The organism is Paenibacillus sp. JGP012, from assembly GCF_014203995.1.
GTDB lineage: Bacteria > Bacillota > Bacilli > Paenibacillales > Paenibacillaceae > Paenibacillus > Paenibacillus silvae.
The window spans coordinates 173,015-230,685 of the sequence record NZ_JACHKG010000006.1; the positions used below are offsets into that span (position 1 = coordinate 173,015).

Here is a 57,671-nt window from a genome sequence, read left to right on the forward strand (position 1 = left end):
TAACATTTTGCAGTACGCCCGAGCGCATGAATATCATGCCGTGTTCCTGATTGATTCCGATCTGGTGCTGCATCCGCGAACGTTGGAACAGCTGGCTTCCAGCGGGAAAGAAATTATATCCAACATATTCTGGACTCGCTGGCAGCCCGAAGCCAAGGAAATGCCGCAGGTATGGCTGCAGGATGAGTATGCGCTCTATCGGCGGGGTGGGCCAGCCTTCCCGGGTGCAGCGTCAGAGGACGAGGGAGAACAGACAAATGCTTTTCTGAACCAGCTGCGTATCCCGGGATGTTATGAGGTGGGCGGGTTAGGTGCCTGTACGCTGATTCGACGGTCTGTGCTTGAAGCGGGGGTGAATTTCGACCGCATTCCGAATGTGTCTTTTTGGGGGGAGGATCGTCATTTCTGCATTCGCGCCCAGGCATATGGATTCAATCTGTTTGTGGATACCCATCTGCCAGCATATCACATCTATCGTTTATCAGAGCTGCCGGGGGTGGCGGCCTATAACCGCAGAGTCAGACGGGGTGAAGAGGTGATTACCATTACCTTGTGTATGATTGTGAAAAATGAAGAAAATTCCCTCGCCCGATGCCTGGACTCGGTGAACGGCATTGCCGATGAGATTGTTATTGTGGACACAGGCTCCACCGACCGTACACGTCAGATCGCATCCCGCTACACGGACTGTATTTATGATTTTGAATGGGTAGATGATTTTGCTGCAGCCCGTAATTTTGCCTTTGATCAAGCATCTTGCGAATACATACTGTGGCTAGATGCGGATGATGTATTTGAAGCAGAGGATCGGGCGAAGCTGATCGACCTGAAGCATTCCCTTGACCCGGCGGTGGATAGTGTGACGATGGATTATAACCTTTCGTTTACCGCCGAGGGCAAAGTGGCTTACAGTCTGCGGCGGAATCGGCTGGTGCGGCGTGATCGGCAGTTTCGCTGGATCGGGGCTGTGCATGAATATCTGGCTGTAGCGGGGCATCTGCTGCATAGTGATATCGCGGTAACACATAAAAAAGACAAGGAATACACCGATCGCAATCTGCGTATTTATCGCAAACGAGAGCAGGCAGGGGAAGAGTTCTCACCGCGGGATTTATATTATTTTGGCAACGAGCTGAAGGATCATGCTCAGTATGAGGATGCCATAACCTATTACGACAAATTTCTCACTACCGGATTAGGCTGGGTCGAGGATCAAATTGCGGCTTGCCAGAAAATAGCAGATTGTGAGGCGGCATTGAAACGCCCGGAGCAGGAAGCAAGAGCGCTGTTTCGCTCCTTCCTGTATGATCTGCCTAGGGCGGAGGTTTGCTGCCGTCTGGGGGGTTATTTTGCCGACAGAGAAGATTACCGCAAAGCGGTATTCTGGTATGAACAGGCTGTTCAGGCAAGCCGCCCGGCTGATCCGATGGTCGTGCTGAACGAAGCAGCCTGGACCTGGATGCCGCATCTGCAATTATGTGTATGCTATGACCGGATGGGCAATCGCGTGAAGGCCAAGGAGCACAACGATATTGCGCTCGCTTATCATCCTACGCATCCAAGCATGCTGTATAATGATCGATATTTCAAGGATTTGCAGCAGGAAAACGCACTGGAGAACGCATAAGCCACCATTCAACGTAAGTTTAGGGATAAGCATGAACGGTATGATTGTGCTAGGCATGGATTGTCAGAAATATGTAATATACATGGTCTGTTTGCCATTTTTGAGCCTCTTCGCTGGAAGGGGTTTTGTTTGTTTGAAAAAAGAAAATGAGCGGCTCGTATCTATTCGCAATTTGCTTTGATCTTTGATCCTGCAGGATGAGATGAATTAATGTATTTCAACCAAGAGAGAATATGCATTAAAATAGTCATTAACGGAGAAGCGGTGAACACGATGACGGGTCCTCGGCTGCCGGAATTAAACGAAGCAAGGGGAAGTGAGTGGAGATGAAGCTGACCGAAATCCTATTGGAATCCAGACTTGTGGCCATCGTACGCGGCATAAGCCGGGAAGAGGCGGTGACAGCTGGCCAGGGCATGACGAACGGAGGCATTCGCCTCATGGAAGTGACGCTGAACACGCCGAATGCACATCAGATTATTGCTGATTGGCGTGAACGTCATGAAGGACAAGCTTATATCGGTGCAGGTACAGTGCTGAACGTAAGCATGGCGAAAGAAGCTGTCGCAGCTGGCGCACAATTTCTGGTGTCTCCCAATGTCGATCTGTCTGTCATTGAATATGCTGTAGAACACGGCATAGACATTTGGCCAGGGGCGATGACACCAACGGAGATTGTTGCTGCGTATGAGGCAGGAGCACGGGCAGTGAAGCTGTTTCCGATGGCCAGTCTGGGTATTCCATATCTGCGTGAGATCAAGGCACCTCTGGATCATATTCCGCTGCTGGCCACGGGTGGAGCGACATTGGAGAATATTGCGGCGTATTACGCAGCGGGTGCAGCCGCGGTAGGCTTGGGCAGTGCGCTTTTACCTAAAGAAGCCCTGGTATCGGGAGATATAACGCAGATTGCCGCTCGAGCTCAGGCATTTGTAGAAGCAGCAAATAGATGATCGGCTCAGAGTCAGAGCAGAACAAAGTAAGGCAGTGAAGCAATACAGAAACATTGGGTATATAAATTAAAGCTTATACAATTCGTATTTGTTACAGAAAATGGATATTTTTTAACATGTAGTTCATATTGTTGTTGTATGATGAATGTATGTCAGAAGCCGGGAAGGAGAGACGCCTTGTGAAAGCGAGAACGATGATTGGCAGCATGCTGGCTGTGGCTGCTGTAACCGCCGGAGGATTATGGCAGGCGGCGGTCAAAAGCCAGACCCCCAAAAAAATCCCGATCACGATGAAGCCACCAATGCCCTTCGAGGATATTACGTTTGAAAGTGGCGGAGGACAGGTGCAGGGCTGGTTCATTCCGGCAAAATCCGATGTTCCCGAGCCATGGCCGCTTGTCATTATTGCACATGGATGGGGCTCTAACCGTTCCCGTGTGCTGCGATACGCACGTCCGATCTGGGAAGCCGGATATGCGCTGCTCATGTATGATGTACGCAGTCATGGTGCCAGTGACCCGGTTCGTGCAGCATCTGCCTATCTGTTTCGGGATGATCTGCTGGCTGCACTGACTTACGTATCTGGCAGAACCGAGATTAACCCTGAAGCTATCGGTGTGTTAGGACATTCGCTGGGCGGACTGGGAACAATTCTGGCACTGACAGAAGGCATTCCGGTATCGGCTGTAATTACCGATTCAATGCCATCACAGTTTCAGGTTATCGTTAGTTCGGAGCTGAGACGGCGGCGTCTGCCCTTGTTCCCGCTGGCACAGGTCATTCCACGAATCTGGTTTTGGCGTCTGGGCGAGTCCTTGAAGACCTATCAGCAGAATGATCCGGTGATGCTGCTTAACGAACGACGAAAAGGTATGCAGCTGCCGCTGCTCATGGTACATTCCAAAGGAGATAATTTCATCCCGCCGAGTGAACTGGAATATTTTATGTCCAAGGCCGATCCGCCGGTAGAGCATCTTTGGGTCAGCAGTGAGGGTCACAGCTGTTCTGAGGAAGACCCGGCTTTCTGGGACACGGTTATTCCGTTCCTCAAGTTGCATGTTCGTTCCTTGGCGAACCAGACTGTGCAAGATCACACAACAGTGGTGCAGGACGGCAAAACAGATGTATCCTGATGCAGCAGCGGATGAGGAATAATGAGAAAACGCCAACTTGATTGGCGTTTTTTTTGTTGTGGCAATAAACTATAACAAAAATTCACAATTGTAAATTACCCGGAAAACAGCGATTAAAAAGGAAGCTTATGGTATCATAGAGTTGAATGGCAAAATTCATGCAAAAGTATTCATCATGCATTCCGCATGAAATCGAAGGGAGAGGTAACCATTTTGAGTTGGGATTGGAACATGAATGGAAGGCTTAAAACGTTCACTGCCAAAGCCGCAGCCACTGCGATGGCGACACTGCTGTTTACGACACAGGCGCCGGGTTTGACAGGCAGCGCATCCGCTGCTCAGGCTGGAGCTGGCTCAGTGAATGAAGCCGTAACGGGGGAAAATGATCAACAGGATGCAACAAGCAATGACGTGCCGGAGGGTGCAAAGATTTCATCCAGGCAAGCCGCTGACAATATATTGAAGCTGTTTCCAATGTTAAAAAAAGCGACGATCTCGTCCGCAAAATTTGATTCGCCAAATTCGTATCCGCCTCCAGATTACAAGGCTTGGGATATCGGATTCCAGATTACACAAGGCAACCACTCCATGGGCTTCAGTGCGAGTGTACATGCAGGTACAGGGGAAGTGCTGAGTGTGCATCTGCCATATGAATGGTTAGAGAATCAGCTGGAGGCTTCCGATGTTCGACTGACGAAGGAGGAGGCTGAGAAAACAGCTTTGGAGTTGTTGTACAAGGCCATTCCCGGACTTGAGGCAGATGAGTATGTGAATCTGAGTGAACTTTATTCACCGATGGAACAGGAAGCACTGTTTGGACACAAGCAATATCAGTTTGGCTATCAGCTCAAACATGACGGCATCGTATCGGAGGCAGAGAAGGTCTACATAAGTGTGGATGAGAGGGGCCAGGTTACAGCTTATTCCCGCACAACCACCTCGGCGAAGTATCCTTCCTCCCAGCCTAAGGCATCGGAGCAGAAGGCAAGAGAGGTTTTTGAGAAGGAGTTCGAAGTGGAGCTGGCGTACATCTCCAAGAACCGTTTTTCTTCCAAGCCAGGTCAGCCCTATGTTCTCGGTTATTTGCCAAAGGGCAGCAGCATGGGACCGATCAATGCCAATACATTAGAGCGAATTGACTCATTGACGGGTAAAGCTGAGAAGAAGAGCAATGAAGCGCAAAATAAAAAAGTGACGGGCACGGCATCGGCTTTTACAGCAGCAAGTGGTTCACGTTTGAATGTACAGCAGGCGGCAGAACGGGTTGCAGCCCACTTTGAAATACCGAAGGATTACAAGCTGGATCACAGCCAGTTAAGTAAAGGATATTATGGCAGCACGAGCAATCAGGTATGGAGTCTGAGCTGGAGCAATCGCAATGCGAACATCTCGTATATGTTCATGCGTGATATTTCGGCTCAGGTTGATGCAGTGACTGGTCAGATTTACAGCTATACCTTGATGCAGCGGGTCGGACCAGAGATGGGTCAGGAGAAGCCGGATCAGGAGAAGCAGCATAAGGAACTCACTGCACAGCAGGCGGAGAAGCTGGCAATGAATACGATGATCTCCGTTGTCCCGAATGCCAAGGAGCAATTCCAGCTGAACAGAGTTATTGAAACGGACAATGCCCGTACGTTCCTGTTCCAGCGTTATTTGAATGGCATTCAGGTTCAGGATGACACGGTACAAGTGCAGGTCATGAACGACGGAGCGATTACCGAGTTATATACACACATCGCGGCAACATCTGAACAACTCCCGGCAAGTACCAAACCGGAGATTAGCCAGGAGCAGGCCAAGCAGCTTTATTTGCAAAAGTACAAATTAATGCTGAATTACGCCCAATATGGCGGGTACAGCCTGGGCCGTAGCGAACCTGTACCTTTTGGTATTAACCTGGCTTATGTGCCTGCCAGCGATACGAAATCAATCTATAATCTGAACGAGATGCTGGATGCCAATACAGGGGATTGGTTCTTCATGTATGGCGGAGCAGGTTCAACACCTCAAGCAGAGCCGACAGACATTACGGGTCATGTTGCTGAATCAGCTTTGCAAAGCATGGTCAAGCACAGAGTCCTGCTGCCAGATGAGCAAGGACGTGTATTCCCGGATCGGGTGATCACCCGCGGGGATTGGTTCAATTATTTGGCGCGGGCAATCAATCCGGACATGGATATGTATTATAACAGCGACAGCAATGACAAGCTTTTTGCTGACGTAACGATAGACAGCCCATATTACAAGTCGGTAAAAATGCTGATGGATCAGCGCTGGCTTGGCGGAGCAGATGCCGAGAAAAAACTGAAGCCAGAAGAAGAGATGAATCGCGAAGAACTGGCGGTACTGCTTGTACGCATTCTGCGTTACGAGAAGCTGGCTGGATTCTATGCACTGCCATCCGATCTGCCTAACATTGCAGATGCCGGTGCAATCAGCAATAAGGGAGCGGTATCGCTAAGTCTCAAGCTTGGCTTGCTGCCTTCCATTGAGGGCAGATTCATGCCTGCACGTAAAGTAACGGTAGCTGAAGCGGCTCAAGTTCTTGAACGGCTTGCCAAGCTTCAGGGCAAAACAGACCACTTCATGAGTGGTAGTCGTCTCTATTAATATCAGACAGACATTCTATGCACTGCAATCCTTCTGCCATCTTGCAGTCACTGCTCATATTTTACGATGACAGGACATAGGATGAAAGAAGCGGGAAATGTGATGGGTGCATAACCAAAGATCGAGGGACCTTCCGCGGGAGGGTCCTGTTTCTTTTGACCATGTAAAAATAAGAAATACAGAACAGGGAAAACAAGAGGTTTTATGATACAATAAGTCATGATCATCTAGTGAAGAGGGGTGGGTTCCTTTCATGGGCAAAAAGGGTAGACGAGTGATTACCTTATTACTTGCAGGTTGTCTCATTGCGGCCTGGCTGCCGCATACAGTTGATTTGGATCAATTATATGCCGCCTCAGGTAATTCGGAACTGTCCACAGCGACGGATTTGCGTCAGACGTTGTTAAATGCGATGTCACAGCGCACAGAGGAACTGGTGTTTACCTACAAGGGCAATGTAAAGGGCCTGAAGAAACAGCTGCAAACCTCCATCGACGAAGCGATGAAGAGCGACCCCTATATTCAATATACGGTGAAAAGCTATGCGTTTAACTATAAAGGCTCGAATACTTCAGCCGAGGTCCATGTGACGCTCACTTATCGTGAGACGAAAGCACAGACCGATTATGTGAATCGTAAAGTCGCTAATGTACTCAAAGAAATAATCAAACCCGGCATGACCAGCCATGAGAAAGTGAAGGTTATTCATGACTGGATTGTGCTGAATCTCTCTTATGATACTTCTTTGAAAAAATATACAGCATATGACGGACTTGCCACAGGCAGTACCGTATGTCAGGGATATTCCCTGCTTGCTTATCGCATGCTGGAGCGTGTCGGGATCGAAAATCGCATTGTCGAAGGAACAGCAGGCGGGCAGCTCCACGCCTGGAACCTGGTAAAGCTGGACGGCAAATGGTATCACATGGATACAACCTGGGATGATCCAACCCCTGACCGCAAAGGCGTGGTGAGCCACAATTATTATTTGTTAAGTGACAAGGAACTGGCGCGTGACCACGTCTGGACAGGCAAAAACAAGTATCCTGCGGCATCTGCGCCATACCGTGATGCACTGCTTCAACTGGTGAAGGCTGGAGGAAGCAAGCAGGAGGTATATGAGAAGCTCTATCATGCACTGGAGTATTCTTTATATGACGAGCAGGATGCTGTGAAGGAACGGAAGGTGCTGCAAAGCAAAGTTCAGGCTGTACTGAAAGAGGGCGGTGCGTCGCTGACGTTCAGGTATAAAGGAACCGAGAGCAGTCTGATCAAAGATTTGCAGGATTTGTATCAATTGGGCATGAAATCAATATCTTATTTTGTCTCTAAAATGGACGGCACTACAGACCTGCGTGTCAAAATTACCTGGACCTTATAATAGAGAGCATACAGCCAGGTTATGTCATCAATTAAGCGTCTCATCTACACTGTAATATTAATAAATGCACTACGATAACAAGGGTACCCCGAAGGAGGGGTGCTCTTTTTTGCTGTTCATTTTGCTCGATTGTTCGCTGTCTATGATTTGTATAGGTCGCCCTGTTATTCTATTCCTCGGCGTTTGCTAACCATATGAGCGAGGAGGATATGTGGAACATGAAGAAACGAGTGAGCATGATGTTGATTGCACTATTGCTGGTGACGCAATTGCTGCAAGGGATAGTGTTAACATCAACGGTGTATGCTCAGGATGACACGAATCATATGTCAGTCGGTACAATGAATGATCCATCTTCACCATCTGCACAGGAAGAGAGTACGCTCCCTGAAGATCAGGGAGATCAGGGAGATCAGGATGCTGCTGCGGATGAAGAGACATCGCCGGCGATCGAGGATACGGAACACACTGCAGCTCCGGAGGAAGCTGAACCTGCAGATGTAGCCCCACTGGCTGCCGCTGCTGCGGCTTCAGAAATTCAGGAGAATCTGATCACCAGTGTGCAGATGTACAACCAGAAACCGGAGGAAGGCAGCAACGGTCAGATTGAAGTCAGGGGAGACAAGATAGAAGATATTCGTCCACGGATATCGGATGAGGTTGCCGTTGTTTTTACATGGGGATTTGGGGATGATGCCCACGCTTATGGAGATGGATCGACCTTTACATTCCGTCTGCCTGACAAATTTATTATAGGCTCACAGTTGAAGGGCGGTCTGGACGGGGGTGCCGGCGAATATGTTGTGAACCCGGACGGTACAATTGTTTTTACCTTTAATGAGATGGTTGAACATGCCAAGCTGGAAGGAAACTTCTATGTCTGGCTTCATTTTGACGAGAGTAAAATGGAAGACGGGCTGAAACAGAAGATTGACTTTAGCGGTGCAGGCCAAGGCACTATTGATGTAAATTTTGCAAATACCGCAAAGGATGGAATTCAGAAGTCAGGGACAGCCAACAATAATAGTTTTAACTCGAACCAGATCGATTGGACTGTAGATTTCAACCAGGGCGAGAAGAGTATGACCAATGTCGTTCTGGAAGATACCCTGCCGTCAGGGCTATCGCTTCAGGGGGATATCGAAATCCGCGAGCTGCAGGTTCAGTTGAACGGTTCTGTGAAGGAAGGCCCGGTCGTTGACAGAGCAGCACAGTTTCCTGTCAACTTGGGAGACATCAGCAAAGCCTATCGCATCACCTATACAACGAGCGTTCAGGCACCCACGGGTGCTCCTTACACAGGGGTAGTCTATTCCAATGAAGTGACTCTTACAGCGGATCAGAGTGAGTATAATGAATCCGATGTTGGCCGTGTGACCGTTAGCTTCAATGAGCCGCTGAACAAGTCGGGTCAGGAAAGTGCATACGACCCGGTTACGCAGACGATTACATGGAAGGTGCAGTACAACTATAATCAGCAAACGATTACACAGGCCAATGCGTGGCTTGAAGACCGTTTTGATACGGCGAAGCAAAGGCTCGTCACGGATTCACTGAATGTGTATGAAGTCGAGATTCAATCGGATGGTCGCCCTGGAGCAAAAACGCTGGTTGTTCCCTCAGAATACACAGTGAATGGTGTCGGCACAGGCTTTGAAGAGGGGTTCAAGCTTCAATTCAACAGTGATATTAACAAAGCCTATGAGATTGAATACAAAACTCAAGCCATACAGCGGGTGTACGAGAATGAGACGATCGTTAATACAGTGAATACACAGGATGGCACGACCAAAGAGGGTCGTAAAAATATTGAAGAAGTCATTTTGGCGAAGAGTGTAAAAAGTGAAGATTTCAATGCCAAGGAGATCGAGTGGCAGATTGTGCTGAACCGGGATCAGAAAGAGATGACGGACATTGTCATCACAGATGATTACTCAGGCAGACATATGAAGCTTGTTCCGGGTAGTCTGCAGATCATTGGTGATCAGAAGGACCAGTTCGAGGTAACACCTGCTGTGGCTGACCCGGCGGATGTAAATTTTGAAAAAGGATTCAGGATTCATCTCAAGCCGGACGGTATCATCAATAAGCAGCATGTGATCACTTATAAAACGAGTTTTGATCCAACGGCAGGAATGCCAACAAACAATGAATATCGCAACACCGCTACGTTGAACTGGAAGGAAGCAGATGTTGCGCAGGCCGCCATCACCAAGTCTGCCGTTGTCCGACCGCAAAGCTATACCATTGAAAATGGTAACAAGCGGGGGGATTATAGCGCCAGAGATAAAGCAATGACCTGGACAATCGACGTGAACTACAATCTGTTTGATATTCAGGAAGCCATTCTCAAGGATGCTTACACTGGAAATCAGTCCTTTGTGGATGGTTCATTGAAGGTGTATGAGCTTGAATTGAAGGGTGCCAACAACGTTACTTCGGTTGGGGATGAAATCACGATATCATCGGCACAATTCCAGCTTGACCCGGATGGCAAAGGTTTCACACTCAACCTGGGTGACATCGGCAAAAAAGCTTACCGCGTAGTGTATCAGACGAGTCTGGATGGAGAATTTGCAATAGAGGGCTCGTACAGCAATCATGCTGTGCTGACAGATGGTAAAGGCGGACCTGTACGTTTTGATAAAACAGCAGCCGTTACACCTGCCCATGGCGGAGTATATGTGAGCAAAACAGGCCGCCAGGAAGGGACATCGGATCTGGCTTCATGGGTTGTGAATGTTAATCCGAGTCAGTCCTTCGTTGCCGCAGGTTCCCAATTAACTGACACGTTATCCAGCAATCAGATTTTGCTTGCCGATTCATTGAAGCTGTATGAGGTGCAATTGCCTGCAAACAATTCAGGTAATGTTTCGGTGAAGGCAGGGCTGGTTGATCCTTCGGAATATGATCTGTTGGTGAATGGTAATACCTTTACCTTTACATTTAAAAACGACATAAACACAGCATATCTCCTGGAGTACCAGTCTTACATTAACGCAGATGACGGCGACAGAATTGAGAACAAGGTTGAGTTTGCAGACCATTCTTTCTCTGTTGTAGGAGAAGGTAATCAGTCGGGGATTCGGGTATCCTTGGCTGGTGCTGGTGGAGGGGCATCCACGGGTCTGGGCAAAGTCAAGGTGCATAAGATAGATGACACCGGACAGCCGCTGGAAGGAGTTATTTTTGCCATCTACAATGCATCCGGCACGCTCCTTCTGGAAACGCTGGAACCAACAGATGAGAACGGAATGACTGAAAGCAGTCGGAATTATCGTCTGCATCAGACGAATGGAATTCCATATCGACTTCAGGAGGTTGCAGCGCCTGCAGGATACCTGCCAGACCCGAATTTTGCTTCGGCCGCAGGTCATACCATATTATTCAAGGATGCAGAAGCAGCCTTCGAGATCATCAACGAGCAAATCCGCCAAGGCTTTGAGCTGACCAAGATGGATGCGGTCGATTCTACCAAGGTGCTGGAGGGAGCCGTTTTTGAGCTGTACCACATTCAGGGTTCCACGCGTGAGAAGCTGGATGAGCTTACGACAGGAGTGGGCGGCAGAATTGCCAAGGGAGATCTGGAAGCAGGCATGTATGAATTGATTGAAATTCAGGCGCCAGAATTCTACACGGTGGATAGTACACCTATTCCATTTACCATTACAGCAAACCAGACACAGATTGTGACACTTACGAAAACGAACCAGATCGGCACAGGAGGTAAACTGACCCTGACAAAAGTGAATGCCAAGGATCAGTCTCCATTAAGCGGGGTTGAATTCGAACTGCGTGACTCTGCCAATAACGTGGTCGATACCGGGGTTACGAATCAACAGGGAATCATTGAATTCAGCAATCTCACTTACGGTGTGTATACATTGGTGGAAACGAAAGCTGAAGGGTTCGTGATTGAAACCCCGGAGACTGAGGTATCTATCACTCAGCCAGACACACAGATAACGATTGAAAATAAAGAAAATGATCGTTCAGTAAAACTGGTGAAATACAACGCAAGCCGAACGCAGCATCTGCAAGGTGCAATCTTTGAATTACGTGCTCAATCTGCAGTGATGGGGCCGGATGGAGAATGGCTGTTTCATGTGGTAACCGGTATTGATCCGGCAGCATTGACCACTGATCTTCACGGTGAACTCCATTTGCAGCAGCTTGAACCGAATACGTATCAATTGGTTGAAGTCAAGGCACCGTCTGGATACCAATTGGAGCAGACGCCGATGACTTTTGAGATTACGAATCAACAAACCGAAGCTGTTGTTGTAGAGAAAACAAATCAGGCTATTCCTGTATCAGGTGGACCAAGTGAACCGTATAATCCCGGGACGCCGAGTACAGGCGGTACACCAGAACCGACTACACCAAACAATCCAGATCCTGATAAACCAGGCGCACCGGTACAAGAAACACCAGGAATATCTGTGCCAGGTACGATTGTAACAACCCCTTCAGTACCTTCAGAAGAGAACAGGGGTACAGACAAGCCGGGGAATCATTCGGAAGAATCACCTTCACCTTCAGCGCCTGAAGCTGTGGATGGAGAGATGACCGGGCCTCAGGTGACAGAAGGAGAAGATACGGGGGAAGAGGGTATACTTACACCTTCTGCCGGAGAAGAGTCCGAGAGTGAGGGTTCATCGGGGAACAGCGGCCTTACATCAGCCCAAGGCATGCTGCCCAAGACAGGTGAAGAAAGCTCTATGGCTTACACAGTCTCGGGATTGATGTTGATCGCCATTGGAAGTGCCAGTTACTTGTATTTCCGACGGAGAGAGCAATTCCAACGTTAAAGCCAGATGCTGGCACTCTTGATCTGAATTTGTATTTATAACGATAACCAAACACCCTCCCGCCTTTGCCGCGAAGAGTTGAGCTTCGCAGGCAGGCGGGAGGGTGTTTTGATGTGCGCACCGTTTAAGAATTCACCTTTACAGCCCGTATTATTAGTCGGTGTGTTGCATCAATCAGCGGATCACAGGTAATCAAGGTTAGAACCTGTCCAAGCCCAGGATCTTCCAGCACAGATACATCCGAAGGTTCCACGACAGAAATTCGGTCAATCTTGTAGTGGATCGCTGTTTGATCGGCAAGTGTAATCTCAACCGAGTCGCCAATCTGCAGCTCGCCCAGCCGATTAAACAAGCGCCCCTTTCGATGCGCGCGATGAGCCGCAATGGCAGCATTACCCGATTGTCCAATGGCAGCTGTCTCCACCAGATGAGCCGCAGCAAACTTCATATTTTCCTGAGTTGCCCCTTCCAGAACGGGCAGACGCACATCAATGACAGGAATAGAGATCATCCCGAGTGTCCCGGGTGTGGTAGACGGCTTTACTGTTGCAGTTCTCTTCTGGTCTGAATGATCGTTCTCTATGCCACGTTCGAAGGTGTGATTTAGCTGGGACAGGCCTGTTTGCAGTTGTTCCAGCTCATCCAGCACGCGATTTTGCTGCCAGTCATAATACATGGCTTGCAGCGTTGGAAAGCTGATCACCAATAGACCTAACAGCACAAGCAGGACAGACCACTTCTTCAACGTGCATCTCTCCTTTGGGTCGAAAGTATAATAGATGTTTCCTTTATCTATTGTACGGATCAACCTATACAAAATATGGACAGAAAAATCCCCTGTTCCATACAGAGCACTCTGTAGAACAGGGGATAAGAATAAAGCTCCAGTTTTACGCCTTGATATCTGATGATTCAGCAGGGGAGAAGTCACACTCCTGCAGCGGCACAACTTTGGTCTTTTTGATCCATTTGTAGCCGAGCCAGAGGATCAGAAACAGCGGCAAGCTCAGATATGCGACAAGCACTCCGCTCCAGTCGATCTGGTCACCTGTAAAGGCTTGATAGTTCTGCCCCAGGATGACGATGATGCACAGGGCAAAAGCAAAGATCGGTCCAAACGGAAACCACCGTGCACGGTAAGGCAGCTCACTCAGGTCGTGGCCTTGGGCAACGTAGGCGCGCCGGAAGCGGTAATGACTGATTGCAATACCCAGCCATGTAATAAAGCCGCACATCCCGGATGCATTCAACAGCCACGTATATACAATACCATCACCGAAGAGAGAGGCCAGAAAGGCGAGCATTCCTACAGCGGTTGTCACAAGCAGGGCGTTCATCGGAATGCCGCGCTTGTTAAGCTTGCCAAGGAAACGGGGGGCTTTGCCGTCCCGGGCAAGGGCGTAGAGCACCCGGCTTGAAGCATACATGCCGGAGTTGCCGGCTGAAAGCACGGAAGTCAGAATAACGGCGTTCATGACAGAAGCTGCAATCGCAAGTCCTGCTTTTTCAAACACAAGGGTAAACGGGCTGACACCGATATTTTCGAGATCACCTTTAAGCAGGTTCGGGTGAGTATACGGGATAATCAAACTGATAACCGTAATCGCCAAAATATAAAAGATCAGAATACGCCAGAAGACCTGGCGAATGGCACGAGGTACGTTTTCGCGCGGGTTCTCGCTTTCTCCAGCTGCGACACCAATCAGCTCCGTTCCCTGGAAAGAGAAGCCCGCTGCCATAAATACACCGAGCACGGCGAAGAATCCGCCATGGAACGGGGCATCACCGATCGTAAAGTTGCTGAAGCCTATTGCTTCGCCACCCATAATGCCAAAGATCATCAATACGCCGACAGTAAGAAAGATAATAACGGTTGCGACTTTAATAATCGCGAACCAGTATTCGGATTCTCCATATCCTTTGACAGACAGAATATTCAAGGCAAAGATCAGCACAAGGAAAAGCAGACTCCATAACATGGAGGAGCTGTCCGGGAACCAGTATTTGATCAGCACTGTCGCAGCAGCAAGCTCGGCGGCAATAGTTACTGCCCAGTTATACCAGAAGTTCCAGCCCATGGCGAAGCCGAGAGCGGGATCAACGAAACGGGCGGCATACGTATTAAAAGAACCGGAGTCCGGCATAAAAGTTGCAAGTTCACCCAGACTGGTCATCAGGAAGTAAACCATAATTCCGACAGCTGCATAGGCGAGCAGTGCACCGCCCGGTCCTGCTGTCGAGATGGCCGTACCGCTTGCCAGAAACAGCCCGGTACCAATCGAACCGCCCAAAGCGATCATGGTCATGTGACGGGCACGCAATCCTTTTTTCAGGGAAGGCCCGGTTGTTGAATTTGTCGTTGTTGTTTGTGTTCGGTTGGTGCGGTCTTGCATGAAAACACTCCTTCATTTGTAATGCTGATGCAGATCATAGCTCCATAAACCAAAAAAAGACCACAGGCATCAGCCAGCGGTCTTTATATTCAATGTCCGCACCATGTCCTTGACGATTAAGATAGCTCAACACAGAAGAAAGCATACCTTTGCCCAAGGTATTGCATGCTTGCTTGCTGTGACAGTTCTGCACCTTTCGGCTGCAGCCCCAGCTCAATCGGACTGATACAGGAACGTCCATTGAGCTTCGGCGGGTACACCTTTCGGCTGATCTCATAAGCGGCTCCTTGCGCCTCCTTCAGCGTACTGATCGCACCCGCGACCTCTACCTCACCATGCTATGGATGAGGTGTATCTATTGTTTATGAAATTTTTTGAAATACGCTAGAGCAGCGTGCAATCTGTTTATCAAACAGACAACAAGTATACCGCTACTCGTTTTACAGTGCAATAACAAATGTTGGTTGTCTATCAGCAAAAAAGGTACGGCTACTCCTGCTTTTTGTTTCGTCCAGCCATCTGCTGCCATACCGTTCCGGCGGCTTGTTCACCAGACTCGATGCGCTCCAGAGCCATCTTGGCCTGCAGGCTCACTTCGAACTCAGGGTCTTCAGCGGCAAGACGCAGTGCCTGTTCTGCTTCCTCGGTTCCAACCTCATATAGAAAACGGGCTGCACGCCAGCGCACCAGCTTGCTTTTGTCGGTTAACGTTTCAATCATGGCTGGTGTGGCGGCCGGATCACCGATGTCTGATAACGTATCGCCAGCTGTCCGCCTTACAGCAGGTGAGCTGTCGCGAAGTGCTTCATAGAGCAGCTCCATCGCTTCCGGTGTACGGATATCCCCCAGATACACAACAGCCAGACGACGAATCTGCATCTTGCTGTCACGCAGCGCTTGAGCAACCAGTGGAAGTCTTTCCTCCGTTGGCTCCATGCTGTCCAGTGCAGCATATCTGACATTCCAGTCTTCGCTGCGCAGCGCTGCTTCCAGCTCTGCTCCATCCAGGGCACGGCGGCGTTCAACAAACTCTTCTGTATTGGTACCATGCGCAATCGCTTGCTGAATCACTTGCTCCAATCGTTCGGGAGGATAGGCTGCCTCCAGTTCCTGTTCGACTTCCCGTGCAATATCCGGAAGTTCGCCGTAACGTACGCCATAATCGGTCAGTTTGCGTTCCTTGATCAGCGTAGCGCTGGCAACCTCGGTGACGGCTTTGACGAAACGATCCGACAGGGAGATCCGTTCCTCTTTAGCTCCGGCTTTGACACGAATCTGCATGGGTACTCCGCGGAAAAACTGTACAAACACTTGCGCTTCTCCGAAGTGTTCACCTGAAGCATCCTCGGATTCAATCCAGTCCAGGTTGATGCCCTCCTGACCCAGACGGCTCTGCACTTCTCCGAGAATAACCGACCAGTCCGCGTTACCTTTTCGATCCAGCGCAACGAAGTCCGTCGTGTGGAATACACTTTTGACTCCAGGAATGTGCAGCATCTGACGAATAAACGCCGGAGCTGAACGTTCGTTATCCAGAGTATAGGTTCTGCGAATCCCGTCCTCCAGACGTTCGTCGAGATGCAGCATCATTGTATTTGGACTCGGTGTTGGTTCGATGGAAATGATATTCATGGGTGCAACCTCCTATAATACCAGTTTGATACGTGTTCTCGCGTAAAGTTAATCACACGGGTGTAGCTCTATTTTACATGAAATCAGGCAAACTGCGAAATCGTGGCTGCTCCAAGCTATTCTACCCAACGAAACATGTTAAGGATGTGAAGAAATACGAAGATTGTTAACACTTCTTTCATGTTTGCACACAAACATTTTTAAATGAAACCTGACACAATAGTGGGAAGAAGCTAATGGAGGTATACCTATGGAACCTGTTGCTGTACTAACAGATGGAGAGCGATGTATCAACTACGAGGAAATTATTCAATTGTTTATGGATTGGATTGATGCTGCGCCATCGGATTCAGTAAAAGAAACAGGACGAGGAGATTGGGAGAAATCCCGCTATTGTATTGTAGATTATCGAAATGCTGAACAGGCTGTTGCCGCAGCCAAGGCTATTCGTGCTTTTGTACCCGATGTGCCTGTGTTGGTCCTTACCGATTTTCCATCATCCATTCGCAAACGTCACCTGCAGCAGATTACGGGTACGGGAGCTGTAAAAATGATGCTCTGGAATGAACAACATCCTGATCAGCTGAAGAGTAGCATTGAGCGGTGGCTGCACACTTTGGAATATGGAGCACCAATAACCATGCCTTCCGTTCTATACCTCAGGTAGAACGATAAAAAGCATGGTGCCTGTATAACAGTTTAACCAAAGTTGTTTATAAAACTGAACTAAATGAATTAGACGATATATTTATAGCCTGTGCCCCATACCGTTTTGATATAACGTGGATTTTTGGGGTCAGGCTCTATTTTTTTACGCAGACTGGAGATATGTACATCAATGGTCCGATCCAGATAGGCACGTTCCGAACCTTTAATTCGGTCCATGAGCTCATTGCGGGTGAATACCTTGCCCGGATTGCGATATAATTCCTTCATAATTTCAAACTCAATGTGAGTTACCTCGACTTCAACACCGTTCACAAATACCGTTCTTCGGTACTCATTTACACTAATCTGTCCCGCTTCCTCAACCGTACGATTTTCTTTAATCGGTTTCTCCTGATACGTAATAATAGAGCGTCGCAGCAAAGCTTTAATTCTCGCGTCCAGTTCCTTCAGACTGAAGGGCTTGCAGAGGAAGTCATCAGCACCATTATGTAAGGCGCGCAGCCGGTCGTTCAGCATCGTGCTTGCCGAGATCATCAGCACAGGAACGGTGGAGTTTTGACGAAAAGCATCCACGAGCTCATTACCGTCAATCTCGGGCAGCATCAAATCGGTTACAACAATATCTGGCTGAAACTGGGGAAATAAATGAAGTGCTTCACGGGCATGGTGAACCCGCTCGGTTATGTATCCTTCCTCCTCAAGAAAAAAAGCGATCATGTCCGCTAGGTTTTTTTCATCTTCTATAAGAAGTACTTTGATTGACATCACTTCACACTCCTGGTGACATAGATTTGTTAAGAAAATACGAGAAAATAGCTGAAAATACTGCAAAAATTTTAATGTTTCTATTCCAGAATATAGGAAGTATATGTAACCTGTAAATGACTTTAAATATTATTAACGTAGTGTAACATGTGTATATTTTTTTGCCGAATCATAAATATTCCCAAACGTACAACAGAGCTTAATTACAGTATAATGGATCAGAATGAATTAAGGGGAAAAAGATCGGGGCATCACTGTTATCTCCTGAAGAATTACAACGAGTCAGGCGGTGAGCATAAATACCTATGAACGGGATAACGGGAGTAAGAAATCTGCGGGAATGGGTGGTACTCCAACTGAGACAACCCTGGATTGGAACGATGGTTCTGATCCTTTTCGGCACCATCAATGCCATTGTTCCATTTACGTTGTTCTATGGCGTACAGTTTATGATGATGAGTGCCGCAGCGCTGATTGCCCTCCGAATATACGGGGGATTCTATGGTTTTATCACACTTGCGTTAATATGTCTGTCCAAAATACTGATTACGGGCCTGGATTCGCATTATTTTTATGTCACGGCTGCACATTTTATAGAGTTAGTGTGGATGTTTGGCTGGCAGATGCGATGCAAGAAAGGCAGTTTGATCAAGGCCAATGCTGTTTTCTGGGTTGTGATGCTGCTTCCAATGATCTGTTATGGGCACTATGTATTAGGTTTGAGTGTTGAAGATACAAAGTATGAGTATATGTACATTGCTGTTGTCAGTATGGTGAATGCACTGATTGCGGGCATTGTGGTTGATTTCTGGGCGACTTTGAGTGAGCATGAGGCGAAACGGGCGGGCACGATTCCACTGAGGAGAATCGCGTTCAAATATGTTGTTGCTTTTGTAGTGTTTGTTTCCCTCGTCCTGTTATCTGCGGATAGCCGCAGACAGCTAAGCCAGATGAATGATGCAATCTTGCGGGATATGAGGCATGCAGCAAGTGCTGTTGTCCAGGATCTGGACAGGCAATATGTTACACCCGAGAATCTGGCAGAAAATGTGGAGCGGTATCACCACCTGCTGGGTGTGAATGTGATTTTGCTGGATCAGAATAGCCATGTTGTCGCTTCGGGACTTTCTACCCTTCAGCCGGGTGAATCTGTGGACCTGAGTTCTTTCGAGGTATTAACCTCGCTGCGAGGCCCCATGCTTCTGAACTCCAGGGAAATACATTACAGTGATGTACTGGAGCACTGGAGACAGGCGTCCTTTATCTATGAAGCGGAAGATGCGCCGAGCACACCTTACCGAATATTCGTCGAAACCAATTCGTCACTATATTACCCGCAGATCGAAAACATATATCTGACAACATTGCAATCCTTATTCGTGATTATTGTGGCATCAATGATTGTGGCTGCGCCGTTGAGCAGCAAAGTGGTCAGTCCTTTATTGCGGCTGACCCGGCTAACCGGCTCTCTTCCACGACTTCTGTTCCGCAATCGGAATATGGACTGGCCGAGCAGCCATGTGACCGAGATTCAGATTCTGATCGGGAACTTGCGCAAAATGGCAGATGTGCTGCTCGAACAGTTTGAACAGATCCGGCTCGACAAGCTAACGCTGGAGGATCGCGTTATCGCCCGTACGAAGGAGCTTAAAAACAGCGAAGAAATTAAACGCGCCATTATTGAATCGTCCATTGACGCAATTATTGCTGTGGATTGCCAAGGGATAATTATTGAATTCAATCCCGAGGCAGAGAGAATGTTTGGACTTGGACGGGAAGAGGTTCTGCTGAAGAAGGCGCCGTCTCTTTTCCATGGGATCAGCTTTCGGGAAATCAAGAAATTACTTCAGCAATATGAATTTGTAGAGGGCAAAAGGTATACCACGGTTGATGAAATATCAGGTATCCGTGACGGCTGCATATTTCCGATTGAATATAAAATTGTGGAGATTCAACTTGGAAACAATGAGACCCTCTATAATCTGTTCATCAAGGATATTACCGAACGTACACGTGCTGAAGAAGACCGGGTGCGTCATGCCCTTGTGTTGGAGCACTTGAATCTGGAGCTGTTTCAGGAGAAGGCCGCCATTCAAGAGCAGCGCGATATCAGTGAGCAGTTTATCGAGTCTGTTCGTGAAGGACTTGTGATGTCAGATCGTTCAGGCACAATCACCATTGTGAATCGCCGAATAGAAGAAATGTTTGGACTGGGCAATTTCCTGGGAGAATCCATTATCGATTTGGCCCAGGCGATTGATACGATGGTTTTAACCGAGGGGTTTAATCTGACGGAGCAGACAAGAGCATTTCTGAACGGGGAACAGGCATTTATTGAGACGAATTTCTATTTTGACAATGTAGAGCAGAGTGTGTTTTCCCTGTACATGAAACAGATGGATGTACCAAGTAAAAATCATGGATTCCTGCTCGTTTTCCGCGATTTGACAGGGGAAGAACGGCTGAATCGCATGAAAAATGAACTGATCAGCGTAGTCTCTCACGAGCTTCGCACCCCTGTAGCAACGATTATGGGTTATGTCGAGCTGATGCTGATGTATGATCTTCCGGCATCACAGCGTAAAGAATTTATGGAGACGATCTCATCGGAGGGCAAACGTCTGAGCAGCCTGCTGGATGATGTGCTGGACATTCAGCGTCTCGACAATGATGGCATGACCTATCACATGACCTATGCTCCACTTGTGGAGCTGGTGGAAGGTGTGGCGGAGCAGTGGAATCGAAAATCTTCTCAGCGAATATATGTGCACGCTTTTAACGGTGATCTTTTTGCTTACGCAGACCAGAACAGAATCGTTCAGGTGCTGCATAATCTGATCGGCAATGCAGTGAAATACTCTCCTGGAGCAGATCGGATTGATGTCACGTTATGGGAGGAAGATGAGGCTCTCTGCATTGATGTGCGGGATTACGGCATTGGCATTGCGGAGAGTGAGAAGCACATGCTGTTTAATAAATTTTACCGTGTGGACAATTCAGACCATCGTCAGATTGGTGGAACGGGTCTGGGCTTGTACATTTCTCGCAAAATTGTCGAGGATCATCACGGAAGCCTGACCTTTATGTCGGCACCGGGCAAGGGCAGCACGTTTAAAGTACGGCTGCCTAAGCATGAGGTGGTTCTCTGACACTCTTTTTTAACTCTATCGGAGGCTTTTATCTTTTGCACTTGGCTGTGCACAAAGATAAAGGTCTTTTTTGTCGTTATCGTCATGCTTTTTCATTATTATATTTTTTGTTTTATCGTCATTCGGGATAAAAAAACGGGAAGTTTTGCACACTGTATATAGAGCCATAATTTGCATCCTGTGCAAAAAGGAGGACGACACGTTTATGTTTCGCAATCAAGAGAAAAAGCTCATTATCGTCTGTCTGGTGGCGGCTGTGGTGGTACTGTATGCGGTTGTCAAAAGCATCATCCGTATTATGAGTTACTGAGCGACCGTTCAGGCAGGTGAATCCGCCGCTGTACATAACCCATAACGATACAACGACAACAAAGTGCGAGATCAATAATCATTACACCGAAAGAGGAGTGTACCCATGTCATCTCTGGACCCTGTTCTGCTAAGCCGGATATTGACCGGCCTGACCCTGTTTGTGCATATCATCTTTGCTTCCATCGGCGTAGGTGTTCCGCTCATGATTGCTCTGGCTGAATGGCGGGGGCTGCGTACCAATGATATTCATTATACGCTGCTCGCGAGAAGGTGGGCGCGAGGTTTTGTCATTACCGTGGCCGTTGGTGTCGTTACAGGCACATCGATCGGGCTGCAGCTGAGCCTGCTGTGGCCGATGTTTATGCGTGTCGCCGGGCAGGCAATTGCACTGCCGCTGTTCATGGAGACCTTCGCCTTTTTCGTGGAAGCGATCTTTCTCGGGATTTACCTCTATACCTGGGACCGTTTCAAAAAAAAGTATACGCACATGCTGCTGCTCATTCCGGTAGCTTTTGGCTCATCCGCCTCCGCAATCTTTATTACAACGGTGAACTCTTTCATGAACCAGCCGCAAGGTTTCACCTTAATCAACGGCATTATGAAGGATATTGACCCGATTGCTGCCATGCTCAACCCGGCAACACCGACCAAGGTGTCCCATGTTCTTGCCTCATCCTATACCTTGAGTGCGGGTGTGCTTGCAGGTATTGCGGCGTTCAGCCTGCTGCGCGGGCGGGATCATGTGTATTACAAAAAAGCACTCAAGCTCACGACGGTATCTGCGCTTGTATTTGCGATCAGCACCGTCATGATCGGTGACTCGTCCGGTAAATTTCTGGCAAAATATCAGCCGGAGAAGCTGGCGGCGGCAGAGTGGCATTTCAAAACGATGAAGGAAGCACCGCTTGTCTATGGCGGAATTCTGGATGAAAATAACGAGGTCAAATATGCCATTGAAATTCCTTATGCATTAAGCATTTTGGCAGGCAACCGCCCGGATACAGAAGTGAAGGGATTGGAGGAATTCCCGGCTGATCTGAGACCGCCGCTGTCTATCCATTACATGTTTGATCTGAAGGTGACGACAGGTGTCATCATTCTATTGATCCCGGTGCTGTATGTGCTGCGCCGCTGGCTGCCAGGACGCAAGCCATATCCCAAATGGCTGCTGCTTGGCATCGTGCTGCTGGGGCCGCTCGCCATGATTGCGATCGAGCTGGGCTGGATGTTTGCCGAGGTGGGCAGACAGCCCTGGATTTTGCGTGGATACATGAAAGTGGCTGAAGCGGCTACGACCTCCACCTCCGTCGGCTGGATGCTCGTGCTGTTTATTCTGCTCTATCTGGTGCTGTGCTTCTCCTGCATCCGTGTGATCAGCAAGCTGTTCCGTAACAAGGAAGCGGAGAAGGAACTGGATTCGCTTGGACTGGAAGGAGGCATCGTGCATTGAGCTTCGAAATTGCAGGCATCGCGATATTGTGGACGTTCCTGTTCGGTTATCTGATTGTGGCATCGATTGATTTCGGCGCGGGGTTCTTCAGTTTTTACAGCATATTGACTGGACATGAAAACAAAATTCATAACATCATTCAGCGCTATTTGTCCCCGGTGTGGGAAGTGACGAATGTGTTTCTCATCTTTTTCGTGGTAGGGCTGGTCGGCTTTTATCCCGACAGTGCCTTCTATTACGGTACGGCCCTGCTTGTACCAGGCTCGCTGGCGATCGTACTGCTGGCGATTCGGGGCGTGTATTACGCTTATAACACCTATGGCAACCATGGAAAAAACAGCAGAATCTATCTGGCGCTTTATGGAGCAACGGGATTGCTGATTCCGGCGGTGTTCTCTACCATTTTGGCGATATCCGAAGGCGGGATCATTGAGCAGGCGGGCGAAAAGGTGTTTTTTCGCTGGCGTGAATTTTTGACGAATCCCTATACGTGGTCTGTTGTACTGCTGGCTTTGGTCAGTGTGCTGTACATCTCGGCGATGTTCCTGTCCTATTATGCGAAGCGGGCGGGGGATGAGACGGCCTTTCAGGTGCTTCGGGAATATGCGCTGCTGTGGAGCCTGCCCACCATTTTTGCGAGTTTTCTTGCTTTTCTGCAAATCAACAAACAGAACCCTGCTCACTTTGAGCAGATGGTGGGCATGTCCTGGATGTTTATCGCATCGTTTATCTGTTTTGTGGTCGCGGTATCGCTTGTGTGGAAAGAGAAATATCTGGGCTGGTGTTTTATCGCAGTGATGCTCCAGTTTGCTTTTGCATGGTATGGATATGGACGCTCGCATCTGCCCTACATTCTGTACCCGTACATTAACATCTATGACAGCTTTACCAACCGGACGATGGGCATTGCGTTGATTACGGCTTTCAGTCTGGGACTGCTGGTGCTCATTCCGTCACTGGTGCTGATTATGAAGCTGTTCCTGTTTGATGCCAATTACGTGCGTGGTAACGCGGGGAAAAAGAAAGGATGATATCGCTATGTTTCTGCTTCCGAACATTCTGAACGGGATCGTTTACTGGCCTCTTCTGCAGGAAGAAGGGGTCAGAGGAATTCCGGGCATCACGGGTCTCAGCTTCTTTGAGACGTTTACCATTATGTACGCCCCGCCTCTGATTATAGTGGCTGCCATCGTTTTTTTGTTTGTATATATGGCGGTTTGCAAAAATCCTCAGGATTGATTACAACAGTACTTGTGGTAGATCCACGCCTGATGAGGGTAATCTGATGATAAGATCTGAGGAAGGGAGGAGGCCCCTTCATGGCTAAAATTCGGTATAACAATATCGACAACGTCAGCACGGACAAAACGCTGAAAGAGTTCAAGCAATGGAGAGAGCAGCGCCGCCGCAAGGTAAAGGACTATTCCTACAAAGTTCCCAAGCATGAGCCTGAGCTGGACTACCTGCACGCCAACCGGGAAGAAACAACGATAACGTGGATTGGACATTCTACTTTTTTCATCCAATACTATGGGCTTAACATCGTAACTGACCCGGTGTGGGCGGAAAAAATGGGATTTCAACGCAGGCTCGGTGCCTCTGGCATTCCGATTCAGGATATACCGCCACTGGACGTGATCCTCATCTCTCACTCCCACTATGATCATCTGCATCTGGCTTCGCTACGCAAACTGGTTACAGCGAAGACACTGCTGATTGTGCCGGATGGCCTTAGACGCAAAATGATCCGCAAGGGATTCCATCGGTGTCAGGAGATGAAGTGGTGGGAGCATATCGTGCTTGGTGGTGTCAAAATTACATTTGTGCCTGCCCAGCACTGGACACGCCGAACGTTATTCGATACCAATACGTCCCACTGGGGCGGTTATGTACTGGAGCCAAATCATGCCGTGCGAGTATCAGAAGAAAGCGCGGCTGCGCTGGAGACATCGGTTAACGATGTGCTTGACGGGCAACGTGCCCACAACGATGAACCAATGCTGCAAAAAGGTTGCCCGCCTGTAGTATATTTTGTAGGTGATACGGGGTATTTCAAAGAATTCAAGACGATTGGAGAACGTTTCGACATTGGTATAACCCTGATGCCCATCGGGGCATACGACCCTGAATGGTTCATGACATCCCAGCATGTCACACCGGAAGAGGCACTGCAGGGCTTCGTCGAAACGAAGTCACAGCTGATGGTGCCGATGCATTATGGAACGTTCAAGCTGGCGGACGACACGCCGAAGGAGGCGCTGGACCGGCTGGAAGCTGAACGAAAACGGCTCGGTATTGCTGCGGAACGGATTCGTGTGCTGGGACATGGGGAGACACTGCGTATCCGGCATGAGGCTGAGGATATGAATCAGGATGCCGGACCGGAAGGTATATGAGTTGTCCTCTTCATTTACACGTAAACGAAGAATTTTGATGAACATCCCTGAACAGGGCTAACAAAAGCCAGCCAGATATGGTAATCTATAAACATACGTGCATGAACAGCATATTTACCAAAACTTTAATCCGTAAAAAGCGGCTGATTTTCGAATTTGCCGTTTTTTTGTGTTATAATATGGTGCCAGAATAGGCATCGGATATTGAATCCATGATTGAAGCAGGCGAGCATGAACGTGTATGGATACAAACGTGCTCTCAGGCTGCTATTCATGCAGTATGCAGATTAACCAATAAAGGATGGTATGCTTAATGATCAGTACAAGCGGCATTACGCTCCGCTACGGAAAACGTGCGCTTTTTGAAGATGTGAATATCAAATTCACGCCAGGCAACTGTTACGGCTTGATCGGCGCGAACGGAGCCGGAAAATCAACATTTTTGAAAATTTTGTCCGGTGAGATTGAAGCCAACTCGGGAGAGGTGCACATCACCCCGGGCGAACGTATGGCCGTTTTGAAGCAAAACCACTTTGAATATGATGAGTACCCGGTTCTCGAAACCGTTATTATGGGTCACGCTCGTCTTTATTCCATTATGAAAGAAAAGGATGCCCTGTATGCGAAGGCAGACTTTACGGAAGAAGATGGCCTGCGTGCAGGTGAGCTTGAAGGTGAGTTTGCCGAGCTGAACGGCTGGGATGCAGAGCCGGATGCAGCGGCACTCCTGATTGGTCTCGGTATCGATCGCGATATGCATGACAAAAAAATGGTTGAGCTTAGCGGTAACGAAAAAGTCCGCGTATTGCTGGCACAAGCCTTGTTCGGTCGTCCGAACAACCTGCTGCTCGATGAGCCTACCAACCACTTGGATCTCGAATCCATTCAATGGCTCGAGAACTTCCTGATGGATTATGAAGGTACCGTTATCGTGGTATCCCATGACCGTCACTTCCTGAACAAAGTATGTACGCACATCGCGGACATCGACTTTGGTAAAATCCAGCTGTACGTAGGTAACTATGACTTCTGGTACGAGTCCAGCCAATTGGCGCTTGCTTTGCAGCGGGATGCAAACAAGAAAAAAGAAGAGAAGATTAAAGAGCTGCAGGCCTTTATCCAACGTTTCTCCGCGAACGCTTCGAAATCCAAACAGGCGACTTCCCGGAAGAAACAACTCGACAAAATTACGCTGGATGACCTTCGTCCGTCGAACCGTAAATATCCGTTTATCAACTTCAAGCCTGAGCGTGAAGCGGGTAAACAATTGCTGACTGTGGATCGTCTAAGCAAAGCAGTTGAAGGCGAGAGCATGCTGAACGATATCAGCTTTGTGGTAAACAAAGGCGACAAAATTGCTTTTGTTGGCCCGAATGGTAACGCCAAATCTTTACTGTTTGATGTAGTGATGGGTGAAACTGAAGCTGACAGTGGCGAATATACTTGGGGAGTAACAACAACCCAGGCATATTTCCCGAAAGATAACTCCAAGTATTTTGATGGTGTAGAGATGAGCCTTGTGGATTGGCTGCGTCAATACTCCAAAGATCAGGATGAAACGTACCTGCGTGGTTTCCTGGGCCGTATGCTGTTCTCCGGGGAAGAAGCTTTGAAAAAGGCGAGTGTATTGTCCGGGGGAGAGAAAGTGCGTTGTATGCTCGCCAAAATGATGCAGACTGGCGCGAATGTGCTCATTCTGGATGAGCCGACGAACCACTTGGATCTCGAATCCATCACCGCACTGAATAACGGTTTGATTGACTTTGATGGCACAATGCTGTTTACATCCCATGACCATCAGTTCATTCAAACGATTGCTAACCGTATCATTGAAATTACGCCTACAGGTCTGATCGATCGTCAGATGAGCTACGATGAGTATCTCGAAAGCGAAGAGATCAAAGAGCTGCGCAGCAAAATGTATCCGGTAGAAGCTTAAGCTCTATTGTAGAGTTCAAGTGTTAAATCTAAAAACAAGCAAAAACCGCAAGTCCTCTAGGGAGGGCTTGCGGTTTTTTTTGTCAACGCATGCTCAGATGACAGCTGTTAGACTGACTTGAGCCTAAGAGCCGCCAGTACGGCGACGCTGATTGTTCGGCTTTTTGTTGTTCTGACTTTTCATAGCCTTTGGTCCGCCTTCAAAGTAAGCACCGGATTGGCCGCCGGAATTTGCCTGTTCCTTCTTCTGTGCCAGCTTCTGACGGATTGCATCCTGCAGGCTGATCTTTTTTGGTTCTTTATTTTCGCTCATTGTATATCCCTCCCGGTCGTGCAGTAAGCCGTCCAAATTGGACGGGATGTACTCATTTTATACGTTTTATAATGGCCTCACAAGGGCAACCTGATAAAATGTCGATTTCCACCAGTTTTGCCTAAGCCAACATTGTTTCTTATTCTCTACAGCCCTGCCTTCTGTAAACTTTGTTTCAGCTTCCCTACAGCCCTGTGGATTGGCAACACTGTTTCTGTAGACCCACATGATCTGCATTTGGTACCATGATTAAACCGCCACTGGATTTGTGAGATGCATGATGAAAAGGAGTGTCGTCCGGTTGAACGCATATGAAGAAATACGTAAAGGCGAGCGAGGGGCCTGGATCAGTATTGCGGCTTACCTCGTTTTGTCTGCATTTAAGCTCATTTGTGGATATTTGTTTGCTTCCAGCGCTTTGATCGCAGACGGCATCAATAATGCTACCGATATTGTGGCATCGGTTGCGGTGCTGGTCGGTCTGCGCATCTCGCAAAAACCGCCGGATTCGGATCACGCTTATGGTCATTTTCGGGCAGAGACGATCGCGGCGTTGATTGCCTCATTTATTATGGCAGTTGTAGGACTTCAGGTATTGGTTGAAGCAGTTCGATCCTGGTATGCAGGTGATTATGCAGCTCCAAATCTCTGGGCAGCTGGTGTAGCCGTGATCTGTGCTGTGGTCATGCTGGGAGTATACCGTTACAACTCCCGTCTGGCCAAGAAGATTAATAGTCAGGCTTTGCTGGCGGCAGCCAAAGATAATCGTTCTGATGCCTGGGTAAGTATCGGTGCTGCACTTGGCATTGTCGGTGCTCAATTCGGTCTGCCCTGGCTGGATAAAGTAGCAGCAATTCTGGTTGGCCTGCTGATCTGTAAGACAGCTTGGGAAATTTTTCGTGATTCAACCCATTTGCTCACGGATGGTTTTGATCAGAAAGAACTAACGGATTTAAGATCTACCGTTGCTCGTGTTCCCGGTGTCGAGATGATCAAGGATGTGAAGGCGCGTGTGCATGGCAGTCATGTGCTCGTGGATGTGGTCATTGAGGTAGATGGTGGGTTAACGCTGGTGCAGGGACATGAAATCTGTGATCAGGTAGAGGAACGATTGAAACGGTCCCACAACATTATGCACGTTCACGTGCATGTAGAGCCTCGAACCGAAGTGGCGCATCAACCAACATAAGTCTTTTGAGCGTGAAAATATAACAATTACGTGTAATCTAAAAAAGAGGACAGACGCAACACGCGCTGTCCTCTTTACTTATGTTAGAAACGATTATACGATATTATTGAATCGCAACGTGAATCCAAGCTTTGCCTTTCCAGGTGTACACTTGAACCCATTCGCCGCCGTCGAATCCGTCAACAACCTCACCTGTTGTATCAACGATCTGAGCTCCCAGAGCGCCAATCGGTTTGCCGTTTGGTGCATCATAGAACCAGGTGCGCTCCAGCAGGTTCAGCAGCATTGTTGGTGCAGTGACTTCATCCCCTGGTTTCACAAGAGGCTCTTCGAACTGGATGTCTGTTTTGGATGGTGTTTCTGTCGTTGTTGAAGTGCCTTCAGTACCTGTAGAATCAACGGTTGTGCCAGTCACGGTTTCTGCTTTGCCTTCAACGGTCTCTACAGCAGGTTTATTTACCTCAACAGCCGGAGTTGTTTCCGCTGGTGTAGTTGAAGTCGCTTCTGTACCGGATGTTGTGTTTACTGTGCCCGTAACCGCTTCCTCTGCACCCGCAGCGGCAGCCATGGAACCCATCAGTGTTAAAGCAGCGGCAAAACTTACGATTTTTTTCATTTGTTTTTCCTCCTCGGTTAGATATGTAGTTTTGTTGTCCTGAGTTAAAAATAACCAAGCAACCTAGCCTATGAATCACAAATTATAACAATATTTTCTTGTGGTCTCCAGAGTCAACTGGAGCATTTGTGGGTATATAACAGGCTTGTAAAAATCATACTTTCGCGGCATGGAATCCGGCTTGTTATGTCAATTTAGTCCTGTTTTTTCAGGATTTTTCGGCGGTTGGTGTTGGAATAAAGCAGGAGGGAGCGTAATACATAGATATAGAAAATAGGAAAGCTTACCTGCATGTAAACATACAAAAGCCGACGTACCCGGAGGCATCATCGGCTTTTGTATGTAATCACATGATTCAGATCAGGCAATAGTGACTTTATCGCATTCGGCTTCTTCCCGTAATGAGGGAGATGACAAAAAGTACAACAAAGATAAAGAACAACACTTTTGCAATGGAAGCTGCGGCTTCAACAATGCCAAAGAAACCGAAGATACCAGCGACCAGCGCAATAATCAGAAAAATAACAGACCATTTCAACATGAGAGATCATCCTTTCGTGATATTGTTTTGGCGTGAACGATGCTGTCTCACTGCCCTGTGTAGTCTAACCTTAACCGAGGTCCAATCTGTTGAAACATGGTGGATTTTTCTTCTTCTAGACGGAACCACAGGAACACTCTTCTTTTGTTTCGCCCGGTAAATGCCCGGGTACTAAAGCAATAACCAAACCGCACGCAACTATGGAAAGAGAGGTTTTTTGTATGATCTATCAACTTAGCGTGGCCCTGATTGCAGTGGCATTTGCCGTACTGGTTTTCTTTTTAATCCGCACCCTGAAAGCAGCTCAGGGTTCACTGGACAACGTCTCCCGCACACTGCAAGAAGTGCAAAAAACCGTTGACGAGCTTAGTTATGAAGTAAAGCAGACCGTAAGACATGCCAATGATATCACTGCCGATGTACAGCACAAAATCAAAAAGATTGATCCGGTTCTGGAATCGGTTGAGAATCTGGGAGAAGTGCTCAGTGAAGTGACGGCAGCAGCCAAGCAGGTATCCAGCACACTGATGACCAAGTTTCAGACGAAGCGAGCAGAAGCAGACAAAGCAGCTCAAGCCAGTCATGTGACGGCGCCACCTGCAACGCAAACAGAGCGTACGCTGCAATCCTATGATGCTACATATCATGATAAAGCCAAAGGCGGGAAGAACTGGATGGGATATGTGGATATTGCGGCCAACGTATGGCAGCGGCTGCGTAAATAACATGACCGTTTGCTGAATGCTGGTGAAACCTTCAGAGCGGTGATGAACCTGATGAAAGGGTGAGAAACATGATGAAACTACTGCTAGTGACGGTGTTTAGCGTAATTTCTCCCTTTTCCGTTCAACCGGCAGCGCCACCTGCTGCTCACGACTTGCAATGGACGGTAATGGAGGAGCAGATGCCGGAGATTACACCGGCAAATGATCGTTCCGAGACGTACGAGCAATTCCGGACTCTGAATGGTGTCTCACTGGAGGAGCGGAAGGATGAATTGCTGGCCCGAATGGGCCAGCCATCCGCGATCAAAGAGGACCCGTACTTGGGATGCGATGAATATCATTTTGATGATGTAAATGTTGGAATATGTGAAGATACTGGAATGATTCAGTATGTGCATGTGGAGGGTTTCCAAGAGCATTGGAGCTTGAACGGCACTGTCCTGCCGATGCAGATTGACGCCATTCATCAAGCACTTGGCAAACCTCATTACGTCGCGGAGGATGGCGAAGTATACCTTCGCGGTCATTATGCGATCAAAGTGTATATGAAACCGGGCTCAAGCGAGATCAGAGGTATTGATTTATTTGATGAAACGGTTTCCTGAAATCTATGATTCGACTTCCGTTTCAATACAAAATAGTATGGTTATATACTATAAGAGCTCGAGAAAGAAGATCAATCAGAGGAGAGTGGAAACGATGAATTCAACCAACGCGCAAGCTTATGCTAAGGTGGTAGAAAACGGAGTTCAGGCAGTAGAAGCGGTGAAAGAGCTGCAAACTACTGGATACTTGGCTGATCATATCTTCGTACTTGCCCATGAGAAGGATCGTACAGATCGCATTGCAGATACTGCAGATGCCAACGAGATTGGCATCAAGGAAGAAGGGTTGTTTGATTCCATGGCGAATCTGTTCCGTTCACGCGGTGACGAACTTCGGGCCAAGATTGTATCGATGGGTTTCACCGAAGCCGAGGCCGATTTCTACGAAAGTGAATTGGATAAAGGCAAGGTGCTGGTGATTGCCAAAAAGAAAGATTGAACCTTCAAACCTGACAGCACGTTTAAGAATGAAGTGAACGTCTTGCGGACACCTTCCGTAAAGGCTTAATCAAAAACATAGATAAGGAATGGGGTTTACCCCCATTCCTTATCTATGTTTTTGCAAGTTTGAAGGCGGGGCTGTAACAATGCAAAAACAAATGTTTCATGGAAGAAAATGCCCCTTGCTGGTGTGATTTGTGGATAGAAATATCCTGGTTCTATCCGTATAGTTATACTGGGGCGTGTCTTGAACCCACTGAAGTGCATCTTTTACCGCCTTTTCGCCCCCTGCTGCGTCAGTCTCCCTTGACGTGCCCCGGCACGCCTGCGGGAAACTTCCTGGTTTGGAACGAAAATTCACTAAAATCTGCTTCCTTCAGAGTTTTCAGACACGCCCTAGTAATTGTTATGTCTACTGCCACTTTGAACGCAAAATTTGTATAAATAAGGTTGTTCGCTGAATGCATAATTATCGACAAACCCGGACGCCACAGATAAGGAGAAGCAAATGAGAATACTTATTGTTGACGACAATCCGACGAATGTCATTATCATTCGAGAAATTTTGAAAAAGGAAAATTACCGCGATATTGTGACAGCAAGCTCTGCGATGGAAATGTTCGAAATATTGGGGATTGGTGAGGATACCAGTGAATTGCGTCCCAAGTCGTCGGATATTGACCTGATTTTGCTGGATATGATGATGCCCGAAATGGATGGCATTGAGGCATGCAGCATTACGCAGAAATTCGAAAATTTGAAGGATATCCCGATTATTATGGTGACTGCCATCGGCGATTCCAAAAAGCTGGCGGAAGCACTTGATGCAGGTGCATCTGATTATGTTACAAAGCCGATTAACAAAGTGGAGCTGATGGCTCGAATTCGGCTGGCTCTGCGATTGAAGCAGGAGAAAGACTGGCATAAGGAGCGCGATCAGCGCATTCAGGATGAGCTGAAGCTGGCAGCAATGGTACAGAATGCAGTACTGAGCCATGCGATTGAAGATCCATTGTTTCAGGTGCATGCCATCTATAAACCGTCCTTTGAGCTGGCAGGTGACCTCTATTCGTGGTATCCGCTTGGAGAAGGGCGTTATGGCGTATTGCTGCTGGATATGATGGGGCATGGCATATCGTCCTCTCTGTTCACCATGTTTATCGCATCTGTGCTCAAGGATACGGTAACCACTTATGTAGACCCGGAGAAGGTCATTCAGGAGCTGAACCGGCGCTTCAATCAGCTGCATCTCGGTAAACAACTGGTACAGTATTATTTTACTGCCATCTACTTGGTTGTGGATACCCGGATGAAACGCATTGATTATGTGAATGCGGGGCATCCGCCAGCTTTATTTTTCCGCAGCGACGGTAGTGTGGCCTCATTTGACAGCGTATGCTGTCCTGTAGGGCTGTTCGACAAAATGGATATTGAACCACAGACCATTCATTATGAAGGGGATGGACATATTGCGCTCTATACGGATGGATTGCTTGAGGCGGTTCAGGGAGATCAGGAGCAGCAGCTGGAGTTTTTGATCGAACAATTGAAGGGCTCGCATGAATGGAACGAAGAAGCAATGCAGCAGCTGTTTTTTAACGATGATTTGAATCCCGAACGTGATGATGATAAATGTCTGGTGTGGATTACTCTGGATAAAGGGGCGGAAGCTGAATGAAAATCAGGAATAAACTGCTGATTGGTTTTACCGCCTTGATGGCCATATTAATTGTCCTCACCTTTGTGAGCTACGAGCGGCTGAATAGCAGTAATAAGCAGATTGACCAGATGTATCAGGAACGTTATCTGAAAGTACGCTTTACTTCCTCGGCACGGGGAGAAGTTAACGATATTGCCAAAGTGCTCGCTAACTTGCTCCTTAATCCAACCAATTCCATCAGTATGGCAGAAGGCGATCTGAAAGAAATGAAGGAAAGGGGCGCCGGGTCTCTGGAGCAGGTGAGAAATCGTGCAGATACCGCCACCGAGCATCAACTCGTGGATCGCGTAAATGACGCTTGGGATGCGTATACCAATTATGCGAACAGAATCGTCAGTCTGATGTCGCAAAATCGGGTGCAGGATGCAAACAACTATCGCAATTCGACCGGACTTGCAGTACAAAAAGAAGCAGTCGAAAGTCTGAATGCCCTTTCCCGTTATCAGGATCAGGAGATTGACGCCGAGATCAAGGACGCCAACGCTGCATATACCAGAGCGGTTCAAATTACAATAAGTATTATGGTCGCAGGATTGCTGCTTGCTCTTGGGATCATTCTGTGGGTGCTTCCTAGCATTACACGCGGCTTGAATACGGTGTCTATGATGATTACGAGTTTTGGCAAAGGCAAATATAAAACGATTCAGCGGATTCAGATCAAGTCCACGGATGAGATCGGTCAGATCGCGTCTGTTTTCAAAGACGTCTCGAACGATCTGCAAGAGAAGCTGGAGATCGAGAAGGCCTATGTACAGGCCCAGCAGGATCAGAACTGGATGAGCTCCAACATTGCGAGAGTGCCTGAACTGCTCCGGGGCATCGGCTCCATCCGTCAAATTTCCCAGATGTTTATCAGTGAATTTACACCTGTGCTTGGTGCTCAACTGGGTGTGGTGTATTTGATTGACGAGGAGAAGCATCCGGATGAATTGAGACGTTACGGTTCCTATGCTTTTGAAGAAAATGGGGAGCTTGGCCGAGAAGTCTATCGAGTCGGGGAAGGATTGATTGGTCAAGCAGCACTGGACATGAGTCCGATTGTGCTGGATCACACTCCCGATCATTATGTAAGCATCGGTTCAGCTTCAGGCTCGTCACGAGCTGCCGGCATTATGATCTACCCGGTTGTGTTTGAAGACGAGTTGATTGGTGTCGTTGAACTGGCTTCCTTCGAAGGATTCAGTGAGCTTCATAAACAGCTGTTTGCTCAGCTCATTATGAATTTGGGTGTCATTCTTAACAATGTGCGGCGGCGTCTGCGTGTCGAGGAGCTGCTGCGGGAGTCTCAGGCCCTTACCGAGGAGCTTCAGGTGCAATCAGAGGAGCTTCAGACACAGCAGGAGGAGCTGCGCCGTTCCAATGAGAACCTGGAGGAACAGACAGGTGCACTGAAAAAGTCCGAGGAGCTGCTGCAGCGTCAGCAGGAGGAGCTGGAGCATTTTAATACTGAACTGATTGCCAAAACCCGGGCGCTGGAAGAACAGGTTCGGGAAGTGGAAGAGAAAAATGATGAAATTGAGAAAACAAAGACACAGCTTGAACAGCAGGCCATGCAATTGTCGATGACCAGCAAGTACAAGTCGGAATTTCTGGCCAATATGTCGCATGAACTGAGAACGCCGCTGAACAGTCTGCTCATATTGTCTCAATTATTGTCGGAGAACAAGGACGGCAATCTCAGCAGCAAGCAGCAGGAATATGCGCAAACCATTTATATGTCGGGTGCCGACCTGCTCAAAATGATTGACGAAATCCTGGACTTGTCGAAAGTGGACGCGGGCAAGATGGATATTAATTATGAGATGGTACGCATGGATGAGCTGACGAGCTTTGTTACTCAGAACTTTGGGCCGATGGCTAACAAGAAAGAACTGGACCTCCATATTGATTTTGACAATTCACTGCCGGATTGGGTCTATACAGACAGTCATCGCGTAAAGCAAATTTTACGCAATCTGCTGTCCAACGCATTCAAGTTCACAAACCGTGGTTCGGTGACGCTGAATGCACGGCGAATGAAGCCGGATGAGCTGCCTGGATATCTGAATACCAATCAGGACTATCTCGGCTTCAGCATCAAAGATACAGGGATTGGCATTCCGTCAGATAAAACAGATCTGATCTTTGAAGCGTTCCAGCAGGTGGATGGTACCACCAGCCGTAAATATGGGGGTACAGGTCTTGGTTTGTCCATCAGCCGTGAGCTGGCACGTCTGCTTGGCGGAGCGATACAGGTGGAGTCCTCGGAAGGGGTCGGAAGCACCTTTACGCTGTTCCTGCCGGATAATCATGAAGAAGCCGAACTGGCGGAGGAAGAAGCGACCCGGGAAGCGGCAGTCTCTTCGGAGCCATATCAAGAGCAGCAGTCCTACATGGCAACCGAGCGCTCGTCGCATCAATCCATTCTTGCTCCTGACCCGGAACGCAGCCGGGTATCCCATCTAACTCCTGCTCGCCATTCAGAGCAAGCTCGGATTAAGGATGATCTGGAGCATCTGATGGAAGGCGACAAAACATTGCTGATCATTGAAGATGATGTAAAGTTTGCGCAGATTTTGATGGATATGGCGAGAGGAAGAGGGTTTAAGGCACTGGTAGCTCTGCAAGGAGATACCGGGCTGGAGATGGCTCGGGAATATTTGCCGGATGCCATCATTCTGGATATCCAGCTGCCTGTGATGGACGGATGGACGATTCTCGGGGAGTTAAAGAGCAGTTCGGTAACACGTCATATTCCGGTGCATGTCATCTCGGTTGTTGATGATATGAAGCAGGGATTGATGATGGGAGCCATTGCATATCTGAAGAAACCTTCCAGCAAGGATTCACTGGATAAAGCTTTCTCACATATCGAATCCTATACCGCCAATCAGCTGAAACGTCTGCTCATTGTCGAGGATGACGAGATTCAGCGCAAAGCAATCATTGAATTAATCGGTCATGATGATGTTGCGATTACAGCCGTTTCAACGGGCCAGGAAGCACTGAATGAACTGCACAGCCAGCGTTACGATTGTATGGTGCTGGATCTGATGCTGACGGATATGACCGGCTTTGAGCTGCTGGACCAGATTCGTGACGATGAATATTTGAATGATCTGCCAATTATTATTTATACAGGCAAAGAGCTGGATTCCAAGGAAGAGCTGAAGCTTCGCAAATATGCGGAATCGATCATTATCAAAGATGTGAAGTCGCCAGAGCGTCTGCTGGATGAAACGACCTTGTTCTTGCATCGGGTAGAGGCTAACCTGCCAGAAGACAAGCGCCGCATTTTGCAGAAGCTGCACAATAAAGAAACCTTGTTTGAAGGCAAGAAGATTTTACTTGTGGATGACGATATTCGGAATGTGTTTGCGTTATCCAGTGTGCTTGAGGGATATCGGATGGATGTCACATTTGCCGAGAATGGCCGCGAAGCGCTTGAAGCATTGGAGAACAATCCTGAATTTGATCTCGTGCTTATGGACATGATGATGCCAGAGATGGACGGTTATGAAGCGATGACCCGGATCAGGCAGAATCCGAGGTTTGAGAAGCTGCCGATTATAGCACTTACGGCCAAGGCGATGAAAGAAGACCGCAGCAAGTGTATAGAGGCCGGAGCATCCGATTATGTGAAGAAACCGATTCAAACGGATCAATTATTGTCATTAATGCGGGTATGGCTGTATTCGTAAGTGTATTGTTTGGGTAATGAAGGACAATAACGAATACGCAAGTAACCAATGATGAAGTGGAGAGAAGCTATGACACCGTGGGAACCTAACGAGACGGGGGCAGATTCAGTCCGTATACCGCAAGAGGAAGAGCGCGAGCTGATCGAGATTGAATTGCTGCTGGAAGGAATGCATCGTTTATATGGGTATGACTTCAGAAATTATGCGCTGCCATCACTGAGACGAAGAATCTGGCATTATGCGCATGCAGAAGGTGTGAAAACTATATCCGGGCTGCAGGAGAAAGTGCTGCACAACCGTTCATCCTTTGAACGGTTTGTGCAGAACCTGTCTATTCCTGTAACGGAAATGTTTCGCGACCCATCGCTTTTCCGCATGTTTCGGGAAAAGATCATTCCGATTCTGAGAACCTATCCATACATTCGGATCTGGCATGCTGGCTGCTCTACAGGTGAAGAAGTGTATTCCATGGCGATTATGCTGCATGAGGAAGGGCTGTATGACAAAGCGCGAATTTACGCAACGGATATGAATGATCGCTCACTGCAGCAGGCCAAAGAAGGCGTGTACGGCATTGAGAAAATGAAGTTATTTACAACGAACTATCTGGAGGCAGGGGGCACCAAAGCCTTCTCCGAATACTATACAGCGAAGTATAATTCCGTTATATTTCACCCGTTTCTGCAGAAAAATATTATTTTTGCCGAGCATAACCTGGCAACAGATCGGTCATTTAATGAGTTTAACGTCATTTTTTGCCGGAATGTCATGATCTATTTTAATGATGAGCTAAGGAACCATGTGCACGGGCTGTTTCATGAGAGCTTGAGCCATTTCGGTATACTCGTTCTGGGGTCCAAAGAATCCATTCATTTTACAGAATTCAGTGATGCCTACGAGCCATTAGACCGAACCGAAAAAATATACCGGAAGATCAAATAGGGGGTTAGGCTTAGCTATGGGGCTCAATGAACCAATCCACATATTACTGGTAGATGACCGCCCTGAGAACCTGCTTGCGCTTGAGGCGGTTCTGGAGTCCGAACAGTACAAACTCGTCAAGGCGACTTCTGGAGAAGAGGCACTCCGTTGTTTGCTCAAGGATGAATTTGCGGTCATTGTACTTGATGTGCAGATGCCTGGGATGGACGGAATTGAGACAGCAAAATTAATCAAGGCACGGGACAAATCGAAGGATGTGCCTATCATTTTCATCTCTGCGAACAGCAGAGAGGCTGAGCATTTGTTTGCGGGTTATTCAGCGGGGGCTATTGATTATATGGTCAAACCGTTTATCCCCCAGATTTTAAAGTCCAAAATCGAAGGTTTCGTAGAGATGTTTCTCTCGAACAAAAGGTTGAAAACCCAGACGATGCTGCTTCATCAGAAGACACAGGAGCTGGAGAAGATCAACCAGCAGCTTGTTCAGGCCAAGGAAGAAGCCGAGATTGCGGCTAACGCCAAAACGGAATTTCTGGCGATGATGAGCCATGAAATCCGCACACCGATGAACGGAGTTATCGGCATGGTTGATCTGCTGATGGAAACCGACTTGAAGGAAGATCAGAAGGAGTATGTCGATATCGTTCGCCGAAGTGCGGATGCACTCGTTACTGTAATTAATGACATTCTTGATTTTACCAAGATGGAGTCTGGAAAAATGGAGCTGGAGGAGCACCCGTTTGAGCTGGTGTGCTGTATCCGTGAAGTGCTTGGGCTGTTTGCTGCAGAGGCAGGAAAGAAAAATCTGGAACTGGATTATTTCCTTGAGGATTCTGTGCCAGAATTAATCTATGGGGACATGGCCCGGCTTCGCCAGGTGCTGCTGAATTTGATTGCCAATGCAGTCAAATTTACGGATCACGGCGGTGTATACCTGATTGTATCGGTGAAGGAGGAAGCGGGAGGCAGCATGTCTCTGGAATTTGCCGTGAAGGATACCGGAATAGGTATCGCGTCCGATAAGGTAGATCGTTTATTCCAGCCCTTCTCTCAGCTCGATACGTCCATGACCCGAAAATACGGTGGAACAGGCCTTGGTCTGGCGATATGCAAAACGTTGGTTGAAATGATGGGTGGACAGATTTATCTGGATACCTCGGAGAAACAAGGGGCTACGTTTGTGTTCACCATTCAGGCCAAGCGTTTTGTTGAATCGGAACTGGTGCAGAGGAACGGTGAAGAGAATGTAACAGATGTGGAGAACGAGGGCCAGCATCCAACCGTGCTCATTGTGGATGATCACCCGATCAATCAGAAATTGATGGCGATCATGCTGCACAAATTGGGACTTCTCTCCGATATTGCGGAGGATGGTCAGAAGGCGCTGGAGATGGTGACAGCAAATCCGTCACAGTATGATTTTGTATTTATGGATTTACAGATGCCGGTAATGGATGGTCTGGAATGCACAAAGCGCATACGTGAGACCGTATCACAGAAGCAGCAGCCCGTTATTATTGCGATGACGGCTAATGTTATGGACGGCATCCAACAACGCTGTACGGAAGCCGGAATGGATGATTATATCAGCAAGCCGGTGAAGATGGGCAGTGTCAAACAGAAGCTTGCACATTTTCAGAAAAAACGTCAGGTCGTGAATCTGGGCGGTTCAGCGATGAATCAGGCCAATTGAAAATTTTACCGGTTTTGTTTTCTGATTCACTTGCCCGTAAGTTGGGTTATAAGGTAAGGAAACCAATGATCAGGAGAGAGATGTCTAATGAATACAAATAAAAATGAAAAATTCAATGCAAGAACCGAGACACTTGACGGTGTATGCACAGTGTATCTGACTGGCGAGCTGGATTTGTCGGTTGCTCCTGACTTCCGTTTGGTAATGGAACCGCTGGTGGATAATAAGGAGCAGGACCTCATCATTAACATGAAAGATTTAAAGTACATCGATAGCACAGGGATTGGTATCCTGTTATCTGTTCTCAAGGCCAGACATGGAATGGAAGCTCGCTTTGAAGTACAGGAAGTTCCTGCGCAAATTCAGAAACTTTTTGATATGACGGGTATAGCCAAATTCTTTGTTACACAGAAGAATTCCCAATAGGAAAGGATCGAAAAAGGAATGAATGCAGAAGTTCAAAGAGTGACTCTTAATTTACCGGCGACAGCTGAATATGTGGATATTGTAAGACTTAATCTGTATGGTGTTGCGTCCAAAATGGGATTCTCTTACGAAGACATTGAGGATATGAAGGTTGCTGTGTCGGAAGCCTGTAACAACTCCGTATTATATGCCTACTCCCATGAAGGCGGCATGGTTGAAGTTGTATTTGAAGTGAATGGCGAGTCCCTTGCGATTACTGTCAAAGACGAGGGTGCCAGCTTCGAGCATGTGAACCCGGCAGTATCGCGTTCCGGCCTTCATGACAAAGAGCTGACAGACGCTCAGATCGGCGGTTTGGGATTCTATCTCATGCAAGCTCTGATGGACGATGTCAGTGTGGAAAGTGAGACGGGCAAAGGTACGAAAGTAGTACTCGTAAAACGTCTTGCCAAAAGTGAGGAGAAAGTATGAATGAAAAAGTGACTCCCCCAGAGTCCATGTCTGAAGCGATTGGTTTGATCTGGGAATACCAGCAAACGCAGGATAACGAGATCGCAACCGTTCTTATCCGTAAATATGAACCGATGGTCAAAATGGCAGCGGGTAAAATTGCCCGGAATCGTCCCGATCTGTATGAGGATCTGTATCAGACCGGCCAGATGGCTTTGATTCGATTGCTGAAGCAATACGATATTAATCTGGGGATTCCGTTTGAACCGTATGCGATGAAAAGCATGATTGGTCATATGAAAAACTATCTTCGCGATAAATCATGGTACATTCAAGTACCAAGAAGGATCAAGGAAAAAGGCGCCTTGGTGCAGCATGCCATTGATGAGTTAACGGTAAAGCTGGAGCGTTCCCCCGGTGTTAACGAAATTGCAGAGTATCTTGATCTGTCACCGGAGGAAACGATTGAGGTGCTCGCTGGCCGCGAATGTTATCACTATGTATCACTGGATTCTCCATTATCCCAGGATGATAGTGCAGCAACATTAGGCGAGCTGATCAGCGCAGATGTCAATGACTTTGATTCGGTTGAAAAACGGATGGATCTGCAGCAGGCATTGGGACAGCTGAAGGAACAAGAGCAGAAAGTACTTATTTTAGCATTTCAGGATGGACAGTCACAGCGAGCTATTGCGCAGAAGCTGGGCGTGTCGCAGATGAGTGTATCCCGGATTCAGAAGCGGGCTACGGAAAAATTGAAGCAGATTATGTCTAACGCTTCCTTGCTATGATCTATCATATTTATAGTTGCCTGAATACGGCTTGATAAGGACACGGTATTGCACTGGAATGCATACGTGTCCTTTTTGGATTCATCAGACGGGTCACATGACCCGGCAAAGGACAGAAAACATGTGTCCAGGAGGATGGTCAAATGCAGCATATGAAACGAGAGGCCCGGCGTGATCAGTTATTCTGTTCAGAGGGTTGGCAGTGGTGGGATTGGGTCGCGCCCGATGCCAGCAGTATGGAAAGTGCGATTGATGATCTGGCAAAGTCGTTTCCTGATATGGATTATTGGCTGCGAAAAATACCCGAGGTCGAATCGAATTATCTGTCGGTACGTTATGTAAATGGAACAGAAGCCGTGATTTTTGGTTCTTTATTATATGCGGTGAAAAACGAGAGAGATGATACCCGGAGAGGAAATCAGATGTTCTTTTACGTTGATCGCCAACATCTGGTTACCCTTAATCTGGATGATAACACAAGAGAGATCATGAAAACGGGCGAACGTGTTCACATACTACAGCAGTGTACCCAGGCCAATGAAGGCATGTTTGTGCTGTTTCGAGCCATTCTGCATTATTACCATGTGGGCATGGACCATTTTGAGATGAACTTGCGTGATCTGGAGCGCAAGATGGAGAGCCGTAATGCACGTACATTAATGGATCAGATTCTGGCGGCCCGGTTTGAACTGTTGTACTGGAGCAATCTGTTTATTCCTTATCCCGAATTAATGGCAGCTTCCAAGGAGGCTTATCTTCAGGAGATTACAGAGAATCGTTTCTACCAGCAGCTTCAGTACCGTGTCGAGCGGATGGAATGTCTGTTCCAGCATTATGAAAAAGAAATTGATACCCTTATTTCGATCGACAATGCGATATCGGGAGTCCGTGGAAACGAAATTATGAAAACATTGACGATTGTGACGTCTGTGTTCACTCCGGCTACAGCTGCAGGGGCGATCTGGGGCATGAACTTTGAGAATCTACCTCTGATCGACAAGACATGGGGCGTGGTGCTTGTTATTGTGCTGATCCTGCTCAGCATGCTCGGTATGTATCTGTGGATGATGATGAAAGGATGGACAGGGGATCTGTTAAAAGTGAAATCTGCCCAGTCTTCCGCACAGGGGAACCGGGACAAAGGAAAAGAGGAACCGCGATAGTCACAGACCGGGCGGTTCCTCTTTTATTTTTTGTAATCTTCGATGTAACCAAGCAGGTCAGCAATATACTGGCCCACGATGGGCATGTTAACGAATTGACTAAGAATAAAGGCAAGCAAACCGAGTACGACAAACGTACCTACGGTTAGTCCAAGTCCTCTAGCCATACCTGCAGTGAAATTGGTAATGATACGTTTTTTGGGATTGCTGTAATTTTCGATGATATCTTTGATCTGTGCTCTCTCCAGACTGTCAGCAATCTGATCGAGACGTGTATTCAGCCGTTTGACCTCGTGCCTCAGCTCAAAAGGATGTTCATTGATGTCATACTGCTGTGCAGGAGGTGCTCCTGTGATGGGGGTGTTTCCGTTCATTGTGACTTTACTCATGTATTTGTTCCTCCGTCTGCTCAGGATATGTTCAGGATAAAAAATAGCCAGCTGCTTGCAGCTGGCTATGTATTGCTAGACTCTGTAAGAGCAACTTACAAACTGGTTGAGTTCAGTTCTTTACGTGCATCTTCCTTCGCTTCTACGGAAGCGGCCGCCACTTCTTCAGATGCACGGGTTGCTTCTTCAGCAACATCAGCAGATGCTTTTTTTACAGAATCCATTACGTCATTACGACTTTGGTTTACCGTTTTAGCCAGATCGGACGTTTTGGCTGACACCGTTTTGGCAAGCTCGGAAGCTTTATCTCCAACAACCGTTGCCACTTCCTTTGTACGATCAGTTACCAGGTTTACTTTTTCAGAAAGGTCACCGCGCAGCTCGCGTCCTGGTTTAGGGGCGAAGAGCAGGGCTGCCGCAGCGCCCAGCAATCCTCCGATGAAAAGACCTTTGGCGAATGTCGAACCGCTTTGTACTGGATACTGTTCTTCTGTTTTATTCATGTTTAATCACTCCTTAATGTTCTGTTCGTGTTTACTTACTTCGTATATAAACACTGTGTCCTTGAGTGAAACAACGAAATGCCTGATGAATAAACTGGAAAATGAAGTAAATCGGTTATCGGCCTGCTTGTTTGATGCCTTGCAACAAACATATCACCCAGATGAGACCGGATGCAAATCCTGCCAGTACATCTGTAGGATAATGAACCCCCAGCATAATTCGGCTAAGACCGATAAAGACAATAAAGAAGACACCGAGCATCACAGGAAGCCATCTTTGAAAGGCTCTGTATTGTCTCCACTCCAGAGCCCAGATCACAAAAAGCATGCCGTAGAAGCCCATAGAAATCATGGCATGACCACTGGGATAACTATAACCGTGGGCAGCAAGCAGATGCTCCAGCTCGGGCCGGCTTCTTCGGAAGATTTCTTTTAGTAATGTGTTCAGCATCCACATCATCGCAAAGCTTGCACAGATCACATAGCCATAGATCATCGCTCGGGGACGTCGTTGTACAAAGCAGATCAGGGCGAAGCCTGCTGCGGCCAAAGCCGATATTTTGAACGAACCGAGTGCAGTGATCCATGAAGTATAGGGCAGCAGGAGCAGGCGAGCTTCCGAATTCAGGTAGAATAGCTGCTGAATCCGATCGTCCAGCGTCAAAATACGATTTGGTCCCATCCATACCCCGATACCTGCCAATAATAAAACAATTGCTGCACTGAGAAGAGAAGCAAGCAGCGTATATTTCAGTAAAGGCTGTATAGGGACAGGGACGCCCTGTTGCGGATCAGACGAGAGAGGTTTAGAATTTCGTAGCATCAATCGGTTCTCCTTCAACGAAAGTGTAGTGCATTATGAAAGCTGATCATGTTTTACCCAAAAGGTCTGTCGAAAAAACTGTAAAAGTGTCGGTTTTGTACTATACTAATGAGGATATCCCATGCGGCGCCGTGACGCAAAGCAAAACAGAGATAAATTCGGGAGTGTATATATAAGTTGACATCGACTTGCATGTACAAGAATTTGGCAATATAAAGGAGAGAAAGTCGCATGGAGAGTGCGCTGTTAGTTAAAGAATACCGTGCTGGTGTGATGGAATGTGCCCACTACGGACATATATGTATTACAGATGAGCATGGTCGTGTTGTATATTCGGCTGGTGATCCTCATTTCAGAGCTTTTACCCGATCATCTGCGAAACCATTTCAAGCTATTCCGGGTATTCGTGCCGGCATTGACCACCACTATAATCTGGAGCCGCAGGAGATTGCCATCATGGCATCATCCCATCGCTCTGAACCGGAGCATATCCGGGTGCTGGCACAATTGGCTGGCAAAATCGGACTTGGCGAGGAATGTCTGATCTGTGCACCAAGTTATCCGTTAAATGAAGAGAGCCGCAACGACTGGCTGCGCGCCCAAGGAGAGAAGCGTCGTATACTGCACAACTGCTCGGGGAAACACCTCGGCATTCTAGGCTACAGCCAGATGAAACAGCTTGATCTGAGCAGTTATGCCGAGCCGCATCATCCCGTGCAGCAGGAAATACTTCACACGCTGGCAGGTCTGGCAGGTATTGAAGTAACAGATATTCAGCTTGGGACGGATGGCTGCGGCTTTCCGGTATTTTCGCTGCCGCTGTCTGCACTGGCCAGTGCATACCTCAAGCTGGCTTGCCCTGATCTGATTGCCGATGCACCGACACGTACCGCTGTAGAAACAATCACTGCGGCAATGAACCAGCATCCGCTGATGGTGGGTGGTACGAACCGGGTGGATTCCGTGCTGCTGGAGGACGATAACATTGTAGCCAAGGGTGGATTTAAGGGTGTGTTTGGTTTTGCGCTGAAAAAAGAGAGACTTGGCATCACGTTTAAAGTGCTGGACGGCTCCGAGGAAGAATGGGCTTCTATTGCACAATCGATTCTGAAGCAGATCGGATATGCTAACAAAGCAACCATTGCAAGGCTGGCCGAAGCATTTCCTGCTGGTATCCGTAATGATGCAGGCACGCTTGTCGGACATATGGACAGTGAATTTGTGCTGAACTCATGATTAGATAGCGAGTAACCTTTAGAAGGAGCGTGATTAGAATGACCGGGCGCCGGGTAAAAATCACATACCAATTGGTATTGATCTATAAAATTCTAAACACGTATGGAATACTGCTGCAAGGCAGTTCCAATCCCCTGGAGGTGGATGAATATGATTAAAGTAGTGACATCGGAAGAAAGGCACACGTCGGATCGAGGCTGGATACACAGTGAATTCAGCTTTTCTTTTGCAGATTATGAGGACCCGAGCAACGCCCATTTCGGATGTTTGTTAGCTCATAATGACAACACGCTGATGCCGCAGGAAGGCTTTAAGAAACATCCACATCATAATCTCGAAATTGTCAGTTATGTGATATCAGGAACGCTTAAACATGTGGACAGCATGGGCACAGAACAGCTGCTGGAAGCGGGAACGGCTCAGGTTATGAGTGCAGGCACGGGCGTGGAGCATTCGGAAACGAACCCGTCTGAGGATGAGCCGGTACGTTTTCTGCAGATGTGGTTTCTTCCCTCTCATCGAGAGCTTAAGCCATCCTATGCTTTTCGTAAAATAGAAGAAGAGGCATATCTGAACCGCCTGTATCCGATGGTATCAGGCACATCAGATCGAGCGAATGAGAGTTTGAACGAAAATGGTCTGCGTATCGCTCAGGACGTAACCTGTTATCTATCCAGGCTGGAGTCGGGCAAAAAATTAATGTTTCCCCAGCATGAGGAGCGCCGTACCCATCTCTTTCTGATGAACGGTCATCTCGAACTCCAGTGCTCGGATGGCAATTTTGATCTCAAGCCGGGTGATGCCGCCCGAATTCGCAAAAGCTGTGATCTGCAGATGACAAGCGCAGGCAGCGAGCCAGCTGAATTTGTCCTGATTGATCTGCCTTAAAGTGAAGAACATTGTGGAAATAAGGCTGGAACAAGGAATCAGGAAATAGGGAATAGCCAAAAAGGACTTGTCCTGTATCAGTATGCTGATGCAAGACAGGTCCTTTTTTGGATTGTGAGCTTTGTTGGATGCAGGGTAATATTCAAGTCAACGCTTATTTACGCAGCTTGCCCAGTTCGGAAGCAACGGCCTCCACTTCGGAGATGCTCAGGTGCTCTTTGCTCATAACCATCTCGTATAAATCCTGCAGATCCTCATATTTCTCAAGTGGAAATGCTGAAGCCTGCATTGCCGCGCCGCTGGCCATCCGCAGTTTGGTTTTGATCGCTTCAATCATATATTCCATGTTTTCTGCTGTTGCTTGTGTTAAATCCATCGTTCACTTCATCCTTTCCATCTCCGGGGATGGGTTGATCTGATCCTTTTTCCAAACGGAAACTCCTGTTATTGTAGCATGAGTAGAAGGGCACAAGCCAATGATTTTGCGGGGATACCATGCATCGGTTACAATGTGAGAATAGAGCGGGGTTACTTACTGGAAGCAAAGACAGCGCTGATGCCTGTCAGAAATGACAGTGTGCCATGGCGGGAAGGGAGGCAGTCAAGTTTGGCTGTATACAAACGAGAACTGGTCCGGCAGCAGACCCGGGGCATGCGCAGAGGCATACCTGGAGATCAGCTTGCTCTTTTTTTCAAAAAGATCATACAGCGGCATACCCCGGACGAAATTACGTTTCTGTGTATTGGAACCGATCGTTCGACCGGGGATGCGCTTGGCCCGATGACAGGTACTCTGCTGGAGGAACGTGGTATGCCTCATGTGATCGGCACGCTGGCGTCTCCTTGTGATGCGGATACATTTGCGCAAAAGCTGGCGTCTATCCCGGCACATCATGCCGTGATTGCAATCGATGCATGTTTGGGCCCGAAAAATGCCGCCGGGACATACTATGTGTCCGAGGACGCACTGCTTCCTGCGGAAGCGGTCGGCGGCAGTTTGCCTCCGGTAGGAAAATACAGCGTGGCTGCTGTGGTGAATGTGAATGGACCAAGGCCGTATTCCATTTTACAGATGACTTCACTGTATCTGGTGATGGAGATGTCCCGAGTGCTGGCTGATGCGATATGTGAAGCCTGGAATTCCCGGGAAGCGTTTCATTCATGAGCTGAATGCTTAATAATATACAACCTGAACTACTACATTCGCGCAGAGAGAGGGATTAATATGGAAAAAGTGATGTGTGATGGAACGACGATTTGTTATGCCGAGCAGGGCAAGGGAGAAGCACTTGTGCTGCTTCACGGATTCTGCGGCAGTTCATCCTATTGGGATGAAGTGGTGCCGGAGCTGGCCCGCAGCTATCGTTGTATCGTACCTGATCTGCGTGGACACGGCAAAACGGATGCACCGGTTGGCAGCTACACGATTGAACAGATGGGCAATGATGTACTGCAGCTGCTGGATGAGCTGGAAGTAGAGAAAGCCGTCATTCTGGGGCATTCCATGGGGGGATATATTGCGCTGGCGATTGCACAGCATCACCCGGAGCGCCTGAATGCCTTTGGTCTGATCCATTCCACAGCATTCCCGGACAGTGACGAGGCGAAGGAGAAACGTTTGCGAGCAGTATCGACCATTCAGTCTGAGGGCATCGTGAATTTTGTGGATGGACTGGTGCCAGGCCTGTTTGCACCGGAGCATGTGGAATCATTATCTGCCCATGTGAATCGTGTCAAAGAGATCGGTTACAAGACTGCACCTCAAGGTGCAATCGGAGCAGCGCTCGCCATGCGTGAGCGTCCGGATCGCCGCGATGTGTTGTCGGCAGCACCGATGCCTGTACTGCTTGTGGCAGGAGAGAAAGACGGACTCATTCCACCTGAGCGTACCTTTACAAGTGACAAGCCGCATATTGTACAGGCTACAATTGCAGGTGCAGGACATATGAGCATGTATGAAGCACCAGAAGAATTGATTCAGGTGATTAAACAGTTCATGACGGGTTTGTCTGACTAAGTATAAGATTGTTCCAACGATTGGGCGGTTGCCCAAAACATGATATGGAACCCAAGTGTAATAGAAGCCCCTGTTTGTCCGTTGTTATGGACAAGCCGGGGCTTCGTTTGTTTCACTGCCCGGCTTTATACCTCAGGGGAAGCCGGACTTTCGCTTTTTTTTACGGCATGAATTAAAATAAACCCTATACCTCAATGAGACAGCACGTTATACCTCAATGAGACAGCACGTTTGATGATGATCGAAGATATGAGGGGGCGCACCGATGTTCAGGAAGGATTACCTGCTCCGCATGATGGAGGAAATGACAGAGGCGATTGGCAAGGCTTTTACACTGAGACAGCAACGCAAACATACAGAGGCTTTGTCTGAACTGGATGAGCTGATGCGCAGACAATTCGGCATGAATCTGTCTTTGCTGAACTCTCTGCCTGCAGAGGATGTAATTGAGATGTTCCGTTTTCGCGGTGTAATAGAGGTAGACAACCTGCAGCAAGCAGCGAGACTCATAGAAGAAGAGGCATATATCTATCAGGAGAAGGCCAGAGTAGAAGGCATAGATGATCAGGAGAAAATGGAAGCGGAAGATGCGGCGCTTGTGCGTTTGATGCGAGCTTTGCATTTTTACCTGTACACCATGAACCATGGTGCTAATCGCGAACTGCTGCAAGTTCCCGATCGTATAGAGGAAGTCATAGCGCAAATTCAAGGATATGAGCTTCCTGCCCGAACGGAAAAACAGCTTGCGCTGTACCGGGAACAGCAGGCGCGATATGATGCGGCCGAGAATGGCTGGTATAGATTGCTTCATCTTGGCGCGGAGTACCCCGTGCAGTATGTGGCGGATGCGAGGGCGTTCTACGAGCGATTAACAAAGCTTACGGATGAGCAGCTGGAGCAGGGCGGATTGCCGCGAGACGAAGTTGAAGAGGGACTGACACAGCTTGAAGCTCTGGAGAACAAACGTCAAAGGGCGAATGATTAACAGTCACTTGGAGAGGGAACAGAATTATGGTATGGTAACGGTTGACCAAACCAAATCGAAAGTGAGATGTACCCCGTGGATTCGTTGCGAAAGCTTATACAAGATATTTTTGAACAGAACTCGCTGATTACGGCGACCTGGAGTCAGCTGCGCAGACGGGACAATGTCTCGTTTACCAAAGTGCAGGTGAAGCCGGTTACGCTGAAAAATCAGCTTCATTACCAGTTTGCTTTTCATTATTCCAATAAAGTGCTGCATGAGAATCTGACCCCGACTGAAGCGATGGAGCGCATGACTTTGTTATGTGAAGAGACATTTCGTCAGGGATTGCTCTGTACGGCAGAGGCGGATTATCAAATTCTGATCAGCAAAAAATATAAAGTATCAATTCTGACCAAGTCTCCATCCAAAACAGCAGTGGACCTGTCCCATAATCGCAAAAAGCAGTATGTGCTGGAGGAGGGCGTTCCGGTTTCTTTCCTCGTTGAGCTTGGCATTATGAATGAGCAGGGACGTGTGCTTGCACGCAAGTACGACAAGTTCAGACAGATCAATCGTTTCCTGGAGATGGTGCAGGATGTCATTCCGCATCTGCCGGAAGGACGTCCGCTGACCATCGTTGATTTTGGCTGCGGCAAGTCGTATCTGACGTTTGCGTTGTACCATTATTTATCTGTGCTGCAGCGGCGTTCCCTCAAGATTATCGGTCTCGATCTCAAGGCGGACGTGATCGAGCATTGTAATGATCTGGCCAGACGTTTGAACTATGGTGATCTGAAATTTCTCGTTGGAGACATTGCAGATTACGATGAGCTGAACGAGGTGGATATGGTGGTTACCCTGCACGCCTGTGATACGGCTACGGATGCGGCATTGGAGAAGGCTGTACGCTGGGGAGCATCCGTCATTCTGTCCGTGCCTTGCTGTCAGCATGAGCTGTATGATCAGGTCGAGGCTTCCGTTATGAACCCGATGCTGTCTCACGGCATTCTGAAGGAACGATTCTCCGCACTTGCTACGGACGGTATTCGTGCCAAGCTGCTGGATGTGATGGGATATAAGACACAGCTGCTCGAGTTTATTGACCTCGAGAACACACCCAAAAATATTCTGATTCGCGCCGTTCGCGGTCAGGCAGGTCAGGTGCAGGACATGTGGAGTGAATACCTTGCGTTCCGCGACTTTATTCACGCCGATCCGTATCTGGAGCGTGCTTGTGCGGACCTGCTTCCGGTGGAAGGCAGCAAAACTGCGGGCAAAGTGAATAAAGAAACGCTGAAAAATGCTGCGAAGTGTAACCTACATTAGCATTAGCTTGTGGGATGAGCGGAAGAACGGATTGGAAGTAACGCTTTGGTGAAAACGTAACAATTGTGATGCTGCCAAAGGTAAGGAAGTTTTTGTGAATGAGCGAAAGAAAACAGTTTGATAAAACAAGACAGGTACATGTTATCTGCATGGTCTGCACAAGTGAGGAAAGGGACATACTGATGCAAGGGTCGCCTTACTCGATGCGCAGATATTGAAGGAAAACTTGTCAGCACCTGCGTAAGTGAGGCTCATGAAAAAGATAGGACTGTCATTGTCGAACATGAACTGATCTTGCAACTCGGCGGACATGAGGCAGAAGGACCCGGAATGGGAACCTTCTGTCTTTTTTTGTTTCTGTGATTGCTGAGAGAAGTTGTGTGAAGCTTGAAGCGATTGAAGCGCAGAGGAGGTGTGGAATGAAAAGTGTAAACGTCAAGATAGATAAGGCTGTACGAGAGGCAGGGGCAACAGGAGATTATGATGGAACAGGAGCAGGAAATGAAGCGGAAACGGATTACAAGAAGCAAGTTAATGCTGCGCGGGAAAAAGGTAGGGAAGAGCACGATCATCGATATCTTTTGCCGGGTTCGAGTGAACATGCGGAATACGGGTGCTATTTGCAAGGCAAACACAATACATATAACGGTACAGCTGGTCCACAACAATTATGGAGCTCAAGTTCAAAGGGGCCTGTAACGGAATGGGCTGGAATCGAGCAAAAGAAACGTGACTGGCACAGGACAGGATCAAAATACACAACCATCATCGGATTAAGCATGGTGGTTATTTTACTGGCCGGGTGCTTGCGCAGAGGGCTGTTTAACGCTGCCGACATGTACCCTGTTATTGTAATGACAGGTGTCATCGTGGCACTGTCGCTTGTGATGTACAGTAGAGGTGCGAGGATGCCGGAACAGGCTGAACCGGGCTTCGTGAGGTCAGAGTCAATGCATCTGTGCAGGGCTGGCTTGCTGCTGGTCGCTTTTCCTTCGGCAATGATGCTGTGTTATGCCGCACATGTCTGGGCGGGCTCGGCAAGCACGCAGGGCAGCATGCATGAAATGCTGCGCTGGAGCCTGCTGGCGATGTTTGCCCTGCTCGCGGCAATGCTGGCCGTGAGCCCGGGTGGTGTGCGCTGGCTTGCCTGCGGCTGGCAGCTGGCTGGCGGCGTGCTTGTGCTGAGCGGCCTGCTGGCCGTGTGCGGCGTGCTGCCGCTGCCTTACGGGGTCATGCGTACAGCAGACCCCGAGATTAGCTCCGCCGGCGCAAGGCTCGGCGGATTGCTGCAGTACCCCAATGCGTACGGTGCCATCGTTGGCATGTACGCATTGGAGCGGCTGACCGCCGCCACGGGCGTGCTGGCCGGGCGTGCTGTCCCGGCCCGCCGGCTCTTCGCGGCGGTGCTGCCGCTCATGCCCGCGCACGCCGCGCTCCTGCTGAGCGAGTCGCGCGGCGCTTTGCTGGCGACCGGCTGCGCCGCGGTCGCCGCCTTTGCCCAGCAGCGGCGCGGTGCCCGCGTGCCGCTGCTGCTGGCCTTGGCCGCGCCCCTGGCCTGCGCGGCCTGGCTCTACCGCCAGCTGGCTGCTGCCCAGCTGGCGCCTGCACCCGTGCCCGGCCTGCTGGCCGTGGCCGGGGCATGGGCAGCTGCGCTGCTAGGCACGCTGCTGCTGTGCCGTCTGTGGCACAGCGGCGCCCGAAAGGGCCGCGCCGCTGCCATGGCGGCCCTGGTGCTGGAGTGCATCGCCGCCGCACTGATGGCCGCCGCCTCCACCGCCGATCGCTTCGCGGCGGGTGTCGGCACAGGCACATCCCGCTTACAGATGTGGCTGGATGCCCTGCAGCTGTGGAGCGAGGCCGCATGGCTCGGCCGCGGGGGAGACACATGGCGCACCATGTTCCGCGCCATCCAGTCCTCGCCGTATGTCGGCGGCGAGGTTCACAGCGGGCTGCTCGATCTGGCCCTGGATACGGGCCTGCTCGGCATCGCGCTGCTGGCAGGGTGGATGCTCCTCACCCTGCGCAGCATCCGCCGCTTCGCACCGCGGCTGCTGCCGCCCGTGCTTGTCTTCGTCCTGCATGGTGCAGTGGACTTCGACTGGAGCTTTGCGTTCGCCTGGATGCTCGTCATCTGGCTCGCGGCATGGGCAGCTGCGCTGAAGGCAGAGGCGGATTTCATGTCGCCGCAGCCGTTCACCAAGCACAATTCTACAGAGGCATCTCCTGTTTCTGCTGCGAATCTAATTCAAGTTTCAGCGTATGGAGCCGCAGGATATGCCCCTGCCCTGAAACGAGTGAGCCAGCTCTATCCATCCCGGCGTTATTCATCCCGGTCCCCCGAGCGGTCAATAGCTCCCGGATTCACCTGCATCGATGTATGTTCCCATGCCTGCAGCTACATTTATACTTGTATCCATACGGCCTTCTCTCACCGCAAATCAGGCCAATCCAAACGTTATGCACTCCTGCTGCTGCTTGCATGCTGGCTTGGCGGGACGGTCTGTATGACAGCTTTGCACACTTGGGCTGAACTGGAGTATCGTCAAGCACGGGAAGAATGGGTGAGCAAGGAGACACGTTATGAGCATCTGCGTGCAGCCTACCGCCTGGATCCGGCACGGACAGATGTGGCGATTGCTCTTGCACGCACGCTGTCATATCAGGCGGCCACAGCAGTGCTGCTAAAAAGCTTGTCCTACGCGCCGCATGATTTCCAGCTTTATTCAGAGCTTGGGCGATTGGCGGCTCTAACAGGTAACGGATATCAGGCGGGGCACTATTGGACAAAATCCATTGCACTGAACCGTTATGATTATCAAACCCAGAGTGCAGCGCTGTACTGGATGGAGCAGACGGCAGCGAGAGAAGTCCGGCAAGGACGTACAGAGCAAGCCAGACAGACTGCCGCAATCGGAGTACAAATCTATGATCGTTATCAAAAGCTGGCAGTACAGGTCAATGCAGAGCATATGCGCAATGACCGTCGTTTCCTGTTACAAGCGTCGGCTGTTACAACAGGTGAGAACTTGCGCAGGATGGCAGCGGGCTCATTTGGGAGACCGCTAGACCTGGCTAACAAATTAAAGTAGCAACATGCAATACCTGCAAATATTTTCCGTTCAGGTCCTGTATCGTGACACAGCCTGAAAACGCCTAACTTGTCCCATTAACATTGCTATAGTCCATTTATTGAACAGCAACGCTGCTCAAGTGCCAGTGCACACCCTGTTTTTATCTATAAAACCACAACTTTTCTGCTACATGACAAAGGCGAGTTCCAGCATGTCTTTGAACAGGCAGACGAGCCATACTCCCGTCTGCTTGTTCCCGGCATCCTTTTCATTTTACAGACGATATCCGCCAAAGGCATGTTTGAACGCCTCTTTGAGCGGTTCAACGTCGGTCTCCCACAGGGCTGCAATCTCTGCGCTGACTTCCGTATTCCACCAGTCACACAGCTTTTTGCGGTCATTGCGATGTTCTCCAATCCACAGCAGGTTCGCGATGACTTTGGCATAGTAGCATTCTTCAGCCTGCTTCATTCGTTCTGGAGAGATGTACAGCTTCAACCGCTTGGCTGTCCGGTATAATTCCTTGCTGCAGGCACGGCGAATTCCTCGGGCAGAAGGCAGGTTCTGACCGGATTGCTTATGTTTGACCGGGGGAGACCCGGGTACAGATTTGAATGACATATGCTCACGCTCCTCTCCCCATACCATATGCGGAGCCGCGTCTGAGGGATACTGTGCATGTCTCGCAAAGTAGCCACGTTCAGGGGCCTGTGATAAAATAAGGACGAAACTCCACGGTGCGGCAGGGCACCCCCATTCAGGACAAAGAAAGAGGGTTGAGATGGACGTTATTCATAACATAGTCAGCCAATTATTCGACTGGATTCAAAGCTTAGGATATTTCGGTATTATGCTTGGTTTAATGCTGGAGGTGATTCCGAGTGAAATTGTGCTGGCATATGGCGGTTTTCTCGTTTCTCAGCATCAGATTAACTTCTTCGGGGCGATGATCTTTGGTACAGTGGGCGGAGTTCTGGCCCAGCTGTTTATTTACTGGATTGGTCGTTATGGCGGCAGACCTGTACTGGAACGCTACGGTAAATACATACTGATCCAGAAAAAACACATCGATCATTCTGAAGAGTGGTTCCGCAAGTATGGTACGGGTGTTATTTTCACAGCACGGTTTGTTCCGGTGGTCAGACATGCGATTTCCATTCCGGCTGGCATCACGAAAATGCATACAGGCAAGTTCATTTTGCTAACGACACTCGCTGTTATACCTTGGACTGCATTGTTTATATATTTAGGAATGGTTCTTGGCGATCAGTGGAAGCATGTTGACGAGAAGGCAGCGCCGTTTATTACGCCAATTCTGCTCGTTGCACTTGCTCTGTTGATTATTTATTTTGTCATCAAATGGATGAATGCACGTAAAAAGAAAGGAAGTGTGGAGTAATGTCCAAGCCTAATTTATCTCACAAATTCGGTAAAGGTCTTCCGCCGAAGGAATTTATCGCAAGTATGACCAAAAATCAGAATGAATTTCAGGCGAACTATGACAGCTTTGTCTGGGCAAGCGAAGAGGATCGTGAATTTTTTGAAAGTCTGAATTATCGGGATGACCTGCGTGTGCTGATTCTGGCAGCGGATTGGTGCGGTGATGTAGTGCGCAATATTCCGGTTGTATTTCAAGCACTGGAGATTTCGGGTGTTCCAACCGAAGTGCTGATCATGGAGAATCATCCTGACGTGATGGATGAGTTTCTGACGATGGGCGGTCGCTCGGTGCCAATTGTGATCTTTGCGGATACGGGTGGACATGTGCTTGGTAAATGGGGGCCTCGACCGCAGCATGTGCAAGAGGTTATGGTAGAGTTCAAACGACTGAACCCTGACCGTGAAGCTGCAGACTATCAGGATAATATGGCTGAGGCACGCAAAGAAATTTTAAAACGTTACGGGGAAGGAACGGAGTCCCATGCAGTGATCATTCGTGAACTGCGTGAGCTGATTTCGGGTTTTTAATTCATATGCTGAATATTCGTACATTTACACTCGGGCCATTGCAAACGAATGCCTACCTGTTACAGGGGGAGGACCCGGGCAAAGCGGTTATTGTTGATCCAGGCATGAATCCAGGCCCACTGCTCAAAGCAATTCAGGACCTGGAGATTGAAGCGATTCTTTTGACCCATGCTCACTTCGATCATATTGGTGGTGTGGAGGAGATTCGCAAGCTCAAGGGATGTCCCGTATATCTTCATGACCTTGAAAGCGACTGGCTTACTTCAGCCAAGCTGAATGGCTCGTTGAATTGGCCGCAGGTCACACCGCCAATTACGGCATCTCCCGCAGAGTTCGCATTGGATGAAGGTCAGAAGCTGAATCTGATCGGACAGTCCTTTCAGGTTTTTCATACGCCGGGTCACTCCCCGGGTAGTGTGAGCCTGCTTTGTGGAAAGGATCTGTTTGCCGGGGATGTGCTCTTTCGGATGGGGGTTGGCCGAACGGATCTGACAGGAGGACGTGAACGCGATCTGGTGGATTCCATACAGAACAAGCTGTATTCATTTCCTGACGACGTTGTTGTGTATCCGGGTCACGGTCCCAAAACAACGATAGGGTATGAGAAACAGAACAACCCTTATGTTCCCTCAAGATAATTCGACACATTATGTGAAATAGGTCTGGACAAGCGGCAAATTTTTCATTAGAATAGCTATTAGTTGTTACAAGCGTTAAGGCATCACTTAACTAAAGCGTTGAATAGAAATACCCTAACTCGCGAAGCACGCAGACTGTGGTCCATACCCGGTTTGCGTTCTTTTTTTGTTTTCGGAGCTCTATTCTCCTGTAAGTGTGTATATAGAAGACGTTGGATAGCCGGTTAATCTATCATCAGAGTGAATGGTGAAATCTTTAGAATAACTTATAAAACGATAAAAGTGAGGGGAATGGATGTGGAGAAATTAAATGTGCTTCAGCCCCAGCAAGTACCGGAATATACATGTCTGGATGATCGACGACTTGTGTTGAATTCTGTTATGCATTCGATCATCAAAGAAACGGCTAGTCAGAAAGTATACATACCTAACGGCAGTCTTACAAATAGTTATAATAACAAGCAGTCCCATCTACATGCTGTTCATGCGGAAACAAGAAATTTCAGACGTGATACGAAGGATTTAAGAAGCGGTATTAACCAAAAATTAATTGAGACAGATCCTGAGACGAAGGGCATTAAGTTCCAGCAAAACATTTGGCATAGCCATGTACTGCAACACGGGTCCCGCAATCAACGCTGGTTCGACAAACTGCAGGATTACCGAAATGGAGTCTGATTGCCCGGGAAATTGTCGCATTTTTTATAAGATTGCAATGTTCTGATTTGGTGTTGAACGTTTTGATGCAGTCCGTCGTATTATCTTCAAATCGAACAGGAGGCAGGTGATAGCCATAATGAAAACAGCTGAGCTGGAGGAAGTCCGCAGGGCGGCAGAGGGAGATGACAGCGCACTCGCGGCACTATTACAGCGCCATTATTCATTTTTATACAAGTACCTTGTCAAAGTTACAATGGACCCTAATCAGGCTGAAGAGATCGTGCAGGACACTATGGTCCGATGCATGGAGAATATACGGCGGTATGATGGCACATCAGCGTTCTCATCCTGGATGATCACCATTGCAACCCGAATATATATTGACAGGATCAGGCGTAAGAAGAGAGAACAGAGCTGGCTCGATCTAATTCGCCAGCAGGCGATTCGTCGTTTTCGCTGGCAGCTCGAAAGTCGAAACGAAGCGTGGACGGACGTGATGGATGCAATGACAAGACTCACCCCCGAGCATCGCATTACCGTGCTGCTGAAACATTATTATGGCTATAGTTATGATGAGATCGGGGCAATGCTGGGCATACCTGCCGGAACAGCCAAATCCCGTACAGCTTATGGTCTCCGTCAATTAAGAAAGGAGCTGGAGTAAAATG

The 57,671-nt window shown here is 48.4% G+C and carries 50 protein-coding genes, 1 pseudogene and 1 riboswitch (2 of these 52 running past the window's edge); of the genes and pseudogenes, 39 read left to right on the top strand and 12 right to left on the bottom strand.

The features are described from left to right. From HNR77_RS30765 to HNR77_RS10630, 7 genes and pseudogenes are all read left to right on the top strand, one after another. Positions 1–133: pseudogene (locus HNR77_RS30765) on the top strand (hypothetical protein); its annotated part reaches 377 nt to the left of the window's first position; the annotation flags it as partial. Between the two features lie 402 nt (positions 134–535). After that, positions 536–1,627 (top strand): glycosyltransferase, encoded by a 1,092-nt coding sequence (locus HNR77_RS30770; RefSeq protein ID WP_397366554.1) that lies wholly within the window; start codon positions 536–538, stop codon positions 1,625–1,627. Positions 1,628–1,953: 326 nt separating this feature from the next. Further along, positions 1,954–2,580: a bifunctional 4-hydroxy-2-oxoglutarate aldolase/2-dehydro-3-deoxy-phosphogluconate aldolase gene (locus HNR77_RS10610; RefSeq protein WP_184183463.1), complete on the top strand. Its 627-nt coding sequence runs from the start codon at positions 1,954–1,956 to the stop codon at positions 2,578–2,580. Positions 2,581–2,759: 179 nt separating this feature from the next. Continuing rightward, positions 2,760–3,713: an alpha/beta hydrolase gene (locus HNR77_RS10615; RefSeq protein WP_311768603.1), complete on the top strand. Its 954-nt coding sequence runs from the start codon at positions 2,760–2,762 to the stop codon at positions 3,711–3,713. Between the two features lie 186 nt (positions 3,714–3,899). Further along, entirely contained in the window at positions 3,900–6,326 is a 2,427-nt protein-coding gene (locus tag HNR77_RS10620; RefSeq protein ID WP_184183466.1) for a YcdB/YcdC domain-containing protein, read from the top strand. Between the two features lie 253 nt (positions 6,327–6,579). Beyond that, positions 6,580–7,707 carry a transglutaminase domain-containing protein gene (locus tag HNR77_RS10625; RefSeq protein WP_184183469.1) on the top strand — a complete coding sequence of 376 codons (1,128 nt, stop codon included), beginning with the start codon at positions 6,580–6,582 and terminating at the stop codon, positions 7,705–7,707. A gap of 218 nt (positions 7,708–7,925) precedes the next feature. After that, on the top strand, positions 7,926–12,518 hold the full coding sequence (locus HNR77_RS10630; protein WP_184183473.1) for a collagen binding domain-containing protein: 4,593 nt from the start codon (positions 7,926–7,928) through the stop codon (positions 12,516–12,518). 124 nt (positions 12,519–12,642) lie between these two features. On the opposite strand, the gene HNR77_RS10635 is transcribed toward HNR77_RS10630, so the two are convergent. The 3 genes from HNR77_RS10635 to HNR77_RS10645 form a co-directional block, all read right to left on the bottom strand. Continuing rightward, on the bottom strand, positions 12,643–13,263 hold the full coding sequence (locus HNR77_RS10635; RefSeq protein WP_260410481.1) for a class D sortase: 621 nt from the start codon (positions 13,261–13,263) through the stop codon (positions 12,643–12,645). Positions 13,264–13,408: 145 nt separating this feature from the next. Then, positions 13,409–14,911: an amino acid permease gene (locus HNR77_RS10640; protein WP_184183476.1), complete on the bottom strand. Its 1,503-nt coding sequence runs from the start codon at positions 14,909–14,911 to the stop codon at positions 13,409–13,411. 114 nt (positions 14,912–15,025) lie between these two features. Next, a riboswitch (Lysine riboswitch) is annotated at positions 15,026–15,247 on the bottom strand. 153 nt (positions 15,248–15,400) lie between these two features. Beyond that, complete coding sequence (locus HNR77_RS10645) at positions 15,401–16,543, bottom strand: virulence factor (protein ID WP_184183479.1); 1,143 nt, start codon at positions 16,541–16,543, stop codon at positions 15,401–15,403. A 250-nt stretch (positions 16,544–16,793) separates the two neighbouring features. On the opposite strand from HNR77_RS10645, the gene HNR77_RS10650 reads away from it, so the two are divergent. Continuing rightward, positions 16,794–17,210, top strand: coding sequence for a hypothetical protein (locus HNR77_RS10650; protein WP_184183482.1), 417 nt, complete (start codon positions 16,794–16,796; stop codon positions 17,208–17,210). A 68-nt stretch (positions 17,211–17,278) separates the two neighbouring features. Here the strand turns inward: HNR77_RS10650 and HNR77_RS10655 are convergent, their stop codons facing one another. Then, the gene (locus HNR77_RS10655; RefSeq protein ID WP_184183485.1) at positions 17,279–17,977 is read right to left on the bottom strand and encodes a response regulator transcription factor; all 699 of its coding nucleotides are present in this window, start codon (positions 17,975–17,977) and stop codon (positions 17,279–17,281) included. Between the two features lie 305 nt (positions 17,978–18,282). Here HNR77_RS10655 and HNR77_RS10660 point away from each other — a divergent pair, with 305 nt between their 5' ends. The 6 genes from HNR77_RS10660 (at position 18,283) to HNR77_RS10685 (ending at position 27,223) form a co-directional block, all read left to right on the top strand. Beyond that, on the top strand, positions 18,283–21,126 hold the full coding sequence (locus HNR77_RS10660) for a PAS domain-containing sensor histidine kinase (RefSeq protein ID WP_184183488.1): 2,844 nt from the start codon (positions 18,283–18,285) through the stop codon (positions 21,124–21,126). A 415-nt stretch (positions 21,127–21,541) separates the two neighbouring features. Beyond that, positions 21,542–22,888, top strand: coding sequence for a cytochrome ubiquinol oxidase subunit I (locus HNR77_RS10665; protein WP_184183491.1), 1,347 nt, complete (start codon positions 21,542–21,544; stop codon positions 22,886–22,888). Beyond that, on the top strand, positions 22,885–23,919 hold the full coding sequence (locus tag HNR77_RS10670) for a cytochrome d ubiquinol oxidase subunit II (protein ID WP_184183494.1): 1,035 nt from the start codon (positions 22,885–22,887) through the stop codon (positions 23,917–23,919). Before HNR77_RS10665 ends, HNR77_RS10670 begins: the two co-directional genes overlap by 4 nt. A 7-nt stretch (positions 23,920–23,926) precedes the next feature. Then, positions 23,927–24,127: a cytochrome bd oxidase small subunit CydS family protein gene (gene cydS, locus HNR77_RS10675; RefSeq protein WP_184183640.1), complete on the top strand. Its 201-nt coding sequence runs from the start codon at positions 23,927–23,929 to the stop codon at positions 24,125–24,127. A gap of 80 nt (positions 24,128–24,207) precedes the next feature. Further along, a complete protein-coding gene (locus HNR77_RS10680) occupies positions 24,208–25,284 on the top strand; it encodes an MBL fold metallo-hydrolase (protein ID WP_184183497.1) in 1,077 nt (358 codons plus the stop codon). A 313-nt stretch (positions 25,285–25,597) separates the two neighbouring features. Next, positions 25,598–27,223, top strand: coding sequence for an ABC-F family ATP-binding cassette domain-containing protein (locus tag HNR77_RS10685; RefSeq protein ID WP_145406029.1), 1,626 nt, complete (start codon positions 25,598–25,600; stop codon positions 27,221–27,223). Positions 27,224–27,346: 123 nt separating this feature from the next. On the opposite strand, the gene HNR77_RS10690 is transcribed toward HNR77_RS10685, so the two are convergent. Next, on the bottom strand, positions 27,347–27,535 hold the full coding sequence (locus HNR77_RS10690; RefSeq protein ID WP_111268396.1) for a hypothetical protein: 189 nt from the start codon (positions 27,533–27,535) through the stop codon (positions 27,347–27,349). A gap of 301 nt (positions 27,536–27,836) precedes the next feature. Here HNR77_RS10690 and HNR77_RS10695 point away from each other — a divergent pair, with 301 nt between their 5' ends. After that, positions 27,837–28,724 (top strand): cation diffusion facilitator family transporter, encoded by an 888-nt coding sequence (locus HNR77_RS10695; protein ID WP_184183500.1) that lies wholly within the window; start codon positions 27,837–27,839, stop codon positions 28,722–28,724. Positions 28,725–28,827: 103 nt separating this feature from the next. On the opposite strand, the gene HNR77_RS10700 is transcribed toward HNR77_RS10695, so the two are convergent. Together HNR77_RS10700 and HNR77_RS10705 are read right to left on the bottom strand one after the other, a co-directional pair. Further along, a complete protein-coding gene (locus tag HNR77_RS10700; RefSeq protein WP_184183503.1) occupies positions 28,828–29,340 on the bottom strand; it encodes a hypothetical protein in 513 nt (170 codons plus the stop codon). 376 nt (positions 29,341–29,716) lie between these two features. After that, positions 29,717–29,881 (bottom strand): DUF1328 domain-containing protein, encoded by a 165-nt coding sequence (locus HNR77_RS10705; protein ID WP_090924476.1) that lies wholly within the window; start codon positions 29,879–29,881, stop codon positions 29,717–29,719. 221 nt (positions 29,882–30,102) lie between these two features. Between HNR77_RS10705 and HNR77_RS10710 the strand changes: the two genes are divergently transcribed. The 11 genes from HNR77_RS10710 (at position 30,103) to HNR77_RS10760 (ending at position 42,517) form a co-directional block, all read left to right on the top strand. Next, the gene (locus HNR77_RS10710; RefSeq protein WP_184183507.1) at positions 30,103–30,606 is read left to right on the top strand and encodes a DUF948 domain-containing protein; all 504 of its coding nucleotides are present in this window, start codon (positions 30,103–30,105) and stop codon (positions 30,604–30,606) included. A gap of 71 nt (positions 30,607–30,677) precedes the next feature. Next, positions 30,678–31,211 carry a hypothetical protein gene (locus HNR77_RS10715; protein ID WP_184183510.1) on the top strand — a complete coding sequence of 178 codons (534 nt, stop codon included), beginning with the start codon at positions 30,678–30,680 and terminating at the stop codon, positions 31,209–31,211. 94 nt (positions 31,212–31,305) lie between these two features. Next, on the top strand, positions 31,306–31,650 hold the full coding sequence (locus HNR77_RS10720) for a YflT domain-containing protein (RefSeq protein WP_110898371.1): 345 nt from the start codon (positions 31,306–31,308) through the stop codon (positions 31,648–31,650). A gap of 510 nt (positions 31,651–32,160) precedes the next feature. Further along, positions 32,161–33,330, top strand: a complete 1,170-nt coding sequence (locus tag HNR77_RS10725; RefSeq protein WP_184183512.1) for a PP2C family protein-serine/threonine phosphatase — start codon at positions 32,161–32,163, stop codon at positions 33,328–33,330. Next, positions 33,327–37,052, top strand: coding sequence for a response regulator (locus HNR77_RS10730; RefSeq protein WP_184183514.1), 3,726 nt, complete (start codon positions 33,327–33,329; stop codon positions 37,050–37,052). Before HNR77_RS10725 ends, HNR77_RS10730 begins: the two co-directional genes overlap by 4 nt. A gap of 69 nt (positions 37,053–37,121) precedes the next feature. Further along, on the top strand, positions 37,122–37,994 hold the full coding sequence (locus tag HNR77_RS10735) for a CheR family methyltransferase (RefSeq protein WP_184183516.1): 873 nt from the start codon (positions 37,122–37,124) through the stop codon (positions 37,992–37,994). 16 nt (positions 37,995–38,010) lie between these two features. Continuing rightward, positions 38,011–39,687, top strand: coding sequence for a response regulator (locus HNR77_RS10740; protein ID WP_184183518.1), 1,677 nt, complete (start codon positions 38,011–38,013; stop codon positions 39,685–39,687). An 87-nt stretch (positions 39,688–39,774) separates the two neighbouring features. Beyond that, a complete protein-coding gene (locus HNR77_RS10745) occupies positions 39,775–40,113 on the top strand; it encodes an STAS domain-containing protein (RefSeq protein WP_184183522.1) in 339 nt (112 codons plus the stop codon). Between the two features lie 18 nt (positions 40,114–40,131). Then, entirely contained in the window at positions 40,132–40,584 is a 453-nt protein-coding gene (rsbW, locus tag HNR77_RS10750) for an anti-sigma B factor RsbW (protein WP_145406036.1), read from the top strand. Next, positions 40,581–41,354, top strand: a complete 774-nt coding sequence (locus HNR77_RS10755; RefSeq protein ID WP_111268407.1) for a sigma-70 family RNA polymerase sigma factor — start codon at positions 40,581–40,583, stop codon at positions 41,352–41,354. Before rsbW ends, HNR77_RS10755 begins: the two co-directional genes overlap by 4 nt. Positions 41,355–41,497: 143 nt before the next feature. Next, a complete protein-coding gene (locus HNR77_RS10760) occupies positions 41,498–42,517 on the top strand; it encodes a magnesium transporter CorA family protein (protein ID WP_260410483.1) in 1,020 nt (339 codons plus the stop codon). 23 nt (positions 42,518–42,540) lie between these two features. On the opposite strand, the gene HNR77_RS10765 is transcribed toward HNR77_RS10760, so the two are convergent. The 3 genes from HNR77_RS10765 to HNR77_RS10775 form a co-directional block, all read right to left on the bottom strand. Beyond that, complete coding sequence (locus HNR77_RS10765) at positions 42,541–42,906, bottom strand: DUF5665 domain-containing protein (RefSeq protein WP_145406038.1); 366 nt, start codon at positions 42,904–42,906, stop codon at positions 42,541–42,543. 95 nt (positions 42,907–43,001) lie between these two features. Beyond that, a complete protein-coding gene (locus HNR77_RS10770) occupies positions 43,002–43,409 on the bottom strand; it encodes a YtxH domain-containing protein (protein WP_184183525.1) in 408 nt (135 codons plus the stop codon). Positions 43,410–43,524: 115 nt separating this feature from the next. Beyond that, on the bottom strand, positions 43,525–44,232 hold the full coding sequence (locus tag HNR77_RS10775; RefSeq protein WP_184183528.1) for a phosphatase PAP2 family protein: 708 nt from the start codon (positions 44,230–44,232) through the stop codon (positions 43,525–43,527). A gap of 231 nt (positions 44,233–44,463) precedes the next feature. Between HNR77_RS10775 and HNR77_RS10780 the strand changes: the two genes are divergently transcribed. Continuing rightward, positions 44,464–45,468 (top strand): asparaginase, encoded by a 1,005-nt coding sequence (locus HNR77_RS10780; RefSeq protein WP_184183531.1) that lies wholly within the window; start codon positions 44,464–44,466, stop codon positions 45,466–45,468. A 150-nt stretch (positions 45,469–45,618) separates the two neighbouring features. After that, positions 45,619–46,356, top strand: coding sequence for a pirin family protein (locus tag HNR77_RS10785; RefSeq protein WP_184183534.1), 738 nt, complete (start codon positions 45,619–45,621; stop codon positions 46,354–46,356). Positions 46,357–46,510: 154 nt separating this feature from the next. Here the strand turns inward: HNR77_RS10785 and HNR77_RS10790 are convergent, their stop codons facing one another. Beyond that, a complete protein-coding gene (locus tag HNR77_RS10790; protein ID WP_123065974.1) occupies positions 46,511–46,732 on the bottom strand; it encodes a DUF1128 domain-containing protein in 222 nt (73 codons plus the stop codon). A 231-nt stretch (positions 46,733–46,963) separates the two neighbouring features. On the opposite strand from HNR77_RS10790, the gene yyaC reads away from it, so the two are divergent. The 5 genes from yyaC (at position 46,964) to HNR77_RS10815 (ending at position 53,755) form a co-directional block, all read left to right on the top strand. Further along, complete coding sequence (gene yyaC, locus HNR77_RS10795) at positions 46,964–47,521, top strand: spore protease YyaC (protein WP_260410484.1); 558 nt, start codon at positions 46,964–46,966, stop codon at positions 47,519–47,521. A gap of 60 nt (positions 47,522–47,581) precedes the next feature. Then, positions 47,582–48,373, top strand: a complete 792-nt coding sequence (locus HNR77_RS10800) for an alpha/beta fold hydrolase (protein WP_184183538.1) — start codon at positions 47,582–47,584, stop codon at positions 48,371–48,373. Positions 48,374–48,638: 265 nt separating this feature from the next. Beyond that, a complete protein-coding gene (locus HNR77_RS10805; RefSeq protein ID WP_184183541.1) occupies positions 48,639–49,358 on the top strand; it encodes a DUF6483 family protein in 720 nt (239 codons plus the stop codon). A gap of 66 nt (positions 49,359–49,424) precedes the next feature. Next, positions 49,425–50,666 carry a class I SAM-dependent methyltransferase gene (locus HNR77_RS10810; RefSeq protein WP_184183544.1) on the top strand — a complete coding sequence of 414 codons (1,242 nt, stop codon included), beginning with the start codon at positions 49,425–49,427 and terminating at the stop codon, positions 50,664–50,666. Positions 50,667–51,085: 419 nt separating this feature from the next. Beyond that, on the top strand, positions 51,086–53,755 hold the full coding sequence (locus HNR77_RS10815; RefSeq protein WP_184183546.1) for an O-antigen ligase family protein: 2,670 nt from the start codon (positions 51,086–51,088) through the stop codon (positions 53,753–53,755). 255 nt (positions 53,756–54,010) lie between these two features. On the opposite strand, the gene HNR77_RS10820 is transcribed toward HNR77_RS10815, so the two are convergent. Continuing rightward, positions 54,011–54,358 carry a dehydrogenase gene (locus HNR77_RS10820; protein ID WP_184183549.1) on the bottom strand — a complete coding sequence of 116 codons (348 nt, stop codon included), beginning with the start codon at positions 54,356–54,358 and terminating at the stop codon, positions 54,011–54,013. Between the two features lie 160 nt (positions 54,359–54,518). Between HNR77_RS10820 and uptA the strand changes: the two genes are divergently transcribed. The 6 genes from uptA to HNR77_RS10850 all read left to right on the top strand — a co-directional run. Further along, on the top strand, positions 54,519–55,136 hold the full coding sequence (uptA, locus tag HNR77_RS10825) for an undecaprenyl phosphate transporter UptA (RefSeq protein ID WP_184183552.1): 618 nt from the start codon (positions 54,519–54,521) through the stop codon (positions 55,134–55,136). Continuing rightward, a complete protein-coding gene (locus HNR77_RS10830; RefSeq protein WP_184183555.1) occupies positions 55,136–55,705 on the top strand; it encodes a thioredoxin family protein in 570 nt (189 codons plus the stop codon). Before uptA ends, HNR77_RS10830 begins: the two co-directional genes overlap by 1 nt. 5 nt (positions 55,706–55,710) lie before the next feature. Next, entirely contained in the window at positions 55,711–56,343 is a 633-nt protein-coding gene (locus tag HNR77_RS10835; RefSeq protein WP_184183558.1) for an MBL fold metallo-hydrolase, read from the top strand. Between the two features lie 240 nt (positions 56,344–56,583). Then, positions 56,584–57,021 (top strand): hypothetical protein, encoded by a 438-nt coding sequence (locus HNR77_RS10840; protein ID WP_221443797.1) that lies wholly within the window; start codon positions 56,584–56,586, stop codon positions 57,019–57,021. A gap of 118 nt (positions 57,022–57,139) precedes the next feature. Beyond that, positions 57,140–57,667, top strand: a complete 528-nt coding sequence (gene sigY, locus HNR77_RS10845; protein ID WP_184183564.1) for an RNA polymerase sigma factor SigY — start codon at positions 57,140–57,142, stop codon at positions 57,665–57,667. Position 57,668: 1 nt separating this feature from the next. Then, positions 57,669–57,671 carry the beginning of a YxlC family protein gene (locus HNR77_RS10850; RefSeq protein WP_184183567.1) on the top strand. It continues 336 nt past the right edge of the window, so only the first 3 of its 339 coding nucleotides appear in the window; the start codon lies at positions 57,669–57,671; its stop codon lies beyond the right edge, outside the window.

Bases quoted from the DNA above. Each gene is read 5' to 3' on its own strand.
- HNR77_RS10640 (WP_184183476.1), bottom strand. From the start codon at position 14,911: ATGCAAGACCGCACCAACCGAACACAAACAACAACGACAAATTCAACA.
- HNR77_RS10785 (WP_184183534.1), top strand. From the start codon at position 45,619: ATGATTAAAGTAGTGACATCGGAAGAAAGGCACACGTCGGATCGAGGC.
- HNR77_RS10610 (WP_184183463.1), top strand. From the start codon at position 1,954: ATGAAGCTGACCGAAATCCTATTGGAATCCAGACTTGTGGCCATCGTA.
- HNR77_RS10685 (WP_145406029.1), top strand. From the start codon at position 25,598: ATGATCAGTACAAGCGGCATTACGCTCCGCTACGGAAAACGTGCGCTT.
- HNR77_RS10620 (WP_184183466.1), top strand. From the start codon at position 3,900: ATGAAATCGAAGGGAGAGGTAACCATTTTGAGTTGGGATTGGAACATG.
- HNR77_RS10665 (WP_184183491.1), top strand. From the start codon at position 21,542: ATGTCATCTCTGGACCCTGTTCTGCTAAGCCGGATATTGACCGGCCTG.
- HNR77_RS10705 (WP_090924476.1), bottom strand. From the start codon at position 29,881: ATGTTGAAATGGTCTGTTATTTTTCTGATTATTGCGCTGGTCGCTGGT.
- HNR77_RS10720 (WP_110898371.1), top strand. From the start codon at position 31,306: ATGAATTCAACCAACGCGCAAGCTTATGCTAAGGTGGTAGAAAACGGA.
- sigY (WP_184183564.1), top strand. From the start codon at position 57,140: ATGAAAACAGCTGAGCTGGAGGAAGTCCGCAGGGCGGCAGAGGGAGAT.
- uptA (WP_184183552.1), top strand. From the start codon at position 54,519: ATGGACGTTATTCATAACATAGTCAGCCAATTATTCGACTGGATTCAA.
- HNR77_RS10755 (WP_111268407.1), top strand. From the start codon at position 40,581: ATGAATGAAAAAGTGACTCCCCCAGAGTCCATGTCTGAAGCGATTGGT.
- HNR77_RS10700 (WP_184183503.1), bottom strand. From the start codon at position 29,340: ATGAAAAAAATCGTAAGTTTTGCCGCTGCTTTAACACTGATGGGTTCC.
- HNR77_RS10680 (WP_184183497.1), top strand. From the start codon at position 24,208: ATGGCTAAAATTCGGTATAACAATATCGACAACGTCAGCACGGACAAA.
- HNR77_RS10810 (WP_184183544.1), top strand. From the start codon at position 49,425: ATGTACCCCGTGGATTCGTTGCGAAAGCTTATACAAGATATTTTTGAA.
- HNR77_RS10735 (WP_184183516.1), top strand. From the start codon at position 37,122: ATGACACCGTGGGAACCTAACGAGACGGGGGCAGATTCAGTCCGTATA.
- HNR77_RS10760 (WP_260410483.1), top strand. From the start codon at position 41,498: ATGCAGCATATGAAACGAGAGGCCCGGCGTGATCAGTTATTCTGTTCA.
- HNR77_RS10715 (WP_184183510.1), top strand. From the start codon at position 30,678: ATGAAACTACTGCTAGTGACGGTGTTTAGCGTAATTTCTCCCTTTTCC.
- HNR77_RS10690 (WP_111268396.1), bottom strand. From the start codon at position 27,535: ATGAGCGAAAATAAAGAACCAAAAAAGATCAGCCTGCAGGATGCAATC.
- HNR77_RS10725 (WP_184183512.1), top strand. From the start codon at position 32,161: ATGAGAATACTTATTGTTGACGACAATCCGACGAATGTCATTATCATT.
- HNR77_RS10730 (WP_184183514.1), top strand. From the start codon at position 33,327: ATGAAAATCAGGAATAAACTGCTGATTGGTTTTACCGCCTTGATGGCC.
- HNR77_RS10805 (WP_184183541.1), top strand. From the start codon at position 48,639: ATGTTCAGGAAGGATTACCTGCTCCGCATGATGGAGGAAATGACAGAG.
- HNR77_RS10630 (WP_184183473.1), top strand. From the start codon at position 7,926: ATGAAGAAACGAGTGAGCATGATGTTGATTGCACTATTGCTGGTGACG.
- HNR77_RS10710 (WP_184183507.1), top strand. From the start codon at position 30,103: ATGATCTATCAACTTAGCGTGGCCCTGATTGCAGTGGCATTTGCCGTA.
- HNR77_RS10645 (WP_184183479.1), bottom strand. From the start codon at position 16,543: ATGAATATCATTTCCATCGAACCAACACCGAGTCCAAATACAATGATG.
- HNR77_RS10655 (WP_184183485.1), bottom strand. From the start codon at position 17,977: ATGTCAATCAAAGTACTTCTTATAGAAGATGAAAAAAACCTAGCGGAC.
- HNR77_RS10660 (WP_184183488.1), top strand. From the start codon at position 18,283: ATGAACGGGATAACGGGAGTAAGAAATCTGCGGGAATGGGTGGTACTC.
- HNR77_RS10815 (WP_184183546.1), top strand. From the start codon at position 51,086: ATGAAAAGTGTAAACGTCAAGATAGATAAGGCTGTACGAGAGGCAGGG.
- HNR77_RS10625 (WP_184183469.1), top strand. From the start codon at position 6,580: ATGGGCAAAAAGGGTAGACGAGTGATTACCTTATTACTTGCAGGTTGT.
- HNR77_RS10820 (WP_184183549.1), bottom strand. From the start codon at position 54,358: ATGTCATTCAAATCTGTACCCGGGTCTCCCCCGGTCAAACATAAGCAA.
- HNR77_RS10745 (WP_184183522.1), top strand. From the start codon at position 39,775: ATGAATACAAATAAAAATGAAAAATTCAATGCAAGAACCGAGACACTT.
- HNR77_RS10765 (WP_145406038.1), bottom strand. From the start codon at position 42,906: ATGAGTAAAGTCACAATGAACGGAAACACCCCCATCACAGGAGCACCT.
- HNR77_RS10740 (WP_184183518.1), top strand. From the start codon at position 38,011: ATGGGGCTCAATGAACCAATCCACATATTACTGGTAGATGACCGCCCT.
- HNR77_RS10650 (WP_184183482.1), top strand. From the start codon at position 16,794: ATGGAACCTGTTGCTGTACTAACAGATGGAGAGCGATGTATCAACTAC.
- cydS (WP_184183640.1), top strand. From the start codon at position 23,927: ATGTTTCTGCTTCCGAACATTCTGAACGGGATCGTTTACTGGCCTCTT.
- HNR77_RS10770 (WP_184183525.1), bottom strand. From the start codon at position 43,409: ATGAATAAAACAGAAGAACAGTATCCAGTACAAAGCGGTTCGACATTC.
- HNR77_RS10800 (WP_184183538.1), top strand. From the start codon at position 47,582: ATGGAAAAAGTGATGTGTGATGGAACGACGATTTGTTATGCCGAGCAG.
- HNR77_RS10775 (WP_184183528.1), bottom strand. From the start codon at position 44,232: ATGCTACGAAATTCTAAACCTCTCTCGTCTGATCCGCAACAGGGCGTC.
- HNR77_RS10780 (WP_184183531.1), top strand. From the start codon at position 44,464: ATGGAGAGTGCGCTGTTAGTTAAAGAATACCGTGCTGGTGTGATGGAA.
- HNR77_RS10830 (WP_184183555.1), top strand. From the start codon at position 55,136: ATGTCCAAGCCTAATTTATCTCACAAATTCGGTAAAGGTCTTCCGCCG.
- rsbW (WP_145406036.1), top strand. From the start codon at position 40,132: ATGAATGCAGAAGTTCAAAGAGTGACTCTTAATTTACCGGCGACAGCT.
- HNR77_RS10835 (WP_184183558.1), top strand. From the start codon at position 55,711: ATGCTGAATATTCGTACATTTACACTCGGGCCATTGCAAACGAATGCC.
- HNR77_RS10790 (WP_123065974.1), bottom strand. From the start codon at position 46,732: ATGGATTTAACACAAGCAACAGCAGAAAACATGGAATATATGATTGAA.